The organism is Stenotrophomonas sp. 21LCFQ19 (assembly GCF_056861425.1).
Genome location: NZ_JBSPUF010000004.1, coordinates 84,449 through 140,598, shown reverse-complemented (window position 1 = coordinate 140,598; position 56,150 = coordinate 84,449). Strand labels below are relative to the sequence as shown.

The following is a 56,150-nucleotide window of genomic DNA, read 5'->3' as shown; positions in this document are numbered from 1 at the left end:
CAGCCTGTGCAATCTGCTCGGGGGTGGCGTTCTCGATGTCGTCGCGGTAGCGCTTCAGCAACAGGCCGTGGCCCAGATCCTGCCAATGACGGTCAAAGACCTCGCGGGCTTCAACGTCGTTCTTGTCGGCGCGGATGCGTTCCAGTGCGGCGTAGGCGATCTGACCACCCTTGACGCGACCTTCGGCCTGCTTGACCAGGTCCAGGATGCCCGGGATCTCCTCATCCAGCGAACGGGTGGCGATCAGGCCCATCACGTACGGGATCTGCACTTCGAAGTCATTGCGCTGTTCCTGCTGGTTCGGGATACCGAATGCAGTGAACGGTGCCGGAGCCGGATGGGTATGCCACATGCCTTCGATGGCAGCCAGCTTCATCTTCTGGTTTTCGGCCGTGGCGTAACCGGACTCATCACCCAGCACGGCAACCGAGATGGACGCCAGCAGGCCGAACGCCGAAGCCACTGCGAACGAGCGCCGGGCGATGTCACGGTGCTTGCCGCGCAGCATGAAGAAGGCCGAGATCGACATCACGAACATCGCGCCGGCCACATAACCGGCCGAGACGGTATGCACGAACTTGGCCTGGGCCACCGGGTTCAGCAGCACGGCGGCGAAGTCCACCACTTCCATGCGCATCGTTTCCGGGTTGAACACCGCACCCACCGGGTACTGCATCCAGCCGTTGGCGATCAGGATCCACAGCGCCGACAGGTTGGTGCCCAGCGCCATCAGCCAGGTCACGGTCAAGTGCTGCACCTTGGACAGGCGGCCCCAGCCGAAGAAGAACAGACCGATGAAGGTCGCTTCCAGGAAGAACGCCATCAGGCCTTCGATGGCCAGCGGTGCGCCGAAGATGTCACCCACATAGTGGCTGTAGTAGGACCAGTTCATGCCGAACTGGAACTCCATCACGATGCCGGTACCCACACCCATGGCGAAGTTGATGCCGAACAGCACGCCCCAGAACAGGGTCATCCGGCGCCAGACATCCTTGCCGGTCATCACATAGACGCTCTCCATGATCGCGATCATGAAAGAGAGCCCCAGCGTGAGCGGGACGAAAATGAAGTGATACATCGCGGTCAGCGCGAACTGTAGACGTGACAGTTCTACGACTGTTGAGTCGATCATGGCCTGGCTACCTCGTGGGAATTGGGCGTCATGGAGTGGCTGGGAGGGGTTCTATGGCAGCGATACTCCCCGTTCAGGCCTGCCAATGCCTTGATCTGGATCAATGTGGGCTGGCTGTCCAACGCCGATGGTGCAGGGCCGGCAGGCTGGGTACGGCTTGCTTACAATCACGTAGATCTCCTTCACCTGAGTTGTCAGTCTTGAGCGAAGTTCCACATTCCAACGCGGTGCAACAGCAACGCCGCGTACAGCAGCAGTGGCTGGCGGCTCTGGCGTCCGGGGCCCGCTCGCAGCAGCGTTTGGCGGCCTTGGCCGTCTGTACTTCAGGTGCGCTGCTGATCGTGCAGGCTGGCGCCATTGCCTGGTTGATCCAGAGCATAGTCGTGGAACGACTGAATTGGGTACAGGTAGTTCACGGTTTCTGGGTATTGGCAGCGGTGTTGCTGCTGCGCAGCCTGCTGGGCGGGGTCGCGCAGACCGCCGCCGGCAAGGTCGCCGACAGCGCCAAACTGGCGCTGCGCGAGCAGGTTTACCGGCGTCTGCTGGCACGTGGACCGCTGTGGCTGCGCCGTCAGCGCACGGGCGAGCTGGGCGAGTTGCTGCTGTCACACGGCGATGCCATCGAGGGCTATTACGCCGGATTCCAGCCGGTGCGGGTGGAAGTGGTGGTGGTGCCGCTGCTGATTGCCGCTGCCGTGGCCTATGTGGACTGGGTGGTGGCGCTGATCTTCATTTTCACCGCGCCGCTGGTGCCGTTCTTCATGATGCTGGTGGGCTGGGGCGCCGAGGCCGCTGGCCGCGCCCAGCTCGGGGAGTTGGCGCGGATGAGCGGCCACTTTGCCGATCGCATCAAGGGCTTGGGCCTGTTGCGCCTGTACGGGCGCGGTGAAGCCGAGCTGGAAGGGGTTGCCGCCGCCGCTGATGGCGTGCGCGAGCGCACCATGAAGGTGCTGCGCATCGCCTTCCTGTCCTCCACGGTGCTGGAATTCTTCGCTTCGGTCAGCGTGGCGATGGTGGCCCTGTACCTGGGGTTGAGCTATCTCGGCCTGATGTCCTTGCACTCGGTGGTGCCGACCCTGGGCACCGGCATGTTCTGCCTGCTGCTGGCGCCGGAGTTCTACGCGCCGCTGCGGCGGCTGGCCGCGCATTACCACGACCGTGCCAATGCGTTGGCGGCAGCGGCCGAAGTCGAGCGCCTGCTGGCTGACGATCAGGATGCTGCTGTGGCTACGTCCGTCGCTGCGTCCCTGGTAGCGCCGGAGCCGGCGCAGTTGCACGCGCCGCTGGTGTCGGTACGCAGTGTCGTGCTGCGCCCCCAAGGCGCCACCCACGATGTGTTGAAGGATTTCTCGCTGGAGATCGGCGACGGTCAGCGCCTGGCCCTGATCGGTCCCAGTGGCAGTGGCAAGAGCACCTTGCTGGAAGCCCTGGCCGGCTGGCTGCCGCCGCGCGAAGGTCGCATTGTTGTCCGCGACGGCGTGCGCCTCGGCTACGCCGGCCAGCGTCCCTATCTGTTCCACGGCTCGATTGCCGACAACCTGCGCATGGCCGACCCGGCAGTAAGCGCTGCGCGCCTGCAGGCGGTGGCTGAAGTGGCCCAGGTGATGCGCTTTGCCCAGCATCTGCCCTTGGGCTTGAACACGGTGATCGGTGAGCGCGGCTTTGGCCTGTCCGGTGGCGAAGCGCGGCGGATTGGAGTGGCGCGGCTATTGCTGCTGGAGCCGGATCTGTTCCTGCTTGACGAACCCACCGCCTTCCTCGATCCGCAGACCGAAGCGGATCTATTGCAGGCCCTGGCGGCGCATACGCGTGGTCGCACGGTGCTGATGGCCACCCATAGCGAAGCGGCGATGCGCTGGGCCGACAAGATCATCGATCTACAGGACAGCGTGCAGGTTGCAGTGCAGGGAGTGCGCGCATGAGCCCGCAGACGATGCGTGATGTATTCAAGCGCCACCGCTGGCGGCTGGCATTGGCGACGGCGCTGCTGTTCACCACCATGCTGGCGGGGGTTGGCCTGCTGGGTTTGTCTGGTGGCTTCCTCACCGCCGCAGCGTTGGCCGGTGCCTTGGGCATGGGCGGCACTTTCAATTTCTTCTCACCGTCGGCCGGCATTCGTGCGTTGACGATGGCACGCATCGTGTCGCGCTATTTCGAAAAGCTGGTCGGCCACGATGCGACCTTGCGGATTGCGCGTGACCTGCGCGTGTGGTTCTTCCAGCGTGCACTGCCGTTGGCGCCTGCCCGATTGGGAAGCAGTCGTACCGGTGAGTTGCTGGCGCGGTTGATCACCGATATCGGCGAAGTCGATGGCTTGATGGTGCGGGCGATCAGTCCCTTGCTGGCCCTGGCGGGCGCCGCCGTGGCGAGCGTGGTCGCGGCCGGACTCATTTATTGGCCGGCGGCACTGTTGTTGCTGGTGCTCGCGGTGTTGGTTGGAATCGGCGTTCCGGTGTTCGCGGTGCGCCGTGGCGATGCGGTCGAGGCCGAGCGCGCGCAGCAGCGCGCCAGCCTGCGCACCTTGGCGTTCGAAGGCTTGGAGGGCGCTGCTGATCTCACTGCCCTGGATGCCCGCGATGATTGGGCGTTGCGTGTGGATGCAGCCGCGCAGCAGTTGGCGCGCAGCGATCAACGACGTCGTGGCCGTCTGATCGGTGGCAACGTGCTGCATTCGGCGCTGGCGGGTCTTGGCCTGTTGGCGATGCTGTGGCTGGCGTTGACGGCGTTCCAGACAGGCAAGGTGGAGGCGCCGTTTGCTGCAACGCTGGCGTTCCTGACCGTTGCGCTGCTGGAGGTCGCAGCAGGCAGCGGCATTGCCTGGCAGGCCCTGCAGTCGGCGCGGGTCGCCGGCAAGCGTCTGCGGCAGATTGTTGATCAGGCGCCAGCCGTGCAGGACCCGGCCCAGCCCCGCGCCGTGGCTGCGGATGCGGCCGCGGTTGTGTTCGAGCAGGTGGTGTTTTCCTGGCCTGGCGAGACGCGGCGTCTGCTGGATGGCGTGGATCTGCAGCTGGCGCCGGGCGAGCGCATCGCCATCCGTGGCGACAGCGGCTGCGGCAAGACGACCTTGTCCGCCCTGCTGCTGCGGCTATGGGACCCGCAGCAAGGGGCAGTGCGCTTCGGTGGTGTCGATCTGCGTGAGTTCGCCCAGGATGATTGGTATCGGCAGATTGCCTGGTTGCCACAAGGGGCGCCGGTGTTTGCCGGCAGCATTGCGGAGAATCTGCGGTTGGGCGATCCGCAGGCCGGCGACGACGCCTTGTGGGCGGCACTGGCGCAGGTGCGCTTGAGCGATTGGGCGCAGCAACAAGGCGGGCTCGCCGCATGGGTGGGTGAGAACGGCGCCACCATGTCGGCAGGTCAGGCGCGGCGTTTGGCCTTGGCGCGTGCCTTGCTGCGCAACGCGCCGATCATGGTGCTGGATGAGCCGACCGAAGGCCTGGACGTGGATACCGCGCATGCGCTGCTACTCGATCTGGCGGCGGCGCTGGGGCAGCGCAGCCTGTTGATGATCACCCACGATCGACTGCCGGAAGGTGTGGTGCAGCGCGAGTACCGGTTGCAGCAGGGGCGTTTGAGCCTGCAGTAGCAAGCGTTGAGCCGGGTTGTGCCCGGCTTTGTAGACCTACGGGTTGCGATGCGCAGGCGTGCGTCGTCAGCTGCGTTTGTTTCCACGCAAGCGTTTGAAAGCGTAGGCGACAATGCTGGCTGTCGGTACGGTAAGCATCGGCCCGAACAGGAAGGCCAGGCCATCCTGCGCATCGTGATGGCCTGTCACATCCCATACAAAGCGCAGGCCAAGATAGGGGGCGAGCAGGCCGCCGAGCAGGGCGGCAAGCAGCACCGCAATCCAGGTGCGGCGACACATGGCGCCAGTCGCCAAGCCAAAGACGACGCTGACTACTATTGCGACCAGCCAGAAGGTCATGATGGGTTCCTGCTATGCGGAGTGTTGGTCGGATTGGTCATCATTGCGACTCACTGCATGGGCTGGCGGATGATGGTTTTCCACTTCTCCGGCGCGGCCCTTCTGATGTCACTCAAGTAGATTTCATGGTGCTTGCCGCGCAATGCGGATCGCTCGCCGATGAAAGCATGCAGGCGCTCGATTGCTGGTCCCTCATCGACGAAGGGACCAACATGCAGCAGCTGCGCGCATCGTCCTTCGTGAAACGTCTCGAAACGCAGCTTTGACAGGGCGGCAAGCGACTTCTTCTGCAAGCTGGTGATCGCAGATTCCACGTCCTTCTCACACACCTCCGGCGGCTGCATGATCATCATGGTCCACAGCCACTGCTGCTTCTCATCGCGCTGGAAGGCCGCCATGTCATCGGCCCACCACAGCCCCTCCAGCGGCATCACGGCGTAGTCCAGTCGCCCGGCTTTCTTGAGTGCGAACTTGATTGTGTAAGCGACGGAGAACAGCGTCTCCACGGCATCCCTGTAATCCTGCGAGGTATTCGGATTGCCGGCGCCGTCGATCATCAGGAAGTTGAAGGCAGGCACGTCGAGCTCGGCAATGGCCTTGGCCGAGGGCTGGTAGAGGTGCTTCAGCTGGCGCTTGAGATCGATCTTGTCCATGAGCACGTCCGGATCAGTTGATACTGGGCGACGGAGAGGTTGGGGCGGTCCCTAGCGGCTGCTTCCATCCACGTAGGGGCGCGATTGCAGGATGAGTATGTCATCGCCAACCACTGCCCATTCGATGTCCTGGTCGACTCCGCCCAATGCCTGTTTGGTACGGTTGCCTACGGCTGCCAGCCTCGCGATCAAGGCGTCGGTCAACACCTGGCGCGAGCCGGTCAGCGCCACCTCGCGGACACCGCCGCTGGCATTGGCGACCAGTTGGGTGTCCTCCGCGGAGCGGCTGAGCACCTGCACGGCCTTGGACCAGTTCGAATACATCACCTGCTCGGCCTGTCGCTTGCCTTCCACCACGCGGATGCCGAGGCCGCGCTTGGCCGAGATATAGGTGATGTGGCGACGTCCTGCATCAAATGGGTCGCGGGTGATCATCACCCCGGAACTGTCCGAGGGCGCAGCCAGCTGCACCAGTACCGCCATCGCCACTGCATCCTGGCCCAAACCAGCAGCGCGGCGTGCTTCGTAGGCCTCGAAGTTGTAGACCGACGCCCATACCGTCTGCACTGCGCGCACCAGCGCATCGGCAGCGATCACGTTGGGCACGGTCGTATACAGGCCGGCGCCGCTGAAATTCGGCAGGTCCTCCGAGTTGGAAGAGCTGCGCACGAACACGCCGCGGCCCTGCAATTGGCTCTGCCACTGCGATTGCAGGCTGCGGACCAGTGCCGGGTCCGGGGTGGCGCCGCTGATCTCCGCCCGCAGCGCGGCCAGCGCCTCGCGGCGGACCTTGGCATCGGCGGCGAAGCCGGGCTGCTGCTGCAGTGCGGCCAGCCGCTCGCTGATGCGCAGTCTCTGCATTGCAGATTGGTAATGCGAGAAGGGGACACAGAATCCATCCGGGACCCGTGCGGAGGGCGGCAATGCGGATTTCAATGTGCCCAGATTGGCCGCCTTGACCCCGCAATGGCTGCTGTCCCTGGCGCGAAGCGCCGAAAGCGGCTTCAGTGCGGTTATCGATACGTCGGGCCGTGGCAGATTGCGCACGGCTGCCTGCGTGGTTGTGGAGGACGTGTTGGCCGGACGTAGGGCTGGCCGCACCTTGTAGTCATTGTTCGTGACTTCCAGCTCGATCCATTGTCCGTCGTAGACGCGCAATGCAGCCTGCGCGTCGCGGACATAGACGTTGGGGATACGCCACCCCTTGGCCAGCAGGTTGACGTGCGACAACAGCGTCGATGGGCGTTGGGTGACAAGGCCGGCTACCGGCGACAGCGAGATCGGAACCTCGTCCAGTACCACGATGTCCTGCGACGACAGGTCGCTTGCCTGTTCGATCGAGCGGACGATGCGCAGGCGGCCCCGTGCGATACCCGTGTTCAAGGGCAGGAAGGACTGCTCGCGCAGCAGTGCTTCCTGGGTGATGAAGGGCAGGCCAGCGGAGCGGGCGGTCTGTTCGTGCAGCGTGGAATTGGTCTTGAAACGGATCGCCTCGTAGAACGATCCCCGCACCAGCTGATCGGTCTGCCTGAGCAGTGCGGGTGTCAGCTGGTCGCCTTCCCAGAACTCGTAGGTATAGCCGGGCAGATCGCGCTGCCAGCTCACCGTGCCGAACAGGAAGCGCCGCTGCGGGTCCTTGTACTGCGCGTTGAGCGTGGCCTTGTCCAGGTGCGGCAGCAACCGTTCGCGCCGCACGAAGTTCTCGTGCAGCTCGTAGCGCGGCGTATTGATGTAATGGATACGGGCCGGATCACGACGGTCGATGGTGAATATCAGGTGGGGCATCTCCAACGGCGTGCCCGGGTTGTAAACCCGGGCCAGACGCATGAAATCGTCACGGTTGGCAATGCGCGGCAGTTGCGCAGGGGCTTGGGCGTTGTCGACGGAGGATGCGGTGGTGCCCTGCCTGGCCTCGTAAGGCGAGGGCTTGCGTGCGGTTTGCGCCAGTGCGGTCGGCATCGTAGCGAGGAGGACGGCGCTGAGGGCGACAAGATGCAGGCAGGCGAGGCGGAGTGCGGACTTCATACGGGCTCGATCCATGATGCCGTGTTGGAGCTGGGGAGCGCAGATGATAAGCGACCGGCATCTGCACGGCTCGGCTGCACAGCCAGGCCATGATCGGTCTTTGGGCTGGAAGTCGCAGAATCCATTGGCATGGTCGGCGACTTGCTGGCCCGGAGAAGGCGTTGCACCTGCAAGCCTGACGATGCGGTGGCTGCTTTGGTTGCCCTGCCGGAGTTCCCGGGTGCGCTGCGCTTATCCGGGCTACGCTGGCATTGCGGCTGCGTGCTTAGTGGGGAAGGCTCAGTCTGCCGCTGGCAAGGAGCCAGATTGCGGTGACATTGAGCACGACCGTCAGCCAGAACATGACCTGGAAACTGGACTTGCTGGTCTTGTGGCGGAACAGCCCCTGGCCGATCAGCGCGCCCGGCCAGCCACCGAGCAGGGAGATCAGGTGCAGGGTGTTTTCGGGCGTGCGCTGCGCACCGCGGGCAGCTGCGCCCTTGTCGTAGAGATAGAAGCCCAGCGCTACGACGCTCATCCCGCCAATCACCGGCAGGGTCCATTCGGGTATCAACTTGGCAATCCATAGTCCCAGCATGCAGAGCAGGGCGCATACGCCCAGCAGGACATGCGGCAGGCGGGCGGTGAACGGAGGGCGCTTTGGCTTGGAAGTGACGGTTTTGGTGGCGCTTGCCGAGCGCACCGCGATGGCATTGAGACGGCCGCGTTCATCCTTGCGCAGCGCATAGCTGATCAGCATGCCGTCAGTCGGGCGTTGCGTACGCTGCTCGAAGGCCTTGATATGGACGAAGGCGCGGTCACCGCCGCCGTTCGGAACCACGAATCCGAAGCCCTTGTCATCGTTCCAATCCTGCAGCCGACCTTGATAGCGCATTGAGCTTGCCCCTGCTTGTCGCCGCTATTGCAGCGCAAACACGAGGGACTGTGAAGCCCTGCACCGGTTCTGCTTTTGTGGGAGCGGCGTAAGCCGCGAAGCTGGTGTTGCTGAGGCCCCAATGTGTCTGCGCCATCTGATGATGTGTCTGCTTCGCGGCTTACGCCGCTCCCACATGCAATGATTGCTTTGATCAGCGATCATCTCGAACCCGCAGGAAGCGCGGAAAGCGGGGCATGCCGTGCACGGTCAGGCCGTTGTAGCGATAGGTCACCTGACTGCCGATCGGCGGTGGATCGGCACGCTGCGCATCACTCAGACCGCTGCCGAGGCGGAACTGTGCACCGCTGTCGGCACGCACCAGCAGCGCACCGACCATGCCGGCGTACTTGCCCTTGCCAGGTACATGGCCGATCACGCGCGCTTCGGCATCGTCATACAGTTTGAGTTTGAACAAGCCAACGCTGCGGCCGTCGCTGTAGCGATTGTCCTGATGATGCAGCATCAGGCCTTCGCCGCCGGCCTGGACGACGCTGCGCAGGTGTCGGTGCAGGCTCTCGGTATCTGGCAGGCGGCGTTGCTCAATGGAGAGCAGGTAGGGGTTGGCTTGATTGGCGATGATCCGGCTGAGCTGGGCGTGGCGGCGGGCGAAGCCATCGGTTGCACTGGGCAGGTCGAAGGCCATGAAGCGTAGCGTGCGCCACTGCGCTTCGTCGGTCGTGCTGCTGCGGATGAGCGCACTGGTGGCTTCGAACTGACCGCGCGCCATCCACAATTCGCCGTCGATCGCCTGCTTGGGCCAGCCCTGGGTAAACCATGCCGGCGTCGGGATGCGGTGACCGGCGCGGGTCCAGAGCGCGTGACCGTCCCAGCGTGCGCGTACGCCGTCGAGTTTCTCGCTGACCAGATAGAGGGATACATCCGGCCCGTCCTGCCAGCTGCTGGCCAGCATCAAGGGGGGCGCGGCAGCGAGCGCCGTGTTGAGCGAACTGGCCAGCAAGAAAAAAAGAATCAGGAGGAAACGTTGCATGCTCGGCCCCCGGTTGTCGGAAGCTCAAGCGTGCGTTGCAGTCAGTGCAGGCGACCATCAGCGGCCGCCTGCATCCAAGATCGGTGTACTGGCTATGCGTTCGTCGGCAGTGCCTGCAGAAACTGCGCTACTGCTGGCCCGAAGCGGTCGTAGTCCACCAGGAAGGCGTCATGGCCCTGTGGTGAATCCATGCCGATGAACTGCGCGTCGGCGCCGCCTGCGCGCAGGCCGTCGGCGATCTGCTGCTGCTGTTCCACCGGGAACAGGATGTCGGTATTGGCGCCGATGGCAAGTGCGCGCTCAACGCGGATCTTCGCCAGCCCGGCCAGTACATTGCCATCGGCGTATTCGGCCAGGTCGAACCAGTCCATGGATCGACCGAGGTAGAGATAGCAGTTCGGGTCGAAGTGGCGCACGAAGCGGCGGGCGTGGCCCTCCAGATAGCTCTCGACCTGGAATTCCAGGCCGAACGGGTCTTCGTCGGTCTGGTCCGAGTCCAGTCGCACGCGGCCGAAGCGGCCATCCCATTCAAGCGCCGAACGATAGGTGATGACGCCGAGTTTTCGCGCCATGCGCATGCCCGATTCCGGGTAATGCACTTCGTCGTAATCGCCGTTGTTCCATGCCGGATCGAGGCGGATTGCTTCGCGCTGCAGCGAACGGATGGCGATCGAGAACGGCAGGGCGCGGGCGCTGCCGGAGATGTTGATGTGGCTGCGGGCGATGTCCGGGTGCTGCAGCAACACTGCCAGTGCGGTCATGCCGCCCATCGAGTTGCCGATCAGGCAGGCCAGCTGGGTGATGCCAAGTGCGCGCACGACTTCGGCGGCGGCGTTGGCCACGTCTTCAATCGACAACTCGGGGAAGGACAGCCGGTAGGTCTTGCCAGTGGCTGGGTCCAACGAGGCTGGGCCGGTTGAGCCCTTGCAGCTGCCGAGTGAATTGACGCAGATGACGAACCAGCGGTCGGTATCGATCGGCTTGCCGGGGCCAAGCATCGGCTCCCACCAGCCCGTAGCGGGATTGGTGGCATTGCTGGCGGCGTGGGCATCCGGCGAGAGGCCGGTGACGATCAGGATGGCGTTGCTGGCATCGGCGGCCAGCTTGCCCCAGGTTTCGTAGGCGACGTGGGCGCCGACAAGGCTGCCCCCGCGCTTCATCGGGAATGGGGAAGACAGCGCATGGAAGCGGCTGCCGACAGGGGTGAATTCAGTCATCTGCCAATTTTAACGGGGATGCCGGCCGCATCTTCGCATGGATGATAACCAGTGGTTATCTGGGTATTGCTGGCGCGCTGCGACCGGGGGGGGGCGCGCCCGGGAAGCAATGTTCCAATGTTGATTCCTGCCATCCCGCATGACACTGATGTCGCGAGCGGGCGTCTGCCTTTTGTGGGAGTGGCGTAAGCCGCGAAGCTGGCATTGCCATGAGCACAACGCATCCCTGCCATCTGCTGGATGTGCTCGCTTCGCGGCTTACGCCGCTCCCACAAGACAGCTTGCAGCGGGTTACTGACCCAGCATGATCGCCAAGGGCTTGTCAGTTGGCAGTTTGACCTTGACCGGTACCGACTCGACGTCGCCTTCGCCGCGCATCGCATTGCCACTGGCGGACAGCCGGGCGAATACCTCCACTTCCTGCAGCGCCGACAGCTTCTGCGTGGGCATCGGGCTGTCGCCGTCGTCGAGGGTGACGGTCAGCGGCGCTGCCTGTGCAGGGTGGCGCTCGACGGCGACCGGCATTGGCGGGCCGCCGGGGATGCGGGCGATGACGAACACTGTTTCCTTGCCGGAGGCGGCGCGTTCGGCCAAGGCCGGGGCCAGGGTTACCGTTATGGCGATGCCACCACCAGCAGCGCTTGCTGGAGCCGCTGTTGTTGCCGCTGTGCCAGTCTGCGCGGTGGTCGGTGCCTTGCCACGGGCGATGTCGATCTGCGCCTGCAGCGCGTTTGCGGCGGCAGGCTCCAGCCTTGGTAGCAGGCTTTCCCAGGTCCGCGCGGCCGCGTCGTTCTGGCCTTGCTGGCGCTGCACGATGCCGGTGAGCCAGATTACCCGCTCGTTGTCCGGTGCGATCTGGCTGGCGCGGGCAAGCCACCGCTGGGCGGTATCGTCGAACAGGAATTTGGGATCGGCCTGGGCGCGGGTCTGTGCGGCTTCGAGCAGCAGGCCTGGTTCATCCGGCGCCAGCTGTACGGCGCGCTGGTAGGCCGCGGCGGCATCGGCGACCTTGCCGATCTCCAGCTGCGAGCGGGCCAGCAGCCCCCAGCCGTCAACGCGCTCGGGGTTCTGCTTCAAGGCGTCCTGCAGCTGGGCGATGCCTTCTTCGATGGTCTGCGGCGCGGCAGCGGCTTCAGGTTGCGGCTGCATCGCCGCCGGGGTTCCCAATAACTGGTACAGGCCCAGCGTGGCGACCATCGCCAGCGCAACCAGGCTGCCCCAGATCCGCCGTTTGCCGGCGCGCCACAGTGGCCACAAGGCGACGCCGGTTGCCACTACCGCCAGCACAGCAGCACCTGCCATGAACCCGGTATTCACCATTCGCGTTCTTCCTGGCTGGCGTCGTCATTGCTGGCAGCAGGGACGGTGCGGCCACGCCGCCGGACATGCACGATCAACAGCACGGCGCCGGCCAGCAACAACAGGCCGGGACCGAACCAGAGCAGGGCGGTGCTGGCTTCCAGTTGCGGGCGGTACAGCACGAACTCGCCGTAACGGTCGACCAGGAACTGCTTGATCTGGGCATCGCTGCGGCCTTCGTGCATCAGCTTGAGTACTTCGCGGCGCAGGTCGTGGGCAATCTGCGCGTTGGAATCGGCGAGCGATTGGTTCTGGCATTGCACGCAGCGCAGCTCGGCGGTGAGTGCGTGGAAGCGTACTTCCTCGGCGCGGTCGCGGTATTGCAGTGGGCTGGGGTCGCCGGCTGGCTGCGCGCTGGCGGCGAACGCCAGGCACAGCCATAGCAGGACCATAGCCCAGGCTTTCATCGGGCGGCCCCGAGGTCCGGCGCACCGTGTTTGCCACCGGCAGCTGCTTCGACTTTTTCCAGTGCCGGAATCAGCTGCTCATCCATTACCTGCTGGGTGATGGCGCCGCTGTACTTCCAACGCACGATGCCGCTGCCGTCGACCAGGAAGGTTTCCGGTGCAGCGGCAATGCCCCAGTCCAGCGCGGCGCGGCCTTCCTGGTCGGCCAGCACCACCATGTAGGGGTTGCCCAACTGCTCCAGCCAGCGCAGTGCTTCGCTGGGCTCGTCCTTCCAGTTGTAGCCGATCACGCGCACGCGCTTGGTTTCGGCGAAGCGGGTGAGGATCGGGTGTTCATCGCGGCAGGTCGGGCACCAGCTGCCCCAGACATTGAGTAGATAGGGCGCACCACGCAGCTGCTTGTCGGTGACATGCACGCTGGGGTCGTGCAGCACGGGCAAGGAAAACGCGGGCGCCGGTTTGTCGATCAGCGCTGACGGCAGGCTGTCGCGGTCGGGCTTGCCGGAGCGGCTGACGCCGTACAGCATCAAGCCCATCAGGCCGAGGAAGAACAACGCACCGAGCACGATGGCGACTGGCGGCAGGCGATGCTTGGTTTTGGATTCGGGTGCAGGATTATTCATTTCGATTTCTCAGGCAGCCTGCGGAAGCGGCGGTCGACGGCGGTGATGAAACCGCCCAGCGCCATCAGCGCCGCGCCCAACCAGATCCAGCGGACAAAGGGTTTGATCTGTACACGCACGGCCCAGGAGCCGTCGCCCAGTGATTCTCCCAGTGCGACATAGATATCGCCAGCCAGCGTGCGGTGTATGCCGGCCTCGGTCATCGGCTGGCCGCCACTGGCGTACATGCGCTTTTCCGGGTGCAGGCGGGTAATCAGCGTGTCGCCGCGCAATACCTGCAGGTGCCCGCGGTCGGAGTGATAGTTCGGCCCATCGCTGGCATCCACGCCTTCGAACAGCAGTGTATAACCGCCGGCGTCGATGGATTTGCCCGGTGCCAGCGCCACTTCATGCTGCACATGCAGCGCCTCCACCAACAAGGCGCCGACCAGGAACACGGCCACACCGAAGTGGGCGATCAGCATGCCCCAGGTTTCGGCATTGGGCCGGCCACTTTTGCGCAGACGCATCCACAGGTAATAGCCGGTGCCGCCAGCGACCCAGGCCGCGCTGGCAATGCCCATTGCGGTCTTGAACTTGCCTTGCGGGGCCATCCACCAGCCGATGATGCCCAGCACGATCGCCAATCCCGCCCACGGTGCCAGCAGGGCCAATGTGCGAAGGCCTTGCTCGCGTTGCCAGCGGCTGAGCGGGCCGAATGGCAGCAGCACGATCATCGGTGCCATCAACAGCACGAACAGGGTACCGAAGTACGGCGGGCCCACCGAGACCTTGCCCAGATCCAGCGCATCGGCCAACAACGGATACAAGGTGCCGAGCAGCACCATCGCGCAGGCGCAGCTGAGCAGCAGGTTGTTGGCCAGCAGCAGGCTTTCGCGCGAGTTGAGCGCGAACGCGCGGCGCGGGTCGTTGCTGTTGCCACCCGTGCCGGGTGCACGTAGTGCATAGAGCAGCAGCGAGCCGCCCACCACGATGCCGAGGAAAATGAGGATGAACAGGCCGCGCGAGGGATCGGCGGCAAACGAATGCACGCTGGTCAGCACGCCCGAGCGCACCAGGAAGGTGCCGAGCAAGGACAGCGCAAACGCAGCAATTGCCAGCAGCAGGGTCCAGCCGACAAACACGCCGCGCTTTTCAGTGGCCGCTTGCGAATGCAGCAGGGCCGCGCCAACCAGCCACGGCATGAAGCTGGCGTTCTCCACCGGGTCCCAGAACCACCAGCCGCCCCAGCCCAGCTCGTAATACGCCCACCAGCTGCCCAGCGCGATGCCGATGGTCAGGAAGCCCCAGGCCGCATTGGTCCACGGCCGGGTCCAGCGCAGCCAGCGCACGTCGATGCGGCCGTCAATCAATGCTGCAATGGCGAAGGCGAACGGCACCGCGAAGCCAACGTAACCGAGATAGAGCAGGGGTGGGTGGATGATCAGCCCGGGGTCCTGCAGCAGCGGATTGAGGTCGTGGCCTTCACCCGGTGCTGGCAGCAGGCGTGCGAACGGATTGGAGGTGAACAGCAGGAAGGCGAGGAAGCCGACGCTGATCATGCCCATCACCGACAGCACACGCGCCATCACTTCGGGCGGCAGCTGCCGCGAGAACGCAGCTACCGCGGCGGTCCACAGCGCCAGCACCAGCGACCACATCAGCAGCGAGCCTTCGTGTGCTCCCCATACCGCCGAATAGCGGTAGATCATCGGCAGCAGGGTATTGGAGTTGTCGGCGACGTAGCGCAGCGAGAAATCCTGGCGCACGAAGGCAATCGTCAGCACCACGAAGGCGGCCAGCACCGTGCTCAGCTGCAGCATCGCTGCCGGGCGGGCGATCGCGGTGAGTGCGGGGATGTCGCGTTGGGCGCCAACAAGTGGCAGGACGCTTTGCAGCAGGGCTGCCAGCAGGGCGAGGATCAGCAGTACCTGTCCGATTTCACCGAGCACTCAGGGCGTTTCCGTCGTTGGGGTGGTGGCCGGAACCTGGTGCTTGTCGTGCGCCACGCCCATCTTGTCGGCCAGCTCCTTGGGCATATAGGTCTCGTCGTGTTTGGCCAGCACGTCTTCGGCGACGAATACGCCGTTGACCATGCGCCCGGTGGCGACCACCGCCTGTCCTTCGCGGAACAGGTCGGGCAGGATGCGGTCGTAGGTGACGGGCAGCATCGCGTCACCGTCGGTGACCTCGAAGCGCGCCAGCAGCGCACCTGGTTCGCGTTTGAACGAGCCTTTGGCCACCATGCCGCCAAGCCGGAAACGTGCATCCGGGGCAACCTGGCCGGCGTTGACCTCGGCTGGCGTGTACAGATAGGCGATGTTGCGCTGCAGGGCAGTGCTGACCAGGGCGACCGCTGCGCCGGCAACCAGCAGGACCAGCAACACCAGCAACAGGCGGCGGCGCTGGGTCGGGCTCATCGGCTCAGTTCCTCATCAACGGCTGCTGCGCTGCCGCGGCTGGCACGAGTGATGCGCGCACGTGCCTCGCGCAACTGCTGGCGGATCTGTAGGCGTGGCACGATGAAGTCCCAGGCCAATACGATGAAGAACACGGCGTAGGCCAGTGCCACGTATTTGAAATAGGTCATGCCGACTTCTCCAGCCGTTCGCGCAGCCAGGTCTTGCCGACTTCTCGGCGCAGGTTGTCGGCGCGGGCGCGCGACAGCAGCGAACCGACGAACCAGAACTTGGTAGCCAGCACCATGATCCACAGCGGCAGGATCATGCTGCTGTCCATGCTGGAGTCGCCGAACACGCGGATGGTCTGGCCCTGGTGCAGCGAGTTCCACCACACCACCGAGTAGCGGATGATCGGCAACATCACCACGCCGACGATGGCCAGCAGGCCTGCGGCGCGTGCGCCCGCGCGGCGGTCATCGATGGCGCCGTACAGGCCCATCACGCCCAGATACATGAACAACAGGATCAGTTCGGTGGTCAGGCGCGGGTCCCAATCCCACCAGGTACCCCACATCGGCTTGCCCCAGATGCTGCCGGTGAGCAGGGTGATCAGGGTGAACGCTGCACCGATGGGGGCGCAGGCCATGGCCAGGATCTCGCAGAGCTTGATTCGCCAGATCAGCGCGATGGCGCTGTAGAAGGCCATCAGTCCGAACACGAACAGGCTCATCCATGCCGATGGCACGTGGATATACAGGATGCGGAAGCTATCGCCCTGCTGGTAGTCAGCCGGGACCACCGCCAATGCCTGCCAGAGGCCGAAGCCAAACAGCGGCAGCGCGGCGATATAGCACCAGGTGGACCAACGGGCGGCGAAGGTGTCGAAGTAGGGCGGTGAGCCCAGCTTGTGAAACCAACCAACTAAACCTTTGAACATCCGCTCGCTCGCTGAGGAAGACGATGACCGGGCCGCGATCAGCGGCCCGACCGGCTGGGCGATGCGGACTGCACCACCGTTGCTGTTTTCAGACTAGCGCAAGATACCGCAAATTCAGAAAACCGGCGGGTCGTGGCCGACGTGCGTCAGGCTGATCCGGTGCCTGCAGCGCGCCGCTGATCAGCAGCCTCGCACGTGGGTGCATCTACACGGCAGGGTCATGCCTCGTGTCATGCGGCTCAAGGTGCTCACGCATGCCGTACCGATTTTGTTTTGATGCTTTGCACAAAAGGGGCGGGTGAGGATCGAGTCCCGCCCGCCCATCTTCCAATTGCTGCAGGTGCGTCGTTTGATGGCGCGAGTGAAGCCGGCCTGGCATCAGTTTCGCGGCAGCGCACCGGCCATGAACAGACGGACTGCGTCTCGCGCCTGTTGTTGTGCCTTGGGCAGGTCACTGAGGACAACGCGCCCATTGACCGAGCGCAGGACCAGGCCGCCGATCACCAGCATGTAAAAGAAATGCGCGGCTTGTTCCGGGTTCTCGATATACATGCGACCGGCTGCGGTTTCGCGGGCGAAGTACTGGCTGAGCAACACTTCCATTGGCGCCACACCATGGGCGTGGAACCAATCACGCAGCGCGGGTTGGTTCATGCCTTCGGAAATCACCACGCGATGGCAGGCAAGGCGTCTGGGCGAGAGGACTTCCTCGGCCATCTGGCTGGCGGCGTCTTCCAGCGCCTCGGCGGGCGGCAACGGCGATTGCAGCAAGGTGTCCAGGCTGCGGCCGAAGTCGTTGATGCTCTGCTCCATCAATGCGTGGATCAGGCCTTCCTTGTCGCCAAACGCACGGTAGAGGGTGGCCATCGAGCCGCCGGCGCGTTTGACGATGTCGGACAGGCGTGCCGCCTGGTAGCCCTTTTCGTTGAAGACCTCGGTGGCGGCCGCCAGGAACTTCTCCACCCGCAGTTCGCCGCGGCGTTGCAGCTCGACCACGGGACGGGGCGGCAAGGTAGGCTTGTCTACGCTCGGAACTTCCGTGTCGGGCCGCTCAGCCATGTGCTTGGTTTGATTTGTGAAGTCAGCGTCAAGAATAGCGCTGTTTGGGGCTCAGGAGTTGGCGATGCGGATTGCAGCTGCCGCTGTCAGTGGAGCGAGCACCGCGCTGACCAGCAAGCCGGCCGCCAGCATCAGCAGTGCACCACCGGGATCAAAGCCTTGTGCCGCTGCCGCCACCGCGCCGGCACCGAACACCAGTACCGGTACGTATAGCGGCAGCACCAGCAGCGCCAGCAGGATGCCGGCGCGGCGCATTCCCACGGTCAATGCGGCTACCACCGCCCCGAGCAGGCTCAGCAGGGGGGTGCCCAGCGCCAGCGCGGCAAGCAGCACCGGCAGCTGCTCGCGCGGCAGGTGCATCAGTTCGGCCAGCAAAGGGCTGACCAGGACCAGCGGGAGGGCGGTGGTCAACCAATGCGAGAAGACCCGCACTGCGACCAGCCAGGCCAACGGTACCGGCGACAACAGCCATTGCTCCAGCGAACCATCCTCGGCGTCGCTGCGGAACAAGGTATCCAGCGACAGCAGACCGGCCAGCAGGATCGACAGCCACAGCACCGCCGAGGCAACGCTCTGCAGCAACCGGGGTTCGCCGCCCAGTGCCAGCGCGAACAGCGCTACCACCAGCAAGGCGAACAGGATCGGTTGCGCAGCGTCGCCGCGGCGACGCCACAGCAGCTTCAGGTCGCGGGCCAGCAGGGCACGCGCGGCAGAGAACAGCGTTGGTTGTGGACCGGGCAGGCTCATGCTGCGTCCTCCGGTGCTGCTGCGCTGCCCAAGGTAAGCGTCCGATTGCGGACCGGTGGTGCCGCGTAGGCACCGTGGGTGGTCACCAGTGCACCGCCGCCGCCGCGTAGATGCGCGGAGATCATCCGGTTGACCAGGTTGATGCCATCCAGGTCGAGGTTGGCGTAGGGCTCGTCCAGCAGCCAGATCGGCGCCGGTGACAACCAGATACGGGCCAGCGACAGACGTTTTTTCTGGCCGGCCGACAGTTGCCGGACCAGGGTGTCCTCGTAGCCGGCAAGGCCGACGATTGCCAGGGCATTGCCCGGCATCTGCCGCGCGCGGCGGCCTTGCAGTCCGCACAGGAAGTGCAGGTTTTCCAGGCAACCGAGGTCCTGCTTGAGCGCGGTGAGGTGGCTCAGGTAAGCGATATAGCGGGAACGGTCGGTACTGTTGGCGGGACGGCCGTCGATCTCGATCCTGCCTTCGTCCGGGCGCAGCAGTCCGGCCAGCACACGCAGCAAGGTGGTCTTGCCGGCGCCATTGCTTCCCTGCACCAACAGCGCTTCGCCCGCATCAACGTGCAGGTCCAGCGGCCCGAATACCGGATCGTCATTGCGGGTGAAGCGCAGGCCGCGTGCATCGAGCAGCGGCAGGGTGTTCGCGGTGTCAATCATCGGATCGGGCGCTTCCGTCCTTGGAGAGGTGGCGCAGGCAGGGCGGCGCATCGGGCCGCGCAGTATAGCGCTGCCAGGGTGCCGTCCCGGGGCCTGAGGGCATGGTTTGGGAAGCCTGGCGTGCCAGCTTTGCGTACACTCGGGGTTTTCTCCCCCGGCGTGTACGCACCCATGCATCCGCAGACCAAGTTGCCCAAGGTGGGCACCACCATTTTTACCGTGATGTCGCAGCTGGCCGCCGAACATGGCGCGGTCAATCTTGGCCAGGGCTTTCCGGACTTTTCCGCCCCACAGCGCTTGATCGACGAAACCGCGAAGGCCATGCGCGAGGGCTTGAACCAGTACGCGCCGATGACCGGCGTGGCGCCGTTGCGCCAGGCGATCGCACAGAAGGCGCTGGATTGCTATGGCGCACAGGTTGATCCGGACAGCGAGATCACTGTCACCTCCGGCGGCACGGAGGCGATCTTCAATGCCATCCATGCCGTGGTGCGTGCCGGTGAGGAAGTCATCGTGCTGGACCCTGCTTATGACTGCTACGAGCCGGCGATCGACCTGGCCGGCGCGCGCGCTGTGCACGTGCCGCTCGACCCGCAGACCTTCGCGGTGGATTGGGACCGTGTACGCGCGGCCATCACCCCGAAGACGCGCATGTTGATGGTGAATACGCCGCACAACCCATCTGGCGCGATGTTGACTGCCGACGACATGCAGGCGCTGGCCGATGTGCTGCGCGGCACCGACATCTACCTGATCTCCGATGAAGTGTACGAGCACATCATCTATGACGGTGCCCGTCATGAATCGGCACTGCGCTACCCCGAGCTGCGTGAGCGTGCGTTCGTGATCTCGAGCTTCGGCAAGACCTATCACTGCACCGGCTGGAAGATCGGCTACGCCATCGCGCCGCCGGCAATGACCGCCGAGTTCCGCAAGGTCCACCAGTACAACACCTTCACCACCTACAGCCCGGCGCAGTACGGTTTTGCCGCGATGATTCGTGACGAGCCCGAGCATCACCTGGAGCTGGGCGCGTTCTACCAGGCCAAGCGCGACCGCTTCCGCGAGCAGTTGCTGGGTACGCGTTTGAAGCCGCTGCCGGTGCCGGGCGGTTACTTCCAGTTGGTGGACTATTCGGCGATCAGCGACCTGCCGGACCATGAGTTCGTGCGCTGGCTGACCATCGAGAAGGGCGTTACCGCGATCCCGTTGTCGCCGTTCTACGAAACCCCGCCGGCTGGCCAGCGTCTGGTGCGGCTGTGCTTCGCCAAGAACGATGCGACGCTGGATGCGGCCATCGAGCGCCTGCGCGCGCTCTGATATTCGAAACCACCATGGATACCGGTTTGTTCGTTTTCCTCGTGGCGTTCTGCACGTTCCTGCTTGCGGGTGTGGTGAAGGGCTATCTGTTCCTTTCCGTGGTTCAACCCGGCTTGCAGGCGCGTGGCGTATCGGTGGATGAGGGGCGCTTGGCGTTTCGTGGCAGTTTTGGTCGCTATACCCGTGAGTATCTGGCGTTGCTTGATGATGTCGAGCGGTGCCAGCCGGTCAATCGTTGGATCGCGCGGTTGCAGTGGTGGGTGCCGGTACTGGGCGCGGCCGTGGCGACCAGCGCTGTTCTTTCTTCATGGCTTTCAGGACGATGACGACAATGCAGGACCTGCGTATTTCCCTGGTGCAGGGTGACACCCGCTGGCACGACCCGGCGGGTAACCGCGACTATTACGGTGCGCTGCTGGCGCCGCTGGCGGGCAACACCGATCTGGTGATCCTGCCGGAAACCTTCACCAGCGGTTTTTCCAACGACGCGATTGACCAGGCTGAAGACATGGACGGCCCGACCGTTGCATGGATCGCCGAACACGCCCGTGCGCTGGGTGCGGTAGTGACTGGCAGCGTGCAGCTGCGGGTCGATGGCTGCGTCTACAACCGTCTGCTGTGGGCTACGCCCGAAGGCGAGTTGCACTACTACGACAAGCGCCACCTGTTCCGTTTTGGCGGCGAGCACAAGCGTTATGCGGCCGGCAACGAACGGCTATGCGTGGAGTGGAAGGGTTGGCGGATCAATCCGCAGATATGCTACGACCTGCGTTTCCCGGTGTTCTGCCGCAACCGGTTTGATGTGGAGCGGGCAGGGCAGATGGATTTCGACCTGCAGATCTTCGTCGCCAACTGGCCGTCGGCGCGTGCCTATGCGTGGCAGACCTTGGCGCGTGCCCGCGCGATTGAGAACCTCTGCTACGTGGCGGTGGTGAACCGTATTGGCGTGGATGGCAATGGCCTGCATTATTCCGGCGACAGCGCGGTGATCGATTTCATCGGCCAGCCGCAGCTGGAGATCCGCGAACGCGAGCAGGTGGTCACCACCACCATCTCGGCGCAGGCGCTGGCAGCGCATCGCGAGCGCTTCCCGGCGATGCTGGATGCCGATGCGTTTACCTTGGGCGGGCCGGTGGTGCTTCGCTGAACGCCGGCCGGGCGCCGGGTCTGCAGGCTCTTTGCAAGGCGCAGGGGGGCTGTCAGGCTCGACGCCGGTTCAATCAAGCAGAGGATGCGCGATGAAGAAGATGATGGCGATGGCTGCAGTGCTGGCGTTGGGCCTTGCCCCGGCGGCGCAGGCTGCGGGCAATATCGACTGCGAGCTGCATTACAACCTGACCGGTTGGTCGATGTTCTACAAGACCTCCAGCGGGACCGGCACGATCACCTGCGACAACGGCGCCAGCATCCCGGTCAAGATCAGCGCCAAGGGTGGTGGTCTGACCGTGGGCCGCACCACCATCACCGATGGTCGCGGGAGGTTCAGTGGTGCGTATTCGCTCAATGATTTGTTGGGAACCTACGCAGCCGCCGAGGCACATGCCAGCGCGTCGCGTGCCAATGATGCGCAGGCGATGACCAAGGGTGACATTTCGCTTGCGTTGGCCGGTACGGGGCATGGCTGGAGTATCGGTGTTGGGTTTGGCAAGTTCGTGATTGAGCGGCGCTGATTTTTTTTGCGGTGAACCGTAGAGCAATAGCTCGCCCTCATCCGCCCCTGCGGGGCACCTTCTCCCGCTAGCGGGAGAAGGGCCAGAGCCGAAGCAAGGGCCAGAGCCGAAGCAAGGGCCAGAGCCGAAGCAAGGGCCAGAGCCGAAGCAAGGGCCAGAGCCGAAGCAAGGGCCAGAGCCGAAGCAAGGGCCAGAGCCGAAGCAAGGGCCAGAGCCGAAGCAAGGGCCAGAGCCGAAGCAAGGGCCAGAGCCGAAGCAAGGGCCAGAGCCGAAGCAAGGGCCGTCGGAGTAGCAACGTTGGAAGCAATGTTTGAGCGCTGCGTCCTTCTCCCGCTTGCGGGAGAAGGTGCCCCGCAGGGGCGGATGAGGGGAGGTTTTTCGCGTGGCGGCAGGCGTGCGACTGCGATGCACTCCGTGTGGCTGCGTTGCTATCGCCGATCCTTGAAACTGGCCTGAGTGCTCAAGTCGAAGACAGGGCAGGGTGGCGCAGGTCAACTATTGGTAGTGGCGAGTTCCGGGCGTTGTGGCTCATTTTGCATTTGCAGCCGGAAAGGCCTTGAGCGCCGCCCACACCACCGGCTTGGCCCACTCCGGTACCTGTGCAAACTCGCCCTGGCTGACCGGGCAGAGAATCCGCCCCTTGTCCATTTCCAGCACGAGCAGCGGCTCGACCAGACCGTCGTGATCGGGCGGGCGGCTATTGTCATACACGTGCAGCGTCGTCAGGTGCGGCAATAGTTCGATCAGGTTGAGGCGCGAGCTGTCGTAGCGTTGGCGGATCTTGTCTTCGGGAATATCGTGGCCGCCGGCTGCAACGCGTTCGGCCACGCGTTGCAGATGCAGTTCGATGCTTTCCAGGCCGCAGAACCAAACCGATACCTCATGCTGTTTGCAGGCTTCGTGCAACAGCTTGGGAATGGTGTTGGCGCCGAGTGTGGTTTCGAATGCGTAGTCACGATTGGATTGCATTGCCTCGCGCAGGCGGCGGGTGCCTTCCTGCCAAGCGGCTGCGTTGGCTTCTGCCAACGGCCAATCCCGTTCCACCAGTTGCCGGGTGAAGGCGTCGGGGTTGAACCAGGTGGCGCCGTCATGCGCCAGCATCATGCCCAGCAGGGAGCTTTTGCCGGCGCCATTGACGCCGGCCAATACCAGGATGCGCGCCATCGATCAGTGCGACTGGCCCGGGGTGATCTTCAAGCCGCGACGGGCAGGGCGACCCAAGGCCCTGCGCAAGGCCGTACCGTCATCGAGTACAGCAAGATGGGCATCGAACTCGGCCTGCAGTTGCTGGAGTGACTGCGCGCGCTGCGCTGCCGCCGACGCGCCGGACGCCTGTGCGACCAGCCGCTGGTATTCCTCGGCAGAGACCACCACCGCTTGCGGATGGTTGTGGTTGGTAACCACCACGGCCCCGCGTTTGGCGACTTTGCGCATCAGATCAGGCCAGCCTTTGGCTTTGACGTCACTGGCGGGCGTCTTTTCCAGATCCAGCAGGTTCAGTGACAGGTCCATGGCGGTTTCCGGGTTGCGTTTTCGCAAAATATACCAAATTTCCTATTTTGGGTATTTTTGCCAAGAGTCGTTCATTGACCGTTCGTTTGCAGGCCTGAAACGCAAACGCCCGGTGCAAGATGCACCGGGCGTTTGCTTGCGGCGTTGCGCGGTGAGGCGCGTCAGCTGCGTTGCGGATCAGGCGCCGCGCGGACCGCGGTTGCCGCCGCCAGGACGGCCGCCGCCACCCGGGCGGCCTGCGCCACCGGGACGGTTACCGCCTGGACGCGGACCGCCAGAGGGGCGACCGCCCGGGCCGCCTGGGCCACGGTTGCCACCACTCGGACGGCCGCCGGCCGGGCGTGCGCCGTAGGGGCTGTAGCCCGGGGTGGCGTGATCGGAGGGGAAGCTCGGGGCATTGCCCGGGTGGCCGTACGGATGCTTGCGCTGGCCCTGGCCGGCGCCCTGGCCGCCAGCGCCCTGCGGGCGACCCTGGCCGGGGCCGCCACGGCTGGCACCCGGGGCGCCGCCCGGACGCGGCTTGCCGTAGGGGCGTGCCTGGCCATCGGCGGCCGGACCACGGCCCGGACCACGATTGCCGCCCGCGCCGCGTGCTGCGCCCGGACCTGCATTGCGATGGCCGCTCGGGCCGGTGCTGACACCGTCCGGCACGTACCAGGTGCGGAACGCGGCCGGGTTGCCGTCCGGCAGGCTGCGGTCGCCTGCGGGCTTGCGCTGCTTGAACGGCTTCTGCGACTGCTTGGCTGCGGCTTCGCCGCTGACCGTCAGGCCGCCCTTGTAGCCGCCGCTGTTGCCACGGCCACGGCCGCCGCGGTCTTCGCGCACGTTGTCGAAGCGACGCAGTTCGCGGCCTTCATCGGCAGTGTTGTGGCCGTTGACGTAGGCATTGCCGCGGCCGCCATCGCGCGACACGCGCAGGGTGGTCTTGACCGCCTTGCGTTGGCCGATCACCGGCTGCAGGGTCAGTGCCGACGGGGTGCCTTCTTCCAGCTTCAGCTGGGCGCGCAGTGCGTCGACCTGCTGGGTGGTCAGTTCCACCGACTTGCCGCGCATCAGGTCGCGCGGCAGCTCGATCTTGCCGTAGCGGGTGCGCTTCAGGCGGCTGACCTGGCAGCCCTGCGATTCCCACAGGCGGCGCACTTCACGGTTGCGGCCTTCCTTGACGACCACGCGGAACCAGTCGTGCGAATCGGTGCCGCCAATGCGCTCGACTTCGTCGAACTTGGCGCCGCCGTCTTCCAGCAGCACGCCGCGGCCAAGGCGCTCGACGATTTCGTCGGAGACCTTCTCTTCGCCTTCCGGCGCACGCACACGTACCACGTACTCGCGCTCGACTTCGAACGACGGGTGCATCATCGCGTTGGCGAGCTCACCGTCGGTGGTAGCCAGCAGCAAGCCGGTGGTGTTGATGTCGAGGCGGCCGATGGCGATCCAGCGTGCGCCCTTCAGCGGCGGCAGCGCTTCGAATACGGTCGGGCGGCCTTCGGGATCGTCACGGGTGGTGACTTCGCCTTCGGGCTTGTTGTAGATCAGCACGCGCGACGGGTCGGTCAGCGCGCTGGCGACGAAGCTGCGACCGTCGAGGTCGATCTTGTCGCCGCTCTTGATCGACATACCGGTTTTGGCGACTTCGCCGTTGACCTTGACCAGGCCGTCGGCGATGCGCTGCTCCAGCGCACGGCGCGAGCCGAGGCCGGCCTGGGCCAGGACCTTGTGCAGGCGCTCTTCGAGCTTGGGCTGTTGGTCGGTGTCGGCCTCGCGCTTGAGCGAGAGCTTGTTCAACGAAGATTTACGCGGGGTGTCACTCATCTGTTTGGCTCCGGCCGGCGTTTTCCGCGTCGGCCTGTGGTTCGGAATCGGCTACATCAACAGCCACGGTCGTCGTCGCGACGGCGTTGTTTTCAGTTTTTTCCACTTCCGCCGCGCGCTCTCCCGGCGCGGCGTCGGGTTCGCCGGTGAAGGCGGTGTTGGATGCAGCTGCGTTCGAATCCGGGGATCCTGGCGTAGCTGCGGGTGTGGGGTCGCTGTCGTTGGCGGCATCCAGGCCTTGCGGCGAGGCGGCACCAGCGGCAAGCGGGGCAGCTGGTTGGCCGTCGCCATCCAGCGGTAGTTGCGGTTCCAGCTCGCCGATGTCGCGTAGTTCGGACAGCGGCGGAAGTTCGTCCAGGCGTTTGAGCCCGAAGTAGTCCAGGAAGCCCTTGGTGGTGCCGAACAAGGCGGGCTTGCCAGGCACGTCACGGTGGCCGATGACCCGGATCCACTCGCGCTCTTCCAGGGCCTGGATGATGTTGCTGCTCACTGCCACGCCGCGTACCTGTTCAATCTCGCCGCGGGTGATGGGCTGCCGGTAGGCGATCAAGGCCAGGGTTTCCAGCGTGGCACGGGTGTAACGGGTCTTGCGTTCGGTCCATAGCCGCGACACCCAGCCGTGCACTTCGCTGGTGATCTGGTAGCGGTAGCCCGAGGCCACCTCCGTCAGTTCCACGCCGCGGCCCGCGCAGCCTTCGCGCAGCAGTTCCAATGCCCGTTCGATGCTGCCCGGCGGTGCCGGCTCATCTTCGGGAAACAGCCCCTGCAGTTGCGCCAAGGTGACCGGCTGGCTGGAAGCAAGCAGGGCGCCTTCGACAATGCGGTTGATCAGCGGTTGATCCATGCGTTGGGTCGGTTGCTCAGGCGGGAGTGTCAGCGTCATCGAACTCGCTGGAGAACTGCAGCGGTGCGTTGGTGTTGCCAGTGGCCAGGGACTTCACATAAATCGGGGCGAGCGGGGCTTCCTGCACGATGTCGAGCAGTTGCTCCTTGGCCAACTCCAGTACTGCAAGGAAGGTGACCAGGACGCCGAGCTTGCCTTCTTCGGCGGTGAACAGACTTTCAAAACGGTAGAACTTGTCGCCTTCCAGCAGGCCGAGCACATCGCCCATGCGCTGCCGCACACTCAGTGCCTCGCGCTTGATCGCGTGGCCGCTGAACAGCTCGGCGCGCTTGAGTACGTCATGCAGCGCCAGCAGCATTTCCTTCAATTCCACCGGCGGTGGAGTCTTGACCAATACACGCTCGGGCACGAAGGCGTGCGCCAGGCTGGTGTCGCGGTCCTGCCGGGGCAGGCTGTCGATATCCTCGGCGGCCTGCTTGAAGCGTTCGTATTCCTGCAGACGGCGCACCAGCTCGGCGCGTGGATCTGCTTCTTCGCCTTCGATGCTGGGTGGGCGCGGCAACAACATGCGCGACTTCACTTCAGCAAGAATCGCCGCCATCACCAGGTATTCGGCCGCCAGTTCGAAGCGCAGCTCCTGCATGACATTGATGTATTCCACGTACTGCTTGGTGATCTCGGCGACCGGGATATCCAGGATGTCCAGGTTCTGCCGGCGGATCAGGTAAAGCAGTAGATCCAGCGGGCCCTCGAAGGCGTCGAGAATGACTTCCAGTGCATCCGGTGGAATGTACAGATCCTGTGGGATCTGCAGTACCGGTTGGCCATGCACCATCGCCAGCGGCATTTCCTGCTGCTGCGGTAAGGGATGCTGCGCTGGCGGGTTCGCGTCGTGCGCGAGTTCGGAAGTCATCAGGTCGACATTCGGGGTATTGCGAACCGGACGCGCCCCAGGTTCCCGCCCGGGAGCATTCCAGCCCATGTATTACGAGCTACTCGCGCTTGTTTGGCGCGCTTCCACACATGAACAACAAGGCGCGCCGCAGGATCAGCGGCAACGTCATTACGAGGAGGTCGTCTACGCGGTCCGGGAAGTGATGCGCTCCAGTGGTTGGGTGGCGGGCCTGGCCCACTACCGCACCGGGCGGCTACTGGCCGGCTGCGTGCAATGGACTAAAGAGTAATCGCCCGGGCAGGGCGGTGTCCAGCCTTGTGACGCTAGACTTGGCATCCTTCCATTCAGCAGACAAGCGGAGAAAGGCCAGTGTGGTACGTAATCGAGGGCTATGACGGAGAGGATGTGCTGGCGGCGCGGTTGCAGGCGCGGGCGGCACACCTGGCGCGGTTGCAGACATTGCTTGACCAGGGGCGACTGCTTTTGGCCGGTCCCTGTCCTGCAATTGACGCGGAAGACCCGGGTCCGGCTGGTTTCAGTGGCAGCGTGGTGATCGCCAGTTTTGAAGACCTTTCCGCCGCAAGGGCCTGGGCCGATGCCGACCCGTATGTGGCTGCTGATGTCTACACCCGTGTGGACGTGCGTCCATTCCGCAAGGTGCTGCCATGAGCCGGGTCGAGCGGATCCAGGCAGCCCTGCAGGCCGCTTTTGCGCCGCTGCAGCTGGAAGTGAAGGACGACAGTCACCGTCATGCCGGCCATGCCGGCGCCAGCGATGGACGTGGTCATTTCAAGGTCATGGTGGTCAGTGAGGCCTTCGCCGGCAAGGCGCCGCTTGCCAGGCATCGTGCGGTGTATGCCGCACTCGGCGAGATGATGGAGACGGATATCCACGCGTTGTCGATCAAGGCGTTGACGCCGCAGGAGCTGGGCGGGGCTGGCTGAAGGGAATGGGTCATTGCAGGGTTCCCGTGGAAGTGGTCGGGACAGATGTTGTCCAGGCGGGCCAAGTTCAGCTAACGAACTGTTTACAAATGCGTTTGAAAACGTTTACAGTCCGCCCGACCCTGTACTGCGGTGGGTAGGCCAGTGGCGAAGTCGGCAATAACGATCAAGGATGTTGCCCGTGAGGCGAATGTCTCCGTCGCAACCGTGTCACGTGCCCTCAATGGCCATGACAATGTCGCCGCGCCGGTCCGCAAGCTGGTGCTGGAAGTGGCCAGCCGGCTGCGCTACACCCCGCACGCTGCGGCCCGCAGCCTGAGCAGCCGCAGTACCCAGACAGTCGGTGTGGTACTTCCCGACCTGTACGGTGAGTTTTTTTCCGAGCTGATGCGCGGCATCGACGGTGTGGCCAGCGCCCATCGCCGGCACCTGTTGGTGTCCAGCTATCACGGCGACCAGCAACAGCAAGGTTCGGTGCTGCAGGCCATGCGCGGGCGCGTTGACGGCTTGCTGGTCCTTTCGCCTTACGCAGGTGACTCCGATTTCCTGGTCGAAAACCTGCCGCCAGCGTTGCCAACGGTCTTGATCAACACGCCGTTGGCCACTGCGCAGTACCCGCTCTTCAGCATCGATGACCATGCCGGTGCGCTGAGCATGACCCGACATCTGCTTGAAGGCGGGCATCGCCGCATCGCCTTCATCTGCGGGCCGGCGCACAACCATGATGCGCAGCAGCGCCTGCTCGGTTTCCGTGAGGCGATGGCGGCGTTCGATGGCGAGGTGGAAGCTATCGAGCTGCCTGGCAATTTCGATGAAGCCTCCGGTCATCAGGCCGGATTGGCATTATTGGCAGGCGCTGCACTTCCTGATGCGGTGTTTGCCGCCAACGACATGATGGCCCTGGGGTGCCTGTACGCGTTCTCGCAGGCTGGAATTAAAGTGCCTGCGCAAGTGGCGCTGGCTGGCTTTGATGACATTCCCTTGGCGCGCTTTGTTCACCCTGCTTTGACAACCATGCAGGTCAGCATCGCCGAGTTGGGCGAGCGGGCGATGCTGCAGTTGGTGCAGATGATCGATAGCGGGCAGGCGCAGACAGCGCCCGCCGTAACCCTGGTCCCAACCTTGGTCGTACGCGACTCCACTGCCGCGTGCGACCTCCCTTGACCCGGCGATAGACCGGGATGGTTCCCCACACACACGTTCTTCGCGGCCTGGTGCCGCCGCCTTGGGAGAGGAAGAAGATGAAAAAGATTGCTGCCAATTTCACGCCTACCCGCAAGCTGCTCAGTAGCGCACTTGTTGGCTGCCTGCTTTTGGGTGCGGCACCTGCGTTCGCGCAGAGCACCAGTGCGACCATCCGTGGCCAGGTAATGGCAGACTCGAGCCCTGCCGCGCAGGCACAGGTCACCGCGACGAACACCGCGACCGGGCTGACCCGTAGCGTGCAAAGCACTGGCAATGGCACTTATTCTTTGGCCGGCCTGCCGCCGGGCACCTACAAGGTGGACGTCAATGCCGGCGGCAAGACCAGTAGCCAGAACATCACCGTACAGGTCGGTCAGACCGCCACGGTGAATCTGGGTGTGGGGGGTGTGGCGGAAACTGCCGGTGGTGCGGCGACCAACCTGGATGCAGTGCAGGTAACGGCGCAGGCAGTGGTGGAAACCAAGACATCGGAGGTGGCGACCTACCTCACTCAGAAGCAGCTGCAGGCATTGCCGCAGAACTCGCGCAACTTCCTGGCCTTCGCGGATATCGTGCCGGGCGTCATGTTCAACACCGGTAACGAGGGTTCCACGTCGATCCGAAGTGGTGCCCAGTTGTCCAGTGGTGTCAATGTGTTCATCGATGGTGTCGGTCAGAAAGACTATGTGCTCAAGGGCGGCATTACCGGCCAGGATTCCAGTCGCGGCAATCCATTCCCTCAGCTGGGCATTGCCGAGTACAAAGTCGTCACTTCCAACTACAAGGCCGAGTACGACCAGTTGAGCAGCGCGGGCATCACGGCTGTCACTCGCTCGGGTACAAATGAATTTCACGGTGATTTTTTCTGGGACAACGTTGCCAGTAGCTGGGTGGCAGATACCATCCGCGAAAAGGATGGGCGCGACATCAAGGCTCGCACCCACGATGAACAGTACGGTGTTGCCTTGGGTGGTCCACTGATCAAGGACAAGCTGCACTTTTTCGTGACCTATGAAGCCAAGGACCGCAGTGACGCGCGTCAGGTTATCCCCGGTCGCCAGATTTCGGTCGAAGAGCTGCCCCAGCGCTTCCAGGACGAGGCCCGTTCCACGAACAACGCGCCGTTCAAGGAGGACCTGTACTTCGGCAAGTTGAGCTGGACTCCGGGTGACGCACATCTGGTCGAATTGACCATGAAGCGCCGTGAGGAAGATGAAGTCACTGGTATTGGTGGTGTCAACCTGGCGTCATACGGGACCCTGAAGACCGGCGAAGAAACACGCATCGACCTGCGCCACCAGTTCAATGCAGAGAATTGGATGAACGATGCTCATATCACCTATGAGGACGCCAGTTTCGCGCCGCGCCCGATAAACCTGGAGAATGGCTACAAGCTGTTCATTCCGCGTCGGGGCGAAGAGGCGCTGAACAACCCGACAATGGAAGAGGTCATCAATCGCGGCGGTGGCGGTGACTTCCAGGAAAAGTCGCAGAAGGGGTATTCGTTCCAGAATGACTTCACCTTCTTCGGGTGGGAAGGCCACACCGTCAAGGCCGGCATCAAGTACAAGGACATTGATCTTTCCGCCTTTGAACAGAGCCCATACTCGCCGCAGTTCCGCTATGACCTGAACCAGAGTCTGGATGTGCCCTATCTGGTGCAGTTCACGGCATCGGGCAATGGTTACCCGACGACAGTGGAATCCAGCGTCAAACAGTTTGGCATCTACATCCAGGATGATTGGGAGGTCAACGAACACCTCACCTTGAATCTTGGATTGCGCTGGGACTATGAAACCAACCCTGCATTCGAAGACCATGTCACGCCGGCCGGGCTGGTGTCCGCATTGCAGGCGTGGCCGAACATCAATAATTCAAATGTTGATTACGACTACAACAACTACATCAGCAACGGCCACAACCGCAGCGCATTCAAGGACGGCTGGCAGCCACGCGTAGGCTTCTCGTACGACCTCAATGGCGACCAACGGCATGTGATCTTTGGTGGTGCGGGTCGTTCGTACAACCGCAACCAATTCGACTACCTCTCGCTGGAAAAGTACCGCCTTGCGTTCCAACGCTACGAGTACCAGTTCAATACTCCCGGTCATGCTTGCACGCCGGGGGCGGGCAGCAACTGTTACAACTTCGACCCGAGCATGTTTGATCCAGCCGTGTTGGCGCAGATGGCGGCAGCCAGTCCGAACAATGGAACCGAAGTGTTCCTGCTCAACAACGATATCAAGACGCCTTACTCCGACCAGTTCAGCATTGGCATGCGCAATGCGTTCTCGATGCTGGGACATGACTGGAACTCATCTGTCACCCTGATGCACGTGTTGAGTCACGACGGCATCCTCTGGACGATGGGTAACCGCTACCCCAATGGTGAGTATCGCAGCAATCCTGCAGTCAACTGGGGCGGCCAGCCGTGGGGTGAGCAGTTGCCGGGATGGGGCCGATTCTTCATCGGCAACAATGCCGTCGAGACCCGTCTGAACTCGCTGCTGTTGGCGTTGGACAAGCCTTACACCACTGAGTCCCACTGGGGGGTGAGCCTTGCCTATACCTACAGCGACGCCAAGGAGAATCGCAGTAATTCAGATACCTTCTCGTTCGACTATCCCAATCTGGATAGTGTTGCGTTCACCACTGCGCTGGGTATTCCAAAACACCGGCTGGTGGCCACTGGTATCGTCGATTTTTGGGGTATCACCGGTTCGGCGAAGTTGGTCTTGGAAAGCCCGAAGCCGGTCGAGGCGCTCAACTGCTACGCCAGCACCATCGCCGATGACTGCGCGTTCGATCCCTTCAAGCCCGACAAGAAGGTTGGCTACAAGCAGTTGGATCTAGCACTTCAGAAGGAATGGGACACCGGTACGGATCTGAAGCTGCGGGTTCGTGGTGATGTGTTGAATGTCTTCAACTGGCGCAACGTGCTCTCATCGGAATACGCCAACTGGCGTGGCAACCGCGGTGTTGCCGACCCGAACTACGGTAACCGTACCGGTGATGCGATTGCACGCCCAACCCGCACCTTCAAGCTGTCGTTTGGCTTGACCTGGTGATTCGAGCCCCGGCTGGCCGTAGGCCGGCCGGGGTGCTGTTGCAGATGTCGTACGTCGTGTTCTTTCTTGGAATTTCATGGATTTCGCCTTGAGCAAGTCACGTACCTCGCAATTGTTGGCCTGTGTTCTCGCCGGTATGGGGCTGGCGTTGTTGGGAGGCTGTGGCAAGGCGCCGGAGCCGCCGATGCCGAAGGTATTGCCGCAGGTGATCCTGATCGAGGCGGACCTGCCGCCGCGGCCGATGAAGCCGGAACTGCCACCGCTGTTCGACGACATCGAGCGCCGCACCTTCCAGTTCTTCTGGGATACCACCAACGAACAGAACGGGCTGACGCCTGATCGTTATCCGTCGCGGCCGTTCGCCAGCATCGCTTCGGTGGGTTTCGCACTGACGTCGTATCCGATCGGCATCGAGAACGGCTGGGTCAGCCGCAACCAGGCGGTGGAGCGCACCCTGGTCACGCTGAAGTTCTTCCGTGACCTGCCAAGTGGCCCGCAACGCACCGGCAAGGGCGGCTACAAGGGTTTCTACTACCACTTCCTCGACATGCAGCAGGGCCGCCGCTATGACAGCTGGGTGGAACTCTCCAGCGTGGATACGGCGCTGTTGTTGATGGGCGTGCTGTTTGCACAGAGTTATTACGATCAGGACGATCCGCGCGAGAAGGAGATCCGGCAGATTGCCGACACGATCTACAAGCGCACGGACTGGCAGTGGCTGCAACGCAACAAGCCGCTGGTGTCGATGGGCTGGTTCCCGGAGAGCGGCTTCATCCAGCACGATTGGATGGGCTACAACGAAGCGATGATGCTCTACATCCTGGCCCTGGGATCGCCGACGCATCCGGTCGAGCCCGATGCGTGGACGGTGTGGACGCGTACCTATGACAACGATTGGGGTGTGTACCAAGGGCAGGAATACCTGTCGTTCGGGCCCTTGTTCGGCCACCAGTACAGCCATGTCTGGATCGACTTCCGCGATATCCAGGACCCGTACATGCGCGAGCGTGGCATCGACTACTTCCTCAACAGCCGTCGCGCTACCTTGGCCCAGCGCGAGTATGCGATTGAGAACCCGATGCAGTGGAAGGATTACAGCGCAAATGTCTGGGGTTTGACCGCAGGCGACGGCCCGCAGAACACCACCCAGGATTACAAGGGCGAACAGCGCCAGTTCCGCCACTACTCGGCGCGCGGCGCCGGCCTGCGCGAGAACTTCGACGACGGCACCATCGTGCCATCGGCGGCGATCTCCTCGTTGCCGTTCGCGCCGGAAGTGGTGATCCCGGCAACGGTGGAAATGCACAAGCGCTACGGCGACTACCTGTACTCCAGCTATGGCTTCCTGGATTCCTTCAACCCCAGCTTCGGCTACGACATTCCGCTCAAGACCGGGCGTCTGATTCCGGAGCGCGGCTGGGTGGCCAGCGATTACATCGCAATCGATCAGGGCCCGATCCTCGCCGGCATCGCCAACTACCGCGATGAGTTCGTGTGGGAGGTAATGAAAAAGAACCCCTACATCCGCAAGGGATTGGAGCGGGCGGGATTCACTGGCGGTTGGTTGGCGCCGGAAGACAGCTTCCAGCCACTGCAGAAGGACGAACAGGCAGCATCGGCGCGGGCCGCAGGGATTGCCGAGTCGCGCGCTGCGGCAGCGGCCGGGCAGAAGGCAGCCAGTGAGCAGCCGGCAGCGCCTGCGGTCAAGAAGCAGTGATGTGCGACCAATGATCCGCGCGCTGGCCATCGTGTTGTTGGTGCTGCTCGCAGGCTGTGCCAAGCCCGAGCAGGGCACCACCTTGCGGTTCTGGGCGATGGGCCGCGAGGCCGAGGTGGTCGGTGAGCTGGTGCGCGAGTTCGAGGCGGAGAACCCGGGCATTCGTGTCGATGTACAGAACATTCCGTGGACCGCAGCGCACGAGAAGTTGTTGACGGCGTATGCGGCTGACGGACTTCCCGATGTCTGCCAGCTGGGCAATACCTGGATCGCCGAATTCGCGACCTTGCAATCACTGACGCCGCTGCAGCCACTGGTAGATACGTCCACCGTCATCGATCAGTCCGACTACTTCGCCGGTATCTGGGATACCAATGTCGTCGATGGTCAGCTGGTCGGTATCCCGTGGTACGTGGACACGCGCCTGCTGTTCTATCGCAAGGACCTGCTGCGCCAGGCCGGCTACGCGCAGCCGCCGAAGACCTGGGCCGAGTGGGAGCAGATGAACGCAGCGTTGAAGAAGGTCATGGGCGCGCGTGGTTACCCAGTGCTGATGCCCTTGAACGAGTTCGAGCCGCAGTTGTCGTTCGCGCTGCAGCAGGAGGATTCCCTGCTGCGCGATGGTGATACCCGCGGCAATTTCCGCAGCCCCGGTTTCCGCCGCACGCTGGCCTTCTACGACAACATGTTCGAGCAGGGCTGGGCGCCGAAGATGTCCGAGACCCAGATATCCAATGTCTGGGATGAATTCTTCCGCGGCTTCACCGCGTTCTACCTGTCGGGTCCGTGGAACATCCGCGAGTTCCGCCAGCGCCAGCCACCTGGCCTGGAAGGCGAATGGGGCGCCACGCCCTTGCCCGGTCCGGACGGGCTTGGTGCGGGCATTGCCGGTGGCACCAGCCTGGTGGTGTTCCGTTCCTCGCAGAAGAAAGAGGCGGCGTGGAAGCTGATCGAGTTCCTGTCGCGGCCGGCGATCCAGCAGCGCTTCTACAAGATCATTGGTGACCTGCCACCGCGCCGCAGCGCCTGGCAGTCGCCGGAGTTGCAGCACGATCCGTTGACAGCCGCGTTTGCCGACCAGCTGGAACGCGTCAAACCCACGCCCAAGGTGTTGGAGTGGGAGCGCATTGCCCAGCAGATGCGGGTGGTGACCGAGCAGGTGGTGCGTGGCGGCCTGCCGCAGGACAAGGCGGTCGAGCAGCTGGACCAGCAGGTGGATGACATCCTCGCCAAGCGCCGTTGGATCGCCGAGCAGCAGGCCGGCGCAGCTGCGAAGGCAGCGCCATGAAGCGCGGCTCGCTGGCTGGCTGGGTCTTTGCCGCACCGGCGCTGATCGTGATCGGCGTGTTCTTTGGTCTGCCTGTGTTGTCGGCGCTGGCCTTGAGCCTGACCGACTTCGATCTCTACGCCTTGGCCGACCCGCACAACCTGCGCTTCAACGGACTGGGCAACTACATCGACCTGCTGCAGACACCGATGTTCTGGAAGTCACTGGGCAATACCGCGTACTTCGTTGTGGCCGGGGTCCCCTTGTCGATCGCTGTTTCCCTGGGGGCGGCGTTGTTGCTCAACGCCCCGGCCGCGCGCTTCAAGGCGCTGTTCCGCACCGCTTTGTTCGCGCCGGTGGTGACCACGCTGGTGGCGGTGGCGGTGATCTGGCGTTATCTGTTCCACACCCGCTACGGGCTGGTGAACTGGGGATTGGGCCAGGTCGGTATCAATCCGATCGACTGGCTGGGCGACCCGAACTGGGCAATGCCGACCATCATCGGCTTCGCGGTGTGGAAGAACTTCGGCTACAACATGGTGATCTTCCTGGCCGGCCTGCAGGCAATCCCCAAGGACCTGTATGAGGCGGCGCGCATTGATGGCGCCTCGCGCTGGCAGCAGTTCCTGCATATCACCTTGCCGATGCTGGGGCCGGTGCTGCTGGTGGTCGGTGTGATCACCGTGTCCGGTTACTTCCAGTTGTTCGCCGAGCCCTATGTGATGACCCGCGGTGATCCGCTGCAAAGTACCGTGAGCGTGCTCTATTTCATGTTCGAGGAAGGCTTCAAGTGGTGGAACCTGGGGCGCGCCTCGGCCGTGGCCTTCCTGTTGTTCCTAATCATCCTGGCGGTGACCACGCTGATGTTGCGCTTCGGCAAGCGCAGGGAGCTGGTATGAGCCAGGCCGGTATGAGCCGCGAAATCGGTCAGTCGCGTTGGCATGCGTGGTGGGTGAACGGTGGCTTGTTGCTGTTGGCCGTGATCAGCCTGGCGCCGTTGGCGTGGATGTTGTCGGTGTCATTCATGCCCAGCGGGCAGGCATCGCAGTTCCCGCCGCCGTTGCTGCCGGCGCACACCACGGTGGCCAACTACCAGGCCTTGTTCGCCCGCACCGGCATGGGCAACAACTTCGTCAACAGCTTGCTGGTGTCGGTTGCAATCACCCTGGGGTCGTTGTTGTTCAACACCCTGGCTGGCTATGCTTTTGCCAAGCTGCGCTTTGCCGGCCGCGAGCGGCTGTTCCAGATGCTGCTGGCTGCATTGGTGATCCCGGCGCAGGTGGCGATGCTGCCGCTGTTCCTGCTGATGAAGCAGATGGGCTTGGTGAACACCTTCGGTGGCGTGGTGATTCCAGCCTTGGCCAGCGTGTTCGGCATCTTCCTGGTGCGCCAGTACGCGCGCTCGATTCCCGATGAACTGCTGGAAGCGGCGCGCATCGACGGCGCCAGCGAGGCACGGATCTTCTTCCAGATCGTGCTGCCCATGCTCAAACCGGTGCTGGTGACTCTGGCGATCTTCACCTTCATGGGGGCATGGAACGATTTCATGTGGCCCTTGATCGTGTTGACCGACCAGGAGCACTACACCTTGCCGGTGGCGCTGGCCAGCCTGTCGCGCGAGCACATCATGGATGTGGAAATGATGATGGCCGGCGCGGTGGTGACGGTGCTTCCGGTGCTGTTGTTGTTCCTGGTGTTGCAGCGCTACTACATCCAGGGCCTGCTGCTGGGCAGCGTCAAGGGCTGAAGCACCGCGGCCCGCAAGCAGGCTGTGGCGCTGCACTTCCAAACGAAACAAACCGCCGCGGATGGCGTTGAACTTTGCGAAAATCCAGCAGGTTTTGCTGGTGGTAAATCGGGACTTTGCTGATGAATATGCGTTTTGTGATTGGTCTGCTGAGCTTGTTGCTGGCGTGGGTGCCGCCGGCCAGCGCTGCAGTGCTCGCCAAGTTCGATGATATCGGTGCGTGGCAGCTGATCACCTCGCCGCAGGTCAGCGGTTCGCTGCGTCCAGTGGCCGGCAACAGCGGGCGTGCGTTGTGCCTGGACTATGACTTCCATGAGGTGTCCGGCTATGTCGGCATCCGCCGTCCGTTGGATGTGACCTGGCCGGAGAACTACCAGCTGTCCTTCGACCTGCGCGGCGACTCGCCGGCCAACGACCTGCAGTTCAAGCTGGTCGATGCCAGCGGCGACAATGTCTGGTGGGTCAATCGTCCGGGTTTCAACTTCCCGAAGAGCTGGACCCGCATCATCTACCGCAAGCGGCATATCGAGAAAGCCTGGGGCCCGGACCCGGACAAGACCTTGCGTCGTAGTGCGGCAGTGGAGTTCACCATTTACAGCAAGGTCGGCGGCCGCGGCACGGTCTGCTTCGACCAGCTGACCCTGCAGCCGCTGCCGAAGGAAGACAACTCGGCGCTGACCACCACGGTGATCGCCGATACCGCCACTGCGCTGCAGCAGCGCATTGCTGACGGCAAACCAGACACATTGTGGATCAGCGGCGGCGTAAAGCAGCAGACGGTCAGCCTGGACCTGGGCAAGGTGCGCGAGTTCGGTGGTGCGGTCGTGCAATGGGCGTCGGGATTGGAAGCTTCGCGCTACGTGGTGCGCTCGTCCGCGGATGGTCGCGACTGGAAAACCCTGCGTGAAGTCACCAGCGGCACCGGCGGCAGGGATTGGCTGGCATTGCCGGAGACCGAGGCGCGCTACCTGCGCTTCGATCTGGTCGATGGCCCGAACTGGCGTTATGGCATCCGCGACATCAGCCTCAAGCCGCTGTCGTTTGCGAATACCCCGAATGATTTCATCCGTTCTGTTGCTGCCGATCTGCCGCGTGGTTCCTTGCCGCGCGGCTTCAGCGGCGAGCAACCGTACTGGACCATCCTCGGCCTGGACGGCGGTCGCGAGCAGGCCCTGATCAGCGAGGATGGCGCGCTGGAGGCGATGAAAGGCGGCTTCAGCATCGAGCCGTTCGTCGTGCTCGATGGCAAGGTGATCGGCTGGGCGGAGGTGAAGTCCAGCCAGAGTCTGCAGGATGGCTATCTGCCGATGCCGTCGGTGGCTTGGGAGCACGACCACTTCGGTCTGAATGTCACGGGCTTCGTGCAGGGGCGGCCGGACCAGGCACAGCTGGTGGCACGCTATGAGCTGCACAACACCGACAAGGTCGCGCACGAGTATCGTCTGGCGCTTGCGGTGCGGCCGTTCCAGGTCAATCCGCCCAGCCAGTTCCTCAACACCGTCGGTGGCGTCAGCCGCATCGACAATCTCGCAGTGCGGACCGGGCAGATAAGCGTCAACGGCCAGCCGCGCGTGTATACGTCGCTTCCGGCCGATGCGGGTTTTGCCAGCAGCTTCGACAGCAAGTTGGCTGTCACCCACCTGGCTGACAAGGACTTGCCGATCACGCAGGAGGTTCGCGATGCCACCGGCTTGGCGTCGGGCGCCTTGGTCTACAACTGGAAGCTGGAGCCGGGACAGCGTCGAGAGGTGGTGTTGGTGCTGCCGCAGACCGGCAACTGGCAGATGCCGGCCAGGTTCGATGCCGACAAGGCGCAGCAGCAGGTCGCAGCGATGTGGCGGCAGAAGCTTGATCAGCTCAAGCTGCGCGTGCCAGACGCGGGCCAGCCGTTGGCCAATACGCTGCGCACCGCACTCGCACATATGCTGATCTCGCGGGTTGGACCGAGCCTGCAGCCGGGCACGCGTTCCTACGCACGCAGCTGGATCCGTGACGGCGCGATGATCTCCGAAGGCCTGTTGCGGATGGGGCGCGCCGATGCGGTGCGCCAGTACGTGGATTGGTATGCGCCGTATCAGTTCGAGAGTGGCATGGTGCCGTGCTGCGTGGATGCACGCGGCAGCGATCCGGTGCCGGAGAACGACAGCCACGGTGAGTTGATCTACACCATCGCCGAGTACTGGCGGCACACTGGCGATACTGCCTTCCTGCAGCAGATGTGGCCGCGTGTGCAGATGGCATGGAACTACATGGAACAGCTGCGGCTGAGTGAGCGCACGGAAGAAAACCGTGCGCGCAAAGCCGGCTTCTACGGCATGATGCCGGCCTCGATCAGCCACGAAGGCTATTCGGCCAAGCCGGTGCATTCGTACTGGGACAACTTCTGGGCGCTGCGCGGTTACAAGGACGCTGCCGACATGGCGGTAGCGCTGGGACTGGAAACCGAAGCGCTGGCGATGGTTGCATCACGTGATCAGTTCCGTCAGGACCTGGACGAGTCGCTGCGTGCTGCAATGGCCGCGCACAAGATCGACTACCTGCCTGGTTCGGTGGAGCTGGGGGACTTCGATGCCACCTCCACCACGATCGCGTTGGCGCCAGGCGGCGAGCAGGGAAGGTTGCCGCAGCCCGCCTTGGACAATACCTTCGAACGCTATTGGCAGCACTTCATCGAGCGCCGTGACGGCAAGCGGCAATGGAAGGACTACACGCCATACGAGTGGCGCAACGTAAGCGCCTTCGTGCGCCTTGGTTGGCGTGCGCGGGCGTGGGAGGCCACCGAGTTCTTCCTCAAGGACCGTGCACCGCCGGCATGGAATCAATGGGCCGAAGTGGTGTCTTCGACGCCGCGCCAGCCGTTCTTCGTCGGCGATCTGCCGCATGCCTGGGTGGCGTCGGACTTCGTGCGTTCTGCATTGGATATGTTCGCGTACGAGCGTGATGTCGATGGTCCGATCGTGCTCGCTGCGGGCGTGCCCACCAGCTGGTTGACGGGCAAGGGCATCGCCATCGAGGATTTGAATACCTCGCACGGGATGTTGAGTTACTCGCTGCAGCGCAGTGACAAGCAGTTGACCTTGCAGGTGTCCGAAGGACTGCGGTTGCCGGCGGCGGGGCTGTTGCTGCAATGGCCTTATGAGGGCACGCCGGGAGAGGCGACGATCAATGGCGAACCGGCTCAGTGGCTGGGCAATGAGCTGCATATCGGCAGCCTGCCGGCGAAGGTCGAAATCGAGATTCCCGCCGAGCTGCGCCGCAGCGAGCGCAGCAGACGTTGAGCAGTAAAAACTGCGCCTCGAACACCGAGGCGCAGGCCAGTCGACGAGAGGGAGAGGAAGAGCTTCCGTCGGATCTGAGAAAACAAATGCACCAGCCGTCCTTTGCCCGGCTGTAGTGCCGAGCCATGCTCGGCAGGGGCATTCCCGCAGAAAGCCTGTAGGAGCGGCGTAAGCCGCGAAGCTGATGTCGCGTGCAGATAATGCATAAAACGCACCAGGCTTCCTGTCCGAAACCTTGGCAAGCAGATGCGGGTGGTTTCCATGCTGCCGGCTTCGCGGCTTACGCCGCTCCCACAAAACATGTTGTGGTGTGTCAGCTGGCGCGGGCCTGCTTGACGATGGCGGCGGCAGCGGCGGCGGACTTCTTCACTTCGTCCCATTGGCCGTTGCGGATCCAGCTGTCCTGCACCATCCACGAGCCACCGATGCAGACCACGTTCTTCTGCGACAGGTAATCGCCTGCGGTGGCTTCGGTGATGCCGCCGGTGGGGCAGAGCTTGAGCTCCGGAATCGGACCGGCAACACCCTTGATCATCGCCAGGCCGCCAACGGCGGTGGCCGGGAACAGCTTGCAGATGCGGAAGCCGCGCGCGACCAGCTCCAGCAGTTCGGTCGGTGATGCAGCGCCCGGAACCACCGGCAACGGCGCAGCCGCCAAGGCATCGGCCATGTGTGCGGGCGTGCCCGGGGTGACGATGAAGTCGGCACCGGCATCGATGGAGCGCTGCATCTGCTCGACGGTCAGCACGGTGCCGGCACCGACAACTACATCCGGCAGTTCGCGCTTGAGCATGGCCAGCGCTTCCATTGCCACCGGCGTGCGCAAGGTCAGTTCAATCGCGGGCAGACCACCTTCGAGCAGGGCGGCGCTGACGGCGCGCGCCTGGTCGAGGGTGTGCACGGTAACGACGGGCAGGATGCCGGCGGCGCTCAGCAGCTGCTCGGCGCGGTCCTGGTATTGGGCAATGTTCATGGAGTCCTCTTTGATAAAGGTGTTCGCGAATCCTGGATCTCAGGCGTCGTTGGCTTCGTGTGGGGCGGCGGCTGCGGCATGGTCATGGCCGAGTTCGTATTCGGCGTCGTAGTCCCACAAGCTGCCGTCCGGACGGGCCGGGCCGCAGGAGATCGAGATCGCGCCCTGATCGGCCGGGCCGACGATGCGGCGGTTCATCGCGAACAGGTTGCGGCCCATGTCCGAGCCGGCCGGTGCGGTGTTGGCGGCAATGCCACGTGCGGCCCATTCCGCGGCATCGACCAGTACTTCCAAGGTGCCGGCTTCACCATCCAGGCGGATGATGTCGCCCTCGCGGATACGCGCGATCGGACCGCCGCGTGCTGCTTCCGGAGTAACGTGGATAGCGGCGGGGATCTTGCCGGAGGCGCCGGAGAGACGACCATCGGTGACCAATGCAACGCGTCGACCCTGGTTCTGCAGCAGGCCGAGCAGCGGGGCCAGCGAGTGCAGTTCCGGCATGCCGTTGGAGCGTGGGCCCTGATAGCGCACGACCGCGACGAAGTCCTGCGGCAGGGCGCCAGCGGCATGCAGTTTGTTGAGGATCTGCGGTGCATCGACGACCACGGCCGGTGCTTCAATCGTGCGGTACTGCGGCTTCACTGCAGACAGCTTGATCAGCGAGCGGCCGATATTGCCGCGCAGCAGGCGCAGGCCGCCCTGGGCTTCGAACGGATTGGAGGCGGGGCGCACCACGTCCTCGTCGCCGCTGACGTCAGCGGCGGGCACGTAGCTGACCTTGCCGTCGGTGAGGCGTGGCTCCTGGGCGAACGCGCGCATGCCACCCTCGGCAATCGTGGTCGCATCGGCGTGCATCAGGCCGGCGTCCATCAGTTCGCGGAATACGAAGCCGGGACCGCCAGCGGCGGCAAAACGGTTCACGTCGGCTTCGCCGTTCGGATAGACGCGGGCCAGCAGCGGCACGATCTGCGAGAGCTCATCCATGTCGTCCCAGGTGAGCACGATGCCTGCGGCACGGGCAACGGCGATCCAGTGGATGGTGTGGTTGGTCGAGCCGCCGGTCGCCATCAAGGCGACCACGGCATTGACGATGGCGCGCTCGTCGATCAGGTGGCCGAACGGGCGGAAGTCATTGCCGAGCGCGCTGATTTCCAATGCGCGTGCGGTGGCGGCGCGGGTCAGCGCGTCGCGCAGCGGCAGTTCCGGGTTGACGAAGGAGGCGCCTGGCAGCTGCACGCCCATCGCTTCCAGCAGGACCTGGTTGGAGTTGGCGGTGCCATAGAAGGTGCAGGTACCCGGTGCGTGGTACGAGGCGGATTCGGCTTCCAGCAGTTCTTCGCGGGTAGCTTCGCCTGCGGCGTAGCGCTCGCGGACTTCGGCTTTCTTCTTGTTCGGGATGCCCGGTGTCATCGGCCCGGCCGGCACGAACACCGCTGGAAGGTGACCAAAGGCGAGGGCGCCGATCAGCAGGCCGGGTACGATCTTGTCGCAGACGCCCAGATAGATGGTGGCGTCGAACATGTCGTGGCTGAGGCCAATCGCCGTTGCCTGCGCAATCACGTCACGCGAGAACAGCGACAGTTCCATGCCGCCACGGCCTTGGGTAACGCCGTCGCACATCGCCGGCACCGCGCCGGCAACCTGGGCGGTTGCGCCCAGCTCGCGTGCGGCATTACGGATCAACTCCGGGTAATGCTCGAACGGCTGGTGCGCGGACAGCATGTCGTTGTACGAGGTGATGATGCCGAGGTTGGGCGTCACGTCACCGCGCAGCCGGTCCTTGTCGGTGGGCCCACAGGCAGCAAAGGCATGGGCCAGGTTGCCGCAGCTCAGGCGCGCGCGGAACGGACCTTCGCGCAGCGCGGCATCGATCCCGGCCAGATAAGCCGCGCGCGACGGGGCGCTGCGCTGGCGGATGCGATCGGTGATGGCTTGGATTTTCGGATGCATGGCTTTATGGCTGGAATGAGGAGGGAGGTGCAGCTGGGGAAGCGGCGGGCTTCGGACTCTGTTTCGGGAAGGACCATCTCCAGCTCCTGCGAGCGGCAGGTGAGGTCCATTCCCGGTTCCGGATCCGCTGGTTCCCGCTCAAGGACACCAATGCACGCGCAGCTTGTTGCCGGGCGCATTGATTGCAGCAAGGATCGGGAAGGTGTCCACGTCGCCGGAGGCAAGTGCGGCGTTGAGCACCTCGAGCTTCTGCTTGCCGCGGACCAGCAGCAGGCGCTGGTTGGCCAACGCCAGGCCATGAGGGGTCAAGGTGATGCGCAGGGACCAGTGCTTGGCCACCGGGCAGCCGGTCGCGTCCAATGCCGCATAAGGGTGTTTGCTCTGCAGTGCCTGCGGCAGGTCGGGCGAGCCAGGGAACAACGAAGCGGTATGGCCGTCATTGCCCATCCCCAGCACCACCAGACAGGGTGGCTGTGAATGCGTGGCGAGCAGGTTGGCGGTGTGTACGCATTCGGCGATCGGCAGGCCAACGCGGACCAGCGGGTCAAAATGCGCACCTTCGGCATGACGCAGGAAGCTGTCACGTACCAGCCAGGCATTGCTGTCCTTGTCCTGCGGCGAAAGCCAGCGTTCGTCGGCCAGGCCAACCTCAACCCGTGCCCATTCCAGCCCCTGGTCGGACAACAGTTCGTAGATGGGAGCCGGCGTGGTGCCGCCGGACAGCAGCATGCGGGCGCGCCCGCGCTGTTCGATCTCCGCGCTCAGCAGGGCTGCCATTTCCTTGGCGACACCTTCGGTCCAGGCCTCTTCGTCAGCATGGCGGATAAGTGTGATGCGGTCGGAAACAGCGGCGTTCATGCGGTCACTCCAGAATTGGCGCGCTGCATGTCGAGCGCATAAGCAGTGGCGCCCAGCAAGCCGGGGCAGGGATGGGTGATGGCCATCGAAGGGATCTGCGACATCGTCGCGGAGAAGCGTCCCTTGCTTTCAAACCGTTGACGGAAGCCGGAATGCTGCAGCTGCTGCAGCAGGCGCGGTACCAGTCCACCGGTCAGGAACACGCCGTCCCAGGCGCCCTGTACCAACACCGCGTCACCGGCGACCGCACCGAAGATCTCGAGGAATACTTCGACCGCACGACCCGCCAGCACATCACCTTCGGCGGCACGTGCGCTGACTTCGGCCGGTTGCAGCAGGCCCGGATCGGTACCTGCCATCTCGCAGATGGCACGGTGGATGTTGACCAGGCCGGGACCGCAGACCAGGCGTTCGTTGGACACCCGCCCGAACTGCGCTGACAGGATTTCCAGGATGCGGATCTGTTCGGGCGAGTTCGGTGCAAAGCTGGCATGGCCGCCTTCGGTGGCCAGCGGGTAGTTGCGACCATCGCGCACCACCAGTCCGCCAACACCCAGGCCGGTGCCGGGGCCAAGCACGCAGTAGTTGCGTGATTCGCCCAGCGCAGCGGGCTGCCAGCCAGCGCCGCCAACCTGCACGACATCGTCAACGCCGAGCAATGCGATCGACATGGCCTGGGCGACGAAGTCGTTGATCAGATGCAGCTGCTTGAAGCCGAGCTGCTCGGCAGTACGCGCGCGCGAGATGACCCATGGATGATTGGTGATGCGTGCTTCGTCACCATCGACCCGGCCTGCTACCGCGAACACTCCGCTGCTGGCGGTCGCGCCGCGCTGCTGCAGGTAGTGCGCGGCGGCGTCGGCGAGCGACGCGAACTGCGCCACCGGATACTCGTCGATGCTGCCCTGATCCAGCGGCGCGGTCGCGGCGCGGTCGGCCAGCGCGAAGCGTGCGTTGGTGCCACCAATATCCGCTACCAGTACCAGGTCGGTGCTGGGGCTCACAGCCCCTGCTCCGGGCCTGCTTCGGCGGCAATGGATTCGGGCAGGAAGTCCTGTCCCAGGCGCGGTCCCCAGCCGCCGGCCGGGTAGGGCTCCATCGGCAGGTCGGCGGCCTTCCAGGCATCGCTGACGCTGTCGATCCAGGCCCAGGCGGCACGGACTTCATCGTCGCGCACGAACAGAGCGTGGTTGCCGTTGAAGGCGTCCAGGAACAGGCGTTCGTAGGCAATGCGACGGTGCAGGCCGGTGGGAACGGAAAGTTCCAGTTCCAGCGGCTGCAGTTCCAGTGCTCCCCATTCCGGGCCGGCCAGCGAGCTCATCAGGCCGAGCTGGATGTTTTCCTGCGGCTGCAGCTGGAAGGTCAGGCGGTTGGGGGTGGCGTTCTTGCGGTCGGGGCGCTCGAACAGCCAATGCGTCACCGGCTTGAGGTTGACCTCGATGCGGGTGGTGCGCTCGGGCAGGCGCTTGCCGGTAACCAGGTGGAACGGCACGCCGGCCCAACGCCAGTTGTCGATATGTGCGGTGACGCCGACAAAGGTCTCGGCCTCGCTGCCTTCCGGAGGCTGGTAAGCCTGTGCGGGCTGGCCATTGATGGTGCCGGCGGTGTAGCGGCCGCGCACGCTGTCCTTGGCCGCGTGCTTGGCGTCGAGCGGGCGCAGGGCGCGCAGCACCTTCACCTTTTCGTCGCGGATGCGGTCGGCTTCCAGCGATGCCGGCGGTTCCATCGCCACCAGGCACAGCAGTTGCAGGATATGGCTCTGGACCATGTCGCGCAGTGCGCCGGAGCGCGAGTAATACGAGTCGCGGCCATCCACGCCGTCGCTCTCGGCGACAAGAATGTGCACCGAAGCGATGTAGTTACGGTTCCACACGGCTTCCAGCAAGGTATTGCCGAAGCGCAGCGCCATCAGGTTCTGTACCGCTGCCTTGCCAAGGTAATGGTCCAGGCGGAACACGCGGTCTTCGTCGATCAGCTTGCCGATCGACTGCAGGATCTCCTCGGCGCTGTCGCTGTCCGAGCCGATCGGCTTTTCCAGCATCAGGCGGTTGGGTGCAGCCAGCGCGCCGCCCAGTGCCAGGCCTTCGCAGGTGGAGATGTACAGCCCCGGGGGGATTGCCAGATAGCTGACGCAATTGCGGTGGACCAGGTCCTTGACCGCTTCGGCGACCGACTCGGCATTGCGCAGGTCCACCGAACGGTAGTCGATACGGTTGAGCAGGTTGCTGATGTCTTCCTGGCTGGCATGCGGCATGGCTGCTTCCAGGCGCGGACGCAGGAGGTCGCGGAATTTCCCGGTGTCATGCGGCGACAAGGCCAGCGCACGCACACGGAAATCTTCAGGGAGCAGGCCGTCGCCAAGCAGGCGTAGCAGGGACGGGAACAGATAGCGCTGGGCCAGATCGCCTGTGGCACCGAACAGGAAGAGGGTGTCGTGCATTGCGCGAGTTTCGGGTGCGGATGACATCGTTGTCAATTGTTCGTCTTCAAGGCCTGCGCCGCGATTGGGACGCCCGCGTCCTTCGGCGCGAGGGGGCGGGCGGGGGCAGTCTGGGCTTGTGCAATGCAGCATGCCGCGAGGGCGGGAGCAGGTCCGTGCAGCGGAGCTCAGGTGCCATGTAGGAACGACTGTGATGGTGCCATATGAATATGCTTACCGTGCACAATGTTTCGGATGTATACGATTGCAGGAAACTGTTCTCTTGCGGTGACGCAAGTGTTTCGCCGCATCAGGTTTCGACTCGCAACGAGGTAGTGATGGCCAAGGTTCAATTCGACGGTGTGCGCAAGGTGTATGACAACGGGCAGGTCGCCGTTGCCGGGGCCAGTTTCGACATCGCCGATGGCGAGTTGATGGTGCTGGTGGGGCCGTCGGGCTGCGGCAAGTCCACACTGCTGCGAATGGTGGCGGGGCTGGAGGAGATCAGTGCAGGCCAGCTGCGCATCGACGAGCGGGTGGTCAATGACGTCGCGCCGAAGGATCGGGACATCGCGATGGTGTTCCAGAACTACGCGCTCTACCCGCATATGACCGTGGCCGAGAACCTGGGCTTCGGTTTGAAGCTGCGCGGCCACGACAAGGCCGAGGTGCAGCGTCGTGTGCGGGAAGCCGCCGATTCGTTGGGTCTGACGTCGATGCTGGACAAGGTGCCGCGTGCGATGTCGGGTGGCCAGCGTCAGCGCGTTGCATTGGGGCGTGCGCTGGTGCGCGAGCCGGCGGTGTTCCTGCTGGATGAGCCGCTGTCCAATCTGGATGCAAAGCTGCGTCACTCGGTGCGCACCGAGATCGCGCAGCTGCATCGCAAGCTCGGCACGACGATGATCTATGTCACCCATGACCAGATCGAGGCGATGACGCTGGGCCAGCGCATCGTCGTGCTCAATGAGGGGGTGATCCAGCAGATCGATACCCCCATGGCGCTGTATGACAGGCCGGTCAATCTGTTTGTTGCGGGCTTCCTCGGTAGTCCGGCGATGAATATGTTGCGTGGGCAACTGCGGCGTGACGAAGCGGGCTCGGCGGTGCTGTGGTTGGATGAGGGGCTTGGTATTGCACTCGGCGCCGTGTCACTGGGCGCGCAATGGTTCGACAAGCCGTTGGTGGTTGGCGTGAGGCCCGAGCACTTGCAGCCCGGTGGTGGTGCAGCCGCGTTCAACGCGCGCATCGAAGGGTTGGAGCCGGTCGGAAACGAGATTTTCGTCAATCTGCGCTACGGCGAGCAGGCGCTGATCATGCGGGTGCCGCCACAGCAGCTGCCGCAGGTCGGGCAGGAGATTGCAGTTGAGGTGAACGCATCGAAGCTGCACTTCTTTGATGCGGGCAGTGGCAGCCGCATCGAAGCGGAAGCTTGATCTCTGTAGTGCCGAGCCGTGCTCGGTAGAGGCCTTACCGATAAGGCCCCAGCCGAGCATGGCTCGGCACTACGGTTCTGCTCCCTCCCTTTGCCGCAGGCAAGGGGGAGGGGTAAGGCTCTTCGCGATTTGATGTAGCCGTGGCTTCGCGGCTTGCGCCGCTCCTGCATCAGTTGGCCGGCAGTGCCTGTGTAGTGCCGAGCCATGCTCGGCTGGAGCTTTACCGGTACAGCCCCTGCCGAGCATGGCTCGGCACTACAGGTGAAGCGCAAGGCACTACCGGGCTTCAGCGCGCCAGGCCTTCCAGCAGCGGCTGGATGCTGGCGATCTCGCCATTGACCTGCAGTGGGCCTTCCGGCAACTCCAGTGGCAGCACTGCAAGCGCCAATGCGCCGGCCACACAGGCGACGCTGCCGATGTTGCTGTCGCCGTGCTGGACTGCATCACCGGAGTTTGCGAATGATGCGCATTCCAATAGCGCCAGCGAGCGCTTGGCCTTGCCCAGGAAATGGGTGCGGGCAACGATCTCCTGGCCGGGATAGCAGCCCTTCTTGACGCTGTAGGCGTTCAGGCGATCCAACCCCAGTTGCTGCGGCGTCCATTGCTCACGCTGCGCATCCTCGAGGCGGGGTAGGCCGAAACGAAGGTCGTATTGACGCCACGCCAATTCAGCCGTCATGTCGTCAACGGAGCTTGCTGCGCTGCTGATCTGCAGCGTTCGCGGCACCGTTGCGCTGCCCATATCCAGTTCGATGACGCCGTCGGCCAGCTGCGCTATTTGCGCGCCACGCGCCTGACCGGGCGTTTCCAGCGCGGCATTCACTGTCAGCGTGCTGGCATGGCTGATGACGACCTTGCGGCGGAACACGAAGCGCCGCAGTTGCTCGGCCATGGCCTCGCCGCCGCCGTCGTGGCAGATCAGCAGCAGGGTCTGCGCGTCCACCCTTACAAGCTGAAAGATAGACAGCACGCGGCCTTTGGCGGTCAGCCAGGCGCTCCATTGCCAATGACCGTCGGCCAGTGAGGGCACGTCATTGGCGAACTGGGCTTGGGCGAAAGCGACCGCATCGGCTCCCGCAAGACTCACGATCTGAGCCTTGGAAAGTGTGCGGAAACCGGTGAAAGCAGGGGCGAGGTTGTCAGACACGTGACTGAGGACTAAAATTTGTGCGTTGCGAGACCACCAATGATAGGCCAAACAACCCCCACTCCCGAGCCCGAAGCTGAAGCCCCGTTGGGCCCCGAGAAGCAGCCGCTTCCCGAGGTTACGCCGGTGCCTCAGGAAATAGGCGGCCGCGGCGGACTCGATCCGGTGCGGTATGGCGATTGGGAGAAAAACGGGCGCTGCATAGATTTCTGAGCAGCGTTGAGCCAACGCGGCATTGAGCCGCCCAGCCGAGATATGAGTCAGCGAATGGCGAACAGACCCCGCCCCCTTTCTCCGCACCTGCAGGTGTATCGCTGGCAGATCCAGATGGCCACCTCGATCCTGCATCGAGTAACCGGCATCATTCTGACTGTCGGTTCCCTGATCATCGCGGGCGGCTTGTTCGCCCTGATGATGGGACCTGAGTCCTGGAACTGCTTCACCACCCACGCCAGCGCCTGGTACGGCAAGGTGATCCTGTTCGGTTGGACCTGGTGCTTCGCCTATCACCTGTGCAATGGCATCCGCCATATCGTGCAGGACTTCGCCATCGGCTACGCCAAGGCTACCTTCATCCGCAGCAGCTGGATGTCGGTGATTGCCTCGCTGGTGCTGACCGCGCTGATCTGGGCTTACGTCTGCATGGGAGCTGCCGCATGAGCAAGTACCGCACCCCGCTGAAGAATGCGCGTGGCCTTGGCAGCGCCAAGTCCGGTACCGAGCACTTCGTCCACCAGCGCCTGACCGCGACCGCCCTGGTCGCACTGACCATCTGGTTCCTGTGCCTGGTGCTGAGCCTGATGGGCGCCGATTACGTCACTGCCGTGGAAACCATTGCCAAGCCGTGGAACGCGATCCTGCTGGGTGGCTTCCTGGTCGCCATGTTCTGGCACGCCCAGCTTGGCCTGCAGGTGGTCCTCGAGGACTACATCCACAACTCGCTGATGGCCTTGGCCTTGCAGACCACGGTCAAGTTCGTCGCCGTGCTCGGCGCCATCGTCAGCATCTTTGCGGTTGCCCGCATCGCGTTTGGGAACTGATACATGTCCGCTTACAACATCACTGAACACAAGGTCGACATGGTCGTCGTCGGCGCCGGTGGCGCTGGCCTGCGTGCAACGTTCGGCCTGGCCCAGAAGGGCCTGCAGACTGTCTGCATCACCAAGGTCTTCCCGACCCGTTCGCACACCGTGGCAGCACAGGGCGGTATTTCCGCCGCGCTTGCCAACATGGGCGAGGATGACTGGCGTTACCACTTCTTCGACACCATCAAGGGCTCGGATTGGCTGGGCGACCAGGACGCCATCGAGTACATGTGCCGTGAGGCCATCCCGGCCATCATCGAGCTGGAGCACTACGGCGTTCCGTTCTCGCGCACCGAAGAAGGCAAGATCTACCAGCGTCCGTTCGGTGGCATGACCACCAAGTACGGTGAAGGCCCGTCCGCGCAGCGTACCTGCGCCGCCGCCGACCGTACCGGCCACGCCATCCTGCACACCCTGTACCAGCAGTCGCTGGCGCACGATGCGCAGTTCATGATCGAGTACTTCGCACTCGACCTGATCTTCGACGACGAAGGCGTCTGCCGTGGCGTGCTCGCCCTGGACATGGCCGAAGGCACCCTGCACCTGTTCCGTTCGCAGGGCGTGGTGCTGGCAACCGGCGGTTACGGCCGTGCCTACTTCAGCGCCACCTCGGCGCATACCTGTACCGGTGACGGCGGTGGCCTGGTGGCCCGTGCCGGCCTGCCGCTGCAGGATATGGAGTTCGTGCAGTTCCACCCGACCGGCATCTACGGTGCCGGCTGCCTGATCACCGAAGGTGTGCGAGGCGAGGGTGGCATCCTGCGCAACAGCAGTGGCGAGCGCTTCATGGAGCGCTACGCACCGCATTACAAGGATCTGGCATCGCGTGACGTGGTGTCGCGTTCGATGACCATCGAAATCCGCGAAGGCCGCGGCGTCGGCGAGCACAAGGATCACATCCTGCTCGACCTGACCCACCTCGGCCCGGGCGTGATCGACGACAAGCTGCCGGGTATTGCCGAAAGCGCGCGCATCTTCGCGGGCGTGGACGTGCACAAGCAGCCGATCCCGGTCATTCCGACCGTGCATTACAACATGGGCGGCATCCCGACCAACTACCACGGTGAAGTGGTGCGCAAGGTCGGCGATAACCCCGATGCAGTGGTGCCGGGCCTGTACGCCATCGGCGAAGCGGCCTGCGTGTCCGTGCACGGTGCCAACCGTCTGGGCTCCAACTCGCTGCTCGACCTGGTGGTGTTCGGCCGCGCCGTGGCCAACCGCTGCGCCGAGACGATCAAGCCGGGTGCACCGCACAAGACCCTGCCATCGGATGCCTGCGACAAGGCCCTGGGCCTGCTCGACAAGCTGCGTCACGCCAATGGCGATACGCCGACTTCGGTCATCCGCGACAACATGCAGCGCACCATGCAGAACGATGCAGCGGTGTTCCGCACCAGCAAGACGCTGGAAGAAGGCTGCCAGAAGATGGCGGAAGTGTTCGATTCGTTCCAGGACGTCAAGGTTTCCGACCGCTCGCTGGTCTGGAACTCGGACCTGATCGAAACCTACGAGCTGAACAACCTGCTGCTCAACGCAGTGGCGACCATCAACTCGGCCGAGCAGCGCAAGGAAAGCCGTGGCGCCCACGCGCACGAGGATTACCCGGACCGCGACGACGTCAACTGGCAGAAGCACACGCTGGTCACTGTCGACGAAAAGGGCAAGTGCAGCTTCGATTACCGCCCGGTGCACATGTACACGCTCAGCGATGACGTGTCCGTGGTGCCGCCGAAGCCGCGCGTCTACTGATCCGGGGAACTTACGAACATGGCTGAATTTGCACTCCCGAAGAACTCCCGGTTGACCAAGGGCAAGCACTTCCCCGCCAAGGGCGGCGCGAAGAACACGCGTACCTTCAAGATCTACCGCTGGAGCCCCGATGGCGACCAGAACCCGCGTACCGACACCTACGAGATCGACCTCGATGCGTGCGGCCCGATGGTTCTGGACGCGCTGATCAAGATCAAGAACGAGATTGATCCGACCCTGACCTTCCGTCGCTCCTGCCGCGAGGGTATCTGCGGTTCGTGCGCGATGAACATCGACGGCACCAACACCCTGGCCTGCACCCGCGCCATTGCCGATTGCGGCAAGGCCGAAGTGCCGATCTACCCGCTGCCGCACATGGACGTGGTCAAGGATCTGGTTCCGGACCTGACCCACTTCTACGCGCAGTACGCCTCGATCAAGCCGTGGATCCGCACCCAGACCCCGGCCCCGGCAGACCGCGAACGCCTGCAGTCGCCGGACGACCGCAAGAAGCTGGACGGCCTGTACGAGTGCATCCTGTGCGCCTGCTGCTCGACCAGCTGCCCGAGCTACTGGTGGAACGGCGAGCGTTACCTGGGCCCGGCGATCCTGCTGCAGGCCTACCGCTGGATCATCGACTCGCGCGATGAAGACACCGGCGCACGCCTGGACGACCTGGAAGATCCGTTCAAGCTGTACCGCTGCCACACCATCATGAACTGCGCACGCACCTGCCCGAAGGGCTTGAACCCGGCACTGGCAATTGCCGAGATCAAGAAGCTGATGATGGCGCGTCGCGCTTGATGTGTTCTGCCTTCTCCCTTCGGGAGAAGGTGCCCCGCAGGGGCGGATGAGGGTACGGGTGACGCCTGCTTCCCTCGATTTCGCGGGAGCTTCGCTCCAGCCCTCACCCCAACCCCTCTCCCGGCGGGAGAGGGGCTCTGGTATCCGAGGTATCCGAAGCCATGCAGACCGAAGACGAAATCCTGTTGAAGAAGCTGCGCTGGCGCTGTCGGCGTGGCATGCGCGAGCTCGATCAGCTGTTCGGCCGTTATCTGGACCGCCGCTGGCTGGAAGCACCTGTGGCCGAGCGCGAGGTTTTCCTGCAGTTGCTGGACACCGAAGACGATAAGTTGTGGCGCTGGTCCATGGGCTACGAGGTCTGTCCGGATGCGTCGCAGGCGCAGCTCATCGCCTACATCCGCGCCCTTCCGGTGTGAGTGGCGTCCATCACGCTGGCTGATCTGCGCGATCCTTGGCCTGGCGGTACTGGCCGCCATTTCGATACTGAACTGTAGATTGGAGCCGGGCCATGCCTGGCCGTTGGCCGTGTGCGTGCTTGGCTGTGGGCTGCTGCAGGCGCGGGCTGAGTGGCGAAGGCCATGCCGGGACCTGTTGATACCGCCACCGCCGGGGGCGCCGAGCGTTGATGGAGTGCCTGTTGGGCAGGTCGAACTGCTCGAGCGCGGACCGCTGCTGGTGCTGCGCTGGCGGCAGGGCAAACGCCGCCAACAGCTGCTGTTCTGGCCCGATACGCTGCCCAGGGCGCAGCGACGTGAACTGCGACTGGCCGTGAAGGCGCATGGCGTTTCCCGCCAGCCGCCGGGAATGGCACCATAGCTACCAGTTCACGGGCAGACACGCATGTTCAAACCCTTACCTGTCGCAATCGGATTGCGCTATCTGCGCGCCAAGCGCCGCAATGGCTTCATCTCCTTCATCTCCATGGCTTCCATCCTCGGCATCGCGCTCGGGGTGATGGTGCTGATCACCACCTTGGCGGTGATGAGCGGCTTCCAGAAGGAAATCCGCGACCGCCTGCTGCAGATGTCGGCCCACGCCACGGTCAGTGCCGATGGCGAGCCGATGGCCAATTGGCAGCACGCCATCGACGTGGCGACCAAAGATCCGCGAGTGGCCGGTGCCGCGCCGTATATCGAGATCCAGGGCATGTTGAGCGGCCTGCGGGTGCAGGGCGCGATCATCCAGGGCGTTGACCCGGCGCAGGAATCCAAGGTCTCGGTGCTGGCCGAGAAGATGACCAAGGGCAAGCTGGACAGCCTGCAGCCCGGCGAATTCAACATGGTGGTCGGCAAGGAGCTGGCGATCTGGTTGGGCGTGGATGTCGGCGACAGCGTCGTGGCCACGCTGGCCGAAGTGCAGGGCACGCCGATGGGCGCCATGCCGCGGGTCAAGCGCTTCAAGGTCAGCGGCATCTTCGAGGCTGGCTCCAATGAAGTCGACCGCGGCGTCGCCTTCACCAACATGCAGGACATGGAGCGCGTGCTGCGCATGGACGGCGTCACCGGCGTGCGCCTGAAGATGCACGACATGGACCAGGCCTATACCGTGGCCCGCGATCTGGCAGTCAACCTCAACGGCTATTACCGGGTGAGCGATTGGACCCAGGAGAACGCCAATCTCTACCACTCGTTGCGTATGGAAAAGACGGTGATGGGCATCCTGCTGTCGCTGATCGTGGCAATGGGTGCATTCAACCTGGTGTCTTCGCAGGTGATGCTGGTGACCGACAAGCAGGCCGATATCGCCATCCTGCGCACGCTTGGCCTCACGCCCGGTGGCGTCATGCAGGTGTTCATGGTGCAGGGCACGCTGATCGGCGTGTTCGGCACCATTGTCGGCGTGATCAGCGGCATCACCTTGACCCTCAACCTGGAACGCATCCTCGGCCTGATCGAGACCGTGTTCAACATCAAGCTGCTGCCGGAGGATGTGTACTACATCACCGGCCTGCCGACCGACATGCAGACCGGCGATATCGTCGTGATCACCGTGGTGGCGCTGCTGATGAGCTTTGCCGCAACCATCTACCCGGCGTGGCGCGCAGCCCGCACCCAGCCGGCGGAGGCGCTGCGCTATGAATGAGAACGCATTGATGGAATCGGTAATCCGCGCCGAGGGTCTGGGCAAGACCTATGCCGAAGGCAAGATGCACACACCGGTATTCGACGGCCTGGATTTGAACGTTGCCGCCGGCGAGACCGTGGCCATCGTCGGTGCCTCGGGCGCGGGCAAGAGCACCTTGCTGCACCTGCTGGGCGGCCTGGATGTTCCGACGGCGGGCGAAGTCTATGTGGCCGGGCAGCGCATGTCGGCCCTGTCCGACGCCGCGCGCGGCAAGCTGCGCAACAGCTCGCTGGGCTTTGTCTACCAGTTCCACCACCTGCTGCCGGAGTTCACCGCGCTGGAGAATGTGATGATCCCGGTGATGCTGGGCGGCAGCGACCCGGCCGCTGCCAGCGCCCGCGCCAAGGGCTTGCTGGAGTCGGTGGGGCTGGGCCATCGGCTGGATCACAAGCCGGGCGAACTGTCCGGCGGCGAACGCCAGCGCACCGCGGTTGCCCGCGCCCTGGTGAACCAGCCGGGCTGCGTGTTGGGTGATGAGCCCACTGGCAACCTGGACGACAAGACTGCCGGTACCGTGTTCGACCTGATGCTGGAGTTGAATCGGGTCCACCGCACCAGTTTGGTTCTGGTCACCCATGATCGCAGTCTGGCGCGCAAGCTGGATCGCGTGCTGGAGCTGCGCCAGGGCCGGCTGCACGAGTTGGCCAGTAGCGGGGTTTGAGTCGCGAAAGGGAGGTGTTGGTCCCGTGGCCGCCATGGGGCTAGCATGCTTGGGTAAGTACTAGCTGCTTCATGGGGTCGGGTTGTTTCCTTCAATGAGGATTGCTGTCATGAAGAAAATGCTTGTTGCGATGCTGTTGGCCGCCGTTCTTGGTGGCTGTGCAACGACGGGAAAGCTGACCAGCGCCGAGCGGCTTGATCTCTATCGCGCGCACGCCGGTGAGCCGGTGAAGAACTTCAGATACTTCGGTTCGCTCAATGGTTGGACCGAGCTGGGCGACAGCGCCTTGGCGGTATGGACCAAGCCCAACGAAGCCTGGCTGTTGAATCTCAGCGGGCCGTGCATGGACCTGTCATTCGCCCCGGCGATCAGCATCACCAACATGATGGGGCAGGTGTCGGCGCGTTTTGACCGCGTGATCGTGCATGGTGGCGGCCCGATGGCACGTGTGCCGTGCCGGATCGACAGCATCCAGCCACTGGACGAGAAGAGCCTGCGCGCCTCCGAGAAAGAGCTGCGTGAGGCCAAGATCTCCGAGCGCGCTGCAGATCAGGGCACAGAGACGGAGTGAGATGCCATCTGTAGTGCCGAGCCATGCTCGGCAGGGGCCTTCATGCGCGGACCAACCGTTGTCGGTAAAGCCCCTGCCGAGCATGGCTCGGCACT

General features: G+C 63.9%; 55 protein-coding genes (1 of these 55 cut by a window edge). 27 read left to right on the top strand and 28 right to left on the bottom strand.

The window, feature by feature from the left end; all coding sequences use genetic code 11:
* Window positions 1–1,132, bottom strand: partial view of a cytochrome ubiquinol oxidase subunit I gene (locus tag AC13FW_RS06305; RefSeq protein WP_296251448.1) — the 5' portion only. The gene continues 455 nt to the left of window position 1, outside the view; only the first 1,132 of its 1,587 coding nucleotides appear in the window; the start codon lies at window positions 1,130–1,132; its stop codon lies beyond the left edge, outside the window.
* Window positions 1,133–1,332: 200 nt separating this feature from the next.
* Between AC13FW_RS06305 and cydD the strand changes: the two genes are divergently transcribed.
* Both cydD and cydC read left to right on the top strand, forming a co-directional pair.
* On the top strand, window positions 1,333–3,054 hold the full coding sequence (gene cydD, locus AC13FW_RS06300) for a thiol reductant ABC exporter subunit CydD (RefSeq protein WP_482988542.1): 1,722 nt from the start codon (window positions 1,333–1,335) through the stop codon (window positions 3,052–3,054).
* Window positions 3,051–4,718, top strand: coding sequence for a thiol reductant ABC exporter subunit CydC (cydC, locus tag AC13FW_RS06295; RefSeq protein WP_482988541.1), 1,668 nt, complete (start codon window positions 3,051–3,053; stop codon window positions 4,716–4,718). The genes cydD and cydC overlap by 4 nt, the downstream gene beginning before the upstream one ends.
* Before the next feature lie 66 nt (window positions 4,719–4,784).
* Here cydC and AC13FW_RS06290 read toward each other — a convergent pair whose 3' ends face one another.
* From AC13FW_RS06290 to ccmA, 16 genes are all read right to left on the bottom strand, one after another.
* The gene (locus AC13FW_RS06290) at window positions 4,785–5,057 is read right to left on the bottom strand and encodes a hypothetical protein (RefSeq protein ID WP_482988540.1); all 273 of its coding nucleotides are present in this window, start codon (window positions 5,055–5,057) and stop codon (window positions 4,785–4,787) included.
* A 50-nt stretch (window positions 5,058–5,107) separates the two neighbouring features.
* Window positions 5,108–5,710, bottom strand: coding sequence for a GyrI-like domain-containing protein (locus AC13FW_RS06285; RefSeq protein ID WP_482988539.1), 603 nt, complete (start codon window positions 5,708–5,710; stop codon window positions 5,108–5,110).
* Window positions 5,711–5,761: 51 nt separating this feature from the next.
* A complete protein-coding gene (locus AC13FW_RS06280; protein ID WP_482988538.1) occupies window positions 5,762–7,735 on the bottom strand; it encodes a PEP/pyruvate-binding domain-containing protein in 1,974 nt (657 codons plus the stop codon).
* 265 nt (window positions 7,736–8,000) lie between these two features.
* Window positions 8,001–8,609 (bottom strand): DUF1294 domain-containing protein, encoded by a 609-nt coding sequence (locus AC13FW_RS06275; RefSeq protein WP_482988537.1) that lies wholly within the window; start codon window positions 8,607–8,609, stop codon window positions 8,001–8,003.
* A 193-nt stretch (window positions 8,610–8,802) separates the two neighbouring features.
* On the bottom strand, window positions 8,803–9,639 hold the full coding sequence (locus AC13FW_RS06270; protein ID WP_482988536.1) for a DNA ligase: 837 nt from the start codon (window positions 9,637–9,639) through the stop codon (window positions 8,803–8,805).
* A gap of 92 nt (window positions 9,640–9,731) precedes the next feature.
* Window positions 9,732–10,856, bottom strand: a complete 1,125-nt coding sequence (gene metX, locus AC13FW_RS06265) for a homoserine O-acetyltransferase MetX (protein ID WP_482988535.1) — start codon at window positions 10,854–10,856, stop codon at window positions 9,732–9,734.
* A 291-nt stretch (window positions 10,857–11,147) separates the two neighbouring features.
* On the bottom strand, window positions 11,148–12,176 hold the full coding sequence (locus AC13FW_RS06260; RefSeq protein ID WP_482988534.1) for a tetratricopeptide repeat protein: 1,029 nt from the start codon (window positions 12,174–12,176) through the stop codon (window positions 11,148–11,150).
* Window positions 12,170–12,622, bottom strand: a complete 453-nt coding sequence (locus AC13FW_RS06255) for a cytochrome c-type biogenesis protein (protein WP_482988533.1) — start codon at window positions 12,620–12,622, stop codon at window positions 12,170–12,172. The genes AC13FW_RS06260 and AC13FW_RS06255 overlap by 7 nt, the downstream gene beginning before the upstream one ends.
* The gene (locus AC13FW_RS06250) at window positions 12,619–13,245 is read right to left on the bottom strand and encodes a DsbE family thiol:disulfide interchange protein (RefSeq protein WP_296251480.1); all 627 of its coding nucleotides are present in this window, start codon (window positions 13,243–13,245) and stop codon (window positions 12,619–12,621) included. Before AC13FW_RS06250 ends, AC13FW_RS06255 begins: the two co-directional genes overlap by 4 nt.
* Entirely contained in the window at window positions 13,242–15,176 is a 1,935-nt protein-coding gene (locus AC13FW_RS06245) for a heme lyase CcmF/NrfE family subunit (RefSeq protein WP_482988532.1), read from the bottom strand. The genes AC13FW_RS06250 and AC13FW_RS06245 overlap by 4 nt, the downstream gene beginning before the upstream one ends.
* Entirely contained in the window at window positions 15,177–15,644 is a 468-nt protein-coding gene (ccmE, locus tag AC13FW_RS06240) for a cytochrome c maturation protein CcmE (RefSeq protein ID WP_296253201.1), read from the bottom strand.
* Window positions 15,641–15,814, bottom strand: coding sequence for a heme exporter protein CcmD (gene ccmD / locus AC13FW_RS06235; RefSeq protein WP_296253203.1), 174 nt, complete (start codon window positions 15,812–15,814; stop codon window positions 15,641–15,643). Before ccmD ends, ccmE begins: the two co-directional genes overlap by 4 nt.
* Window positions 15,811–16,563 (bottom strand): heme ABC transporter permease CcmC, encoded by a 753-nt coding sequence (gene ccmC, locus AC13FW_RS06230; protein ID WP_482988531.1) that lies wholly within the window; start codon window positions 16,561–16,563, stop codon window positions 15,811–15,813. Before ccmC ends, ccmD begins: the two co-directional genes overlap by 4 nt.
* A 378-nt stretch (window positions 16,564–16,941) precedes the next feature.
* Window positions 16,942–17,574 (bottom strand): TetR/AcrR family transcriptional regulator, encoded by a 633-nt coding sequence (locus AC13FW_RS06225; protein WP_296253207.1) that lies wholly within the window; start codon window positions 17,572–17,574, stop codon window positions 16,942–16,944.
* Window positions 17,575–17,673: 99 nt separating this feature from the next.
* Window positions 17,674–18,369: a heme exporter protein CcmB gene (gene ccmB / locus AC13FW_RS06220; protein ID WP_482988530.1), complete on the bottom strand. Its 696-nt coding sequence runs from the start codon at window positions 18,367–18,369 to the stop codon at window positions 17,674–17,676.
* Window positions 18,366–19,025 carry a heme ABC exporter ATP-binding protein CcmA gene (gene ccmA, locus AC13FW_RS06215; RefSeq protein ID WP_482988529.1) on the bottom strand — a complete coding sequence of 220 codons (660 nt, stop codon included), beginning with the start codon at window positions 19,023–19,025 and terminating at the stop codon, window positions 18,366–18,368. Before ccmA ends, ccmB begins: the two co-directional genes overlap by 4 nt.
* A 171-nt stretch (window positions 19,026–19,196) precedes the next feature.
* Between ccmA and AC13FW_RS06210 the strand changes: the two genes are divergently transcribed.
* The 4 genes from AC13FW_RS06210 to AC13FW_RS06195 all read left to right on the top strand — a co-directional run bounded on the left by AC13FW_RS06210 (window position 19,197) and on the right by AC13FW_RS06195 (window position 22,015).
* A complete protein-coding gene (locus tag AC13FW_RS06210; protein ID WP_282273094.1) occupies window positions 19,197–20,345 on the top strand; it encodes a pyridoxal phosphate-dependent aminotransferase in 1,149 nt (382 codons plus the stop codon).
* 14 nt (window positions 20,346–20,359) lie between these two features.
* Window positions 20,360–20,671 (top strand): hypothetical protein, encoded by a 312-nt coding sequence (locus tag AC13FW_RS06205; protein WP_482988528.1) that lies wholly within the window; start codon window positions 20,360–20,362, stop codon window positions 20,669–20,671.
* A gap of 5 nt (window positions 20,672–20,676) precedes the next feature.
* Window positions 20,677–21,492 carry an amidohydrolase gene (locus AC13FW_RS06200; RefSeq protein ID WP_482988642.1) on the top strand — a complete coding sequence of 272 codons (816 nt, stop codon included), beginning with the start codon at window positions 20,677–20,679 and terminating at the stop codon, window positions 21,490–21,492.
* Window positions 21,493–21,583: 91 nt separating this feature from the next.
* Window positions 21,584–22,015: a peptidase associated/transthyretin-like domain-containing protein gene (locus AC13FW_RS06195; RefSeq protein WP_296253216.1), complete on the top strand. Its 432-nt coding sequence runs from the start codon at window positions 21,584–21,586 to the stop codon at window positions 22,013–22,015.
* Between the two features lie 528 nt (window positions 22,016–22,543).
* On the opposite strand, the gene AC13FW_RS06190 is transcribed toward AC13FW_RS06195, so the two are convergent.
* From AC13FW_RS06190 to AC13FW_RS06170, 5 genes are all read right to left on the bottom strand, one after another.
* A complete protein-coding gene (locus AC13FW_RS06190; RefSeq protein WP_482988527.1) occupies window positions 22,544–23,179 on the bottom strand; it encodes an ATPase in 636 nt (211 codons plus the stop codon).
* Window positions 23,180–23,182: 3 nt separating this feature from the next.
* Window positions 23,183–23,527, bottom strand: a complete 345-nt coding sequence (locus AC13FW_RS06185) for a type II toxin-antitoxin system prevent-host-death family antitoxin (RefSeq protein ID WP_482988526.1) — start codon at window positions 23,525–23,527, stop codon at window positions 23,183–23,185.
* A gap of 177 nt (window positions 23,528–23,704) precedes the next feature.
* Window positions 23,705–25,336, bottom strand: a complete 1,632-nt coding sequence (locus AC13FW_RS06180) for a pseudouridine synthase (RefSeq protein WP_482988525.1) — start codon at window positions 25,334–25,336, stop codon at window positions 23,705–23,707.
* Complete coding sequence (scpB, locus tag AC13FW_RS06175) at window positions 25,329–26,180, bottom strand: SMC-Scp complex subunit ScpB (protein WP_481533069.1); 852 nt, start codon at window positions 26,178–26,180, stop codon at window positions 25,329–25,331. The genes AC13FW_RS06180 and scpB overlap by 8 nt, the downstream gene beginning before the upstream one ends.
* Before the next feature lie 16 nt (window positions 26,181–26,196).
* On the bottom strand, window positions 26,197–27,093 hold the full coding sequence (locus AC13FW_RS06170; RefSeq protein WP_282270218.1) for a segregation and condensation protein A: 897 nt from the start codon (window positions 27,091–27,093) through the stop codon (window positions 26,197–26,199).
* Window positions 27,094–27,160: 67 nt separating this feature from the next.
* Between AC13FW_RS06170 and AC13FW_RS06165 the strand changes: the two genes are divergently transcribed.
* The 10 genes from AC13FW_RS06165 (at window position 27,161) to AC13FW_RS06120 (ending at window position 40,281) form a co-directional block, all read left to right on the top strand.
* Window positions 27,161–27,364 carry a hypothetical protein gene (locus tag AC13FW_RS06165; RefSeq protein ID WP_482988524.1) on the top strand — a complete coding sequence of 68 codons (204 nt, stop codon included), beginning with the start codon at window positions 27,161–27,163 and terminating at the stop codon, window positions 27,362–27,364.
* Window positions 27,365–27,444: 80 nt separating this feature from the next.
* A complete protein-coding gene (locus AC13FW_RS06160) occupies window positions 27,445–27,744 on the top strand; it encodes a YciI family protein (protein ID WP_481533070.1) in 300 nt (99 codons plus the stop codon).
* Window positions 27,741–28,019 carry a BolA family protein gene (locus AC13FW_RS06155; protein WP_481533071.1) on the top strand — a complete coding sequence of 93 codons (279 nt, stop codon included), beginning with the start codon at window positions 27,741–27,743 and terminating at the stop codon, window positions 28,017–28,019. Before AC13FW_RS06160 ends, AC13FW_RS06155 begins: the two co-directional genes overlap by 4 nt.
* 144 nt (window positions 28,020–28,163) lie before the next feature.
* Complete coding sequence (locus tag AC13FW_RS06150) at window positions 28,164–29,183, top strand: LacI family DNA-binding transcriptional regulator (protein ID WP_482988523.1); 1,020 nt, start codon at window positions 28,164–28,166, stop codon at window positions 29,181–29,183.
* Between the two features lie 77 nt (window positions 29,184–29,260).
* Window positions 29,261–32,272 carry a TonB-dependent receptor domain-containing protein gene (locus AC13FW_RS06145; protein ID WP_482988522.1) on the top strand — a complete coding sequence of 1,004 codons (3,012 nt, stop codon included), beginning with the start codon at window positions 29,261–29,263 and terminating at the stop codon, window positions 32,270–32,272.
* 184 nt (window positions 32,273–32,456) lie between these two features.
* On the top strand, window positions 32,457–33,989 hold the full coding sequence (locus AC13FW_RS06140) for a glucoamylase family protein (protein WP_482988641.1): 1,533 nt from the start codon (window positions 32,457–32,459) through the stop codon (window positions 33,987–33,989).
* A 13-nt stretch (window positions 33,990–34,002) separates the two neighbouring features.
* The gene (locus tag AC13FW_RS06135) at window positions 34,003–35,277 is read left to right on the top strand and encodes a sugar ABC transporter substrate-binding protein (protein WP_482988640.1); all 1,275 of its coding nucleotides are present in this window, start codon (window positions 34,003–34,005) and stop codon (window positions 35,275–35,277) included.
* Window positions 35,274–36,155, top strand: a complete 882-nt coding sequence (locus tag AC13FW_RS06130; protein ID WP_481533074.1) for a carbohydrate ABC transporter permease — start codon at window positions 35,274–35,276, stop codon at window positions 36,153–36,155. Before AC13FW_RS06135 ends, AC13FW_RS06130 begins: the two co-directional genes overlap by 4 nt.
* A gap of 11 nt (window positions 36,156–36,166) precedes the next feature.
* Window positions 36,167–37,003, top strand: a complete 837-nt coding sequence (locus tag AC13FW_RS06125; RefSeq protein WP_482988639.1) for a carbohydrate ABC transporter permease — start codon at window positions 36,167–36,169, stop codon at window positions 37,001–37,003.
* 128 nt (window positions 37,004–37,131) lie between these two features.
* Window positions 37,132–40,281, top strand: a complete 3,150-nt coding sequence (locus AC13FW_RS06120; RefSeq protein WP_482988638.1) for a discoidin domain-containing protein — start codon at window positions 37,132–37,134, stop codon at window positions 40,279–40,281.
* Window positions 40,282–40,594: 313 nt separating this feature from the next.
* Here AC13FW_RS06120 and eda read toward each other — a convergent pair whose 3' ends face one another.
* From eda to zwf, 5 genes are all read right to left on the bottom strand, one after another.
* Window positions 40,595–41,254, bottom strand: coding sequence for a bifunctional 4-hydroxy-2-oxoglutarate aldolase/2-dehydro-3-deoxy-phosphogluconate aldolase (gene eda / locus AC13FW_RS06115; RefSeq protein WP_482988521.1), 660 nt, complete (start codon window positions 41,252–41,254; stop codon window positions 40,595–40,597).
* Window positions 41,255–41,293: 39 nt separating this feature from the next.
* Entirely contained in the window at window positions 41,294–43,204 is a 1,911-nt protein-coding gene (edd, locus tag AC13FW_RS06110) for a phosphogluconate dehydratase (protein WP_482988520.1), read from the bottom strand.
* A gap of 138 nt (window positions 43,205–43,342) precedes the next feature.
* Window positions 43,343–44,062 carry a 6-phosphogluconolactonase gene (gene pgl / locus AC13FW_RS06105; protein ID WP_482988519.1) on the bottom strand — a complete coding sequence of 240 codons (720 nt, stop codon included), beginning with the start codon at window positions 44,060–44,062 and terminating at the stop codon, window positions 43,343–43,345.
* Complete coding sequence (gene glk / locus AC13FW_RS06100) at window positions 44,059–45,066, bottom strand: glucokinase (RefSeq protein ID WP_296250446.1); 1,008 nt, start codon at window positions 45,064–45,066, stop codon at window positions 44,059–44,061. Before glk ends, pgl begins: the two co-directional genes overlap by 4 nt.
* Window positions 45,063–46,634 (bottom strand): glucose-6-phosphate dehydrogenase, encoded by a 1,572-nt coding sequence (gene zwf / locus AC13FW_RS06095; RefSeq protein WP_482988518.1) that lies wholly within the window; start codon window positions 46,632–46,634, stop codon window positions 45,063–45,065. Before zwf ends, glk begins: the two co-directional genes overlap by 4 nt.
* Window positions 46,635–46,819: 185 nt before the next feature.
* Between zwf and AC13FW_RS06090 the strand changes: the two genes are divergently transcribed.
* Window positions 46,820–47,914: an ABC transporter ATP-binding protein gene (locus tag AC13FW_RS06090; protein WP_482988517.1), complete on the top strand. Its 1,095-nt coding sequence runs from the start codon at window positions 46,820–46,822 to the stop codon at window positions 47,912–47,914.
* 286 nt (window positions 47,915–48,200) lie between these two features.
* On the opposite strand, the gene ygfZ is transcribed toward AC13FW_RS06090, so the two are convergent.
* Window positions 48,201–49,061 (bottom strand): CAF17-like 4Fe-4S cluster assembly/insertion protein YgfZ, encoded by an 861-nt coding sequence (gene ygfZ / locus AC13FW_RS06085; protein ID WP_482988516.1) that lies wholly within the window; start codon window positions 49,059–49,061, stop codon window positions 48,201–48,203.
* A gap of 39 nt (window positions 49,062–49,100) precedes the next feature.
* Here ygfZ and AC13FW_RS06080 point away from each other — a divergent pair, with 39 nt between their 5' ends.
* From AC13FW_RS06080 to AC13FW_RS06035, 10 genes are all read left to right on the top strand, one after another.
* Entirely contained in the window at window positions 49,101–49,274 is a 174-nt protein-coding gene (locus AC13FW_RS06080) for a DUF1674 domain-containing protein (RefSeq protein WP_303746729.1), read from the top strand.
* Between the two features lie 54 nt (window positions 49,275–49,328).
* Complete coding sequence (gene sdhC, locus AC13FW_RS06075; protein WP_057626052.1) at window positions 49,329–49,721, top strand: succinate dehydrogenase, cytochrome b556 subunit; 393 nt, start codon at window positions 49,329–49,331, stop codon at window positions 49,719–49,721.
* Window positions 49,718–50,101 (top strand): succinate dehydrogenase, hydrophobic membrane anchor protein, encoded by a 384-nt coding sequence (gene sdhD / locus AC13FW_RS06070; protein ID WP_282268787.1) that lies wholly within the window; start codon window positions 49,718–49,720, stop codon window positions 50,099–50,101. Before sdhC ends, sdhD begins: the two co-directional genes overlap by 4 nt.
* A gap of 3 nt (window positions 50,102–50,104) precedes the next feature.
* Complete coding sequence (gene sdhA, locus AC13FW_RS06065; RefSeq protein WP_296250431.1) at window positions 50,105–51,895, top strand: succinate dehydrogenase flavoprotein subunit; 1,791 nt, start codon at window positions 50,105–50,107, stop codon at window positions 51,893–51,895.
* Window positions 51,896–51,913: 18 nt separating this feature from the next.
* On the top strand, window positions 51,914–52,699 hold the full coding sequence (locus AC13FW_RS06060) for a succinate dehydrogenase iron-sulfur subunit (RefSeq protein WP_282268791.1): 786 nt from the start codon (window positions 51,914–51,916) through the stop codon (window positions 52,697–52,699).
* A gap of 161 nt (window positions 52,700–52,860) precedes the next feature.
* Entirely contained in the window at window positions 52,861–53,115 is a 255-nt protein-coding gene (locus AC13FW_RS06055; protein WP_482988515.1) for an FAD assembly factor SdhE, read from the top strand.
* Window positions 53,116–53,329: 214 nt separating this feature from the next.
* Entirely contained in the window at window positions 53,330–53,515 is a 186-nt protein-coding gene (locus AC13FW_RS06050; RefSeq protein ID WP_482988514.1) for a hypothetical protein, read from the top strand.
* Between the two features lie 24 nt (window positions 53,516–53,539).
* Window positions 53,540–54,781 (top strand): lipoprotein-releasing ABC transporter permease subunit, encoded by a 1,242-nt coding sequence (locus tag AC13FW_RS06045; RefSeq protein WP_282268798.1) that lies wholly within the window; start codon window positions 53,540–53,542, stop codon window positions 54,779–54,781.
* Window positions 54,774–55,484 carry a lipoprotein-releasing ABC transporter ATP-binding protein LolD gene (gene lolD / locus AC13FW_RS06040; protein WP_482988513.1) on the top strand — a complete coding sequence of 237 codons (711 nt, stop codon included), beginning with the start codon at window positions 54,774–54,776 and terminating at the stop codon, window positions 55,482–55,484. Before AC13FW_RS06045 ends, lolD begins: the two co-directional genes overlap by 8 nt.
* Window positions 55,485–55,593: 109 nt before the next feature.
* The gene (locus AC13FW_RS06035; protein ID WP_482988512.1) at window positions 55,594–56,055 is read left to right on the top strand and encodes a DUF6491 family protein; all 462 of its coding nucleotides are present in this window, start codon (window positions 55,594–55,596) and stop codon (window positions 56,053–56,055) included.
* Window positions 56,056–56,150 lie beyond the last annotated feature (95 nt).

Excerpts from the sequence above, each read along its gene's own strand:
- cydC (WP_482988541.1), top strand. The coding sequence starts at position 3,051 with ATGAGCCCGCAGACGATGCGTGATGTATTCAAGCGCCACCGCTGGCGG.
- AC13FW_RS06290 (WP_482988540.1), bottom strand. The coding sequence starts at position 5,057 with ATGACCTTCTGGCTGGTCGCAATAGTAGTCAGCGTCGTCTTTGGCTTG.
- AC13FW_RS06285 (WP_482988539.1), bottom strand. The coding sequence starts at position 5,710 with ATGGACAAGATCGATCTCAAGCGCCAGCTGAAGCACCTCTACCAGCCC.
- AC13FW_RS06280 (WP_482988538.1), bottom strand. The coding sequence starts at position 7,735 with ATGAAGTCCGCACTCCGCCTCGCCTGCCTGCATCTTGTCGCCCTCAGC.
- AC13FW_RS06275 (WP_482988537.1), bottom strand. The coding sequence starts at position 8,609 with ATGCGCTATCAAGGTCGGCTGCAGGATTGGAACGATGACAAGGGCTTC.
- AC13FW_RS06270 (WP_482988536.1), bottom strand. The coding sequence starts at position 9,639 with ATGCAACGTTTCCTCCTGATTCTTTTTTTCTTGCTGGCCAGTTCGCTC.
- metX (WP_482988535.1), bottom strand. The coding sequence starts at position 10,856 with ATGACTGAATTCACCCCTGTCGGCAGCCGCTTCCATGCGCTGTCTTCC.
- AC13FW_RS06260 (WP_482988534.1), bottom strand. The coding sequence starts at position 12,176 with ATGGTGAATACCGGGTTCATGGCAGGTGCTGCTGTGCTGGCGGTAGTG.
- AC13FW_RS06255 (WP_482988533.1), bottom strand. The coding sequence starts at position 12,622 with ATGAAAGCCTGGGCTATGGTCCTGCTATGGCTGTGCCTGGCGTTCGCC.
- AC13FW_RS06250 (WP_296251480.1), bottom strand. The coding sequence starts at position 13,245 with ATGAATAATCCTGCACCCGAATCCAAAACCAAGCATCGCCTGCCGCCA.
- ccmE (WP_296253201.1), bottom strand. The coding sequence starts at position 15,644 with ATGAGCCCGACCCAGCGCCGCCGCCTGTTGCTGGTGTTGCTGGTCCTG.
- ccmD (WP_296253203.1), bottom strand. The coding sequence starts at position 15,814 with ATGACCTATTTCAAATACGTGGCACTGGCCTACGCCGTGTTCTTCATC.
- ccmC (WP_482988531.1), bottom strand. The coding sequence starts at position 16,563 with ATGTTCAAAGGTTTAGTTGGTTGGTTTCACAAGCTGGGCTCACCGCCC.
- ccmB (WP_482988530.1), bottom strand. The coding sequence starts at position 18,369 with ATGAGCCTGCCCGGTCCACAACCAACGCTGTTCTCTGCCGCGCGTGCC.
- ccmA (WP_482988529.1), bottom strand. The coding sequence starts at position 19,025 with ATGATTGACACCGCGAACACCCTGCCGCTGCTCGATGCACGCGGCCTG.
- AC13FW_RS06210 (WP_282273094.1), top strand. The coding sequence starts at position 19,197 with ATGCATCCGCAGACCAAGTTGCCCAAGGTGGGCACCACCATTTTTACC.
- AC13FW_RS06205 (WP_482988528.1), top strand. The coding sequence starts at position 20,360 with ATGGATACCGGTTTGTTCGTTTTCCTCGTGGCGTTCTGCACGTTCCTG.
- AC13FW_RS06200 (WP_482988642.1), top strand. The coding sequence starts at position 20,677 with ATGCAGGACCTGCGTATTTCCCTGGTGCAGGGTGACACCCGCTGGCAC.
- AC13FW_RS06195 (WP_296253216.1), top strand. The coding sequence starts at position 21,584 with ATGAAGAAGATGATGGCGATGGCTGCAGTGCTGGCGTTGGGCCTTGCC.
- AC13FW_RS06190 (WP_482988527.1), bottom strand. The coding sequence starts at position 23,179 with ATGGCGCGCATCCTGGTATTGGCCGGCGTCAATGGCGCCGGCAAAAGC.
- AC13FW_RS06185 (WP_482988526.1), bottom strand. The coding sequence starts at position 23,527 with ATGGACCTGTCACTGAACCTGCTGGATCTGGAAAAGACGCCCGCCAGT.
- AC13FW_RS06180 (WP_482988525.1), bottom strand. The coding sequence starts at position 25,336 with ATGAGTGACACCCCGCGTAAATCTTCGTTGAACAAGCTCTCGCTCAAG.
- scpB (WP_481533069.1), bottom strand. The coding sequence starts at position 26,180 with ATGGATCAACCGCTGATCAACCGCATTGTCGAAGGCGCCCTGCTTGCT.
- AC13FW_RS06170 (WP_282270218.1), bottom strand. The coding sequence starts at position 27,093 with ATGACTTCCGAACTCGCGCACGACGCGAACCCGCCAGCGCAGCATCCC.
- AC13FW_RS06165 (WP_482988524.1), top strand. The coding sequence starts at position 27,161 with ATGTATTACGAGCTACTCGCGCTTGTTTGGCGCGCTTCCACACATGAA.
- AC13FW_RS06155 (WP_481533071.1), top strand. The coding sequence starts at position 27,741 with ATGAGCCGGGTCGAGCGGATCCAGGCAGCCCTGCAGGCCGCTTTTGCG.
- AC13FW_RS06145 (WP_482988522.1), top strand. The coding sequence starts at position 29,261 with ATGAAAAAGATTGCTGCCAATTTCACGCCTACCCGCAAGCTGCTCAGT.
- AC13FW_RS06140 (WP_482988641.1), top strand. The coding sequence starts at position 32,457 with ATGCCGAAGGTATTGCCGCAGGTGATCCTGATCGAGGCGGACCTGCCG.
- AC13FW_RS06130 (WP_481533074.1), top strand. The coding sequence starts at position 35,274 with ATGAAGCGCGGCTCGCTGGCTGGCTGGGTCTTTGCCGCACCGGCGCTG.
- AC13FW_RS06125 (WP_482988639.1), top strand. The coding sequence starts at position 36,167 with ATGAGCCGCGAAATCGGTCAGTCGCGTTGGCATGCGTGGTGGGTGAAC.
- AC13FW_RS06120 (WP_482988638.1), top strand. The coding sequence starts at position 37,132 with ATGCGTTTTGTGATTGGTCTGCTGAGCTTGTTGCTGGCGTGGGTGCCG.
- eda (WP_482988521.1), bottom strand. The coding sequence starts at position 41,254 with ATGAACATTGCCCAATACCAGGACCGCGCCGAGCAGCTGCTGAGCGCC.
- edd (WP_482988520.1), bottom strand. The coding sequence starts at position 43,204 with ATGCATCCGAAAATCCAAGCCATCACCGATCGCATCCGCCAGCGCAGC.
- pgl (WP_482988519.1), bottom strand. The coding sequence starts at position 44,062 with ATGAACGCCGCTGTTTCCGACCGCATCACACTTATCCGCCATGCTGAC.
- zwf (WP_482988518.1), bottom strand. The coding sequence starts at position 46,634 with ATGCTGCATTGCACAAGCCCAGACTGCCCCCGCCCGCCCCCTCGCGCC.
- AC13FW_RS06090 (WP_482988517.1), top strand. The coding sequence starts at position 46,820 with ATGGCCAAGGTTCAATTCGACGGTGTGCGCAAGGTGTATGACAACGGG.
- AC13FW_RS06080 (WP_303746729.1), top strand. The coding sequence starts at position 49,101 with ATGATAGGCCAAACAACCCCCACTCCCGAGCCCGAAGCTGAAGCCCCG.
- sdhC (WP_057626052.1), top strand. The coding sequence starts at position 49,329 with ATGGCGAACAGACCCCGCCCCCTTTCTCCGCACCTGCAGGTGTATCGC.
- sdhD (WP_282268787.1), top strand. The coding sequence starts at position 49,718 with ATGAGCAAGTACCGCACCCCGCTGAAGAATGCGCGTGGCCTTGGCAGC.
- sdhA (WP_296250431.1), top strand. The coding sequence starts at position 50,105 with ATGTCCGCTTACAACATCACTGAACACAAGGTCGACATGGTCGTCGTC.
- AC13FW_RS06060 (WP_282268791.1), top strand. The coding sequence starts at position 51,914 with ATGGCTGAATTTGCACTCCCGAAGAACTCCCGGTTGACCAAGGGCAAG.
- AC13FW_RS06055 (WP_482988515.1), top strand. The coding sequence starts at position 52,861 with ATGCAGACCGAAGACGAAATCCTGTTGAAGAAGCTGCGCTGGCGCTGT.
- AC13FW_RS06045 (WP_282268798.1), top strand. The coding sequence starts at position 53,540 with ATGTTCAAACCCTTACCTGTCGCAATCGGATTGCGCTATCTGCGCGCC.
- lolD (WP_482988513.1), top strand. The coding sequence starts at position 54,774 with ATGAATGAGAACGCATTGATGGAATCGGTAATCCGCGCCGAGGGTCTG.
- AC13FW_RS06035 (WP_482988512.1), top strand. The coding sequence starts at position 55,594 with ATGAAGAAAATGCTTGTTGCGATGCTGTTGGCCGCCGTTCTTGGTGGC.